This window comes from Pseudomonas linyingensis (assembly GCF_900109175.1).
In the GTDB taxonomy this organism is placed as follows: domain Bacteria; phylum Pseudomonadota; class Gammaproteobacteria; order Pseudomonadales; family Pseudomonadaceae; genus Geopseudomonas; species Geopseudomonas linyingensis.
On the sequence record NZ_FNZE01000002.1, the window covers coordinates 275,189 to 332,859 of the forward strand.

45 protein-coding genes (2 of these 45 running past the window's edge) are annotated in these 57,671 nt (G+C 67.5%); 19 read left to right on the top strand and 26 right to left on the bottom strand.

Annotation, left to right across the window (positions count from 1 at the left end; genetic code table 11):
- The 14 genes from tatC to BMZ19_RS03750 all read right to left on the bottom strand — a co-directional run.
- Positions 1-225: the 5' portion of a twin-arginine translocase subunit TatC gene (gene tatC, locus BMZ19_RS03685; RefSeq protein ID WP_090307008.1), read on the bottom strand. The gene continues 600 nt to the left of window position 1, outside the view; only the first 225 of its 825 coding nucleotides appear in the window; the start codon lies at positions 223-225; the stop codon falls past the left edge of the window.
- Positions 222-707, bottom strand: coding sequence for a Sec-independent protein translocase protein TatB (tatB, locus tag BMZ19_RS03690; protein WP_090307011.1), 486 nt, complete (start codon positions 705-707; stop codon positions 222-224). The genes tatC and tatB overlap by 4 nt, the downstream gene beginning before the upstream one ends.
- Before the next feature lie 32 nt (positions 708-739).
- On the bottom strand, positions 740-979 hold the full coding sequence (gene tatA / locus BMZ19_RS03695) for a twin-arginine translocase TatA/TatE family subunit (protein WP_090307013.1): 240 nt from the start codon (positions 977-979) through the stop codon (positions 740-742).
- Positions 980-1,004: 25 nt separating this feature from the next.
- Complete coding sequence (locus tag BMZ19_RS03700; protein ID WP_090307016.1) at positions 1,005-1,352, bottom strand: phosphoribosyl-ATP diphosphatase; 348 nt, start codon at positions 1,350-1,352, stop codon at positions 1,005-1,007.
- Positions 1,345-1,749, bottom strand: a complete 405-nt coding sequence (gene hisI, locus BMZ19_RS03705) for a phosphoribosyl-AMP cyclohydrolase (RefSeq protein WP_090307019.1) — start codon at positions 1,747-1,749, stop codon at positions 1,345-1,347. Before hisI ends, BMZ19_RS03700 begins: the two co-directional genes overlap by 8 nt.
- A gap of 82 nt (positions 1,750-1,831) precedes the next feature.
- Entirely contained in the window at positions 1,832-3,421 is a 1,590-nt protein-coding gene (gene ubiB / locus BMZ19_RS03710) for a ubiquinone biosynthesis regulatory protein kinase UbiB (RefSeq protein WP_090307022.1), read from the bottom strand.
- A 4-nt stretch (positions 3,422-3,425) separates the two neighbouring features.
- Positions 3,426-4,043, bottom strand: a complete 618-nt coding sequence (locus tag BMZ19_RS03715) for a ubiquinone biosynthesis accessory factor UbiJ (protein WP_090307025.1) — start codon at positions 4,041-4,043, stop codon at positions 3,426-3,428.
- A complete protein-coding gene (gene ubiE / locus BMZ19_RS03720) occupies positions 4,043-4,813 on the bottom strand; it encodes a bifunctional demethylmenaquinone methyltransferase/2-methoxy-6-polyprenyl-1,4-benzoquinol methylase UbiE (protein ID WP_090307028.1) in 771 nt (256 codons plus the stop codon). Before ubiE ends, BMZ19_RS03715 begins: the two co-directional genes overlap by 1 nt.
- Positions 4,814-4,916: 103 nt before the next feature.
- Positions 4,917-5,288 (bottom strand): gamma-butyrobetaine hydroxylase family protein, encoded by a 372-nt coding sequence (locus tag BMZ19_RS03725; protein ID WP_090307030.1) that lies wholly within the window; start codon positions 5,286-5,288, stop codon positions 4,917-4,919.
- Positions 5,289-5,341: 53 nt separating this feature from the next.
- A complete protein-coding gene (hslU, locus tag BMZ19_RS03730) occupies positions 5,342-6,682 on the bottom strand; it encodes an ATP-dependent protease ATPase subunit HslU (RefSeq protein WP_090307033.1) in 1,341 nt (446 codons plus the stop codon).
- 23 nt (positions 6,683-6,705) lie between these two features.
- Positions 6,706-7,236 (bottom strand): ATP-dependent protease subunit HslV, encoded by a 531-nt coding sequence (hslV, locus tag BMZ19_RS03735; protein WP_090307036.1) that lies wholly within the window; start codon positions 7,234-7,236, stop codon positions 6,706-6,708.
- Positions 7,237-7,365: 129 nt separating this feature from the next.
- The gene (locus tag BMZ19_RS03740) at positions 7,366-8,163 is read right to left on the bottom strand and encodes an SPOR domain-containing protein (RefSeq protein ID WP_090307040.1); all 798 of its coding nucleotides are present in this window, start codon (positions 8,161-8,163) and stop codon (positions 7,366-7,368) included.
- Entirely contained in the window at positions 8,164-9,903 is a 1,740-nt protein-coding gene (gene argS, locus BMZ19_RS03745) for an arginine--tRNA ligase (protein WP_090307042.1), read from the bottom strand.
- Positions 9,904-10,036: 133 nt separating this feature from the next.
- A complete protein-coding gene (locus tag BMZ19_RS03750; RefSeq protein ID WP_090307044.1) occupies positions 10,037-12,256 on the bottom strand; it encodes a primosomal protein N' in 2,220 nt (739 codons plus the stop codon).
- 210 nt (positions 12,257-12,466) lie between these two features.
- Here BMZ19_RS03750 and rpmE point away from each other — a divergent pair, with 210 nt between their 5' ends.
- The 3 genes from rpmE (at position 12,467) to BMZ19_RS03765 (ending at position 15,002) form a co-directional block, all read left to right on the top strand.
- Entirely contained in the window at positions 12,467-12,682 is a 216-nt protein-coding gene (gene rpmE, locus BMZ19_RS03755; RefSeq protein WP_090307047.1) for a 50S ribosomal protein L31, read from the top strand.
- 16 nt (positions 12,683-12,698) lie between these two features.
- Positions 12,699-13,514: a thermonuclease family protein gene (locus tag BMZ19_RS03760; protein WP_090307050.1), complete on the top strand. Its 816-nt coding sequence runs from the start codon at positions 12,699-12,701 to the stop codon at positions 13,512-13,514.
- Positions 13,515-13,733: 219 nt separating this feature from the next.
- Positions 13,734-15,002 carry a malic enzyme-like NAD(P)-binding protein gene (locus tag BMZ19_RS03765; RefSeq protein ID WP_090307053.1) on the top strand — a complete coding sequence of 423 codons (1,269 nt, stop codon included), beginning with the start codon at positions 13,734-13,736 and terminating at the stop codon, positions 15,000-15,002.
- 77 nt (positions 15,003-15,079) lie between these two features.
- On the opposite strand, the gene BMZ19_RS03770 is transcribed toward BMZ19_RS03765, so the two are convergent.
- Positions 15,080-17,518: a penicillin-binding protein 1A gene (locus tag BMZ19_RS03770; protein WP_090307056.1), complete on the bottom strand. Its 2,439-nt coding sequence runs from the start codon at positions 17,516-17,518 to the stop codon at positions 15,080-15,082.
- A gap of 185 nt (positions 17,519-17,703) precedes the next feature.
- On the opposite strand from BMZ19_RS03770, the gene BMZ19_RS03775 reads away from it, so the two are divergent.
- The 11 genes from BMZ19_RS03775 to hemE all read left to right on the top strand — a co-directional run bounded on the left by BMZ19_RS03775 (position 17,704) and on the right by hemE (position 33,443).
- Positions 17,704-18,768 carry a pilus assembly protein PilM gene (locus BMZ19_RS03775; protein WP_090307059.1) on the top strand — a complete coding sequence of 355 codons (1,065 nt, stop codon included), beginning with the start codon at positions 17,704-17,706 and terminating at the stop codon, positions 18,766-18,768.
- Positions 18,768-19,358 (top strand): PilN domain-containing protein, encoded by a 591-nt coding sequence (locus tag BMZ19_RS03780; RefSeq protein WP_090307062.1) that lies wholly within the window; start codon positions 18,768-18,770, stop codon positions 19,356-19,358. The genes BMZ19_RS03775 and BMZ19_RS03780 overlap by 1 nt, the downstream gene beginning before the upstream one ends.
- Positions 19,355-19,981: a type 4a pilus biogenesis protein PilO gene (gene pilO / locus BMZ19_RS03785; RefSeq protein ID WP_090307065.1), complete on the top strand. Its 627-nt coding sequence runs from the start codon at positions 19,355-19,357 to the stop codon at positions 19,979-19,981. The genes BMZ19_RS03780 and pilO overlap by 4 nt, the downstream gene beginning before the upstream one ends.
- Positions 19,978-20,505 carry a type 4a pilus biogenesis lipoprotein PilP gene (pilP, locus tag BMZ19_RS03790; RefSeq protein WP_090307068.1) on the top strand — a complete coding sequence of 176 codons (528 nt, stop codon included), beginning with the start codon at positions 19,978-19,980 and terminating at the stop codon, positions 20,503-20,505. The genes pilO and pilP overlap by 4 nt, the downstream gene beginning before the upstream one ends.
- A 55-nt stretch (positions 20,506-20,560) precedes the next feature.
- A complete protein-coding gene (locus BMZ19_RS03795) occupies positions 20,561-22,672 on the top strand; it encodes a type IV pilus secretin PilQ (RefSeq protein WP_090307071.1) in 2,112 nt (703 codons plus the stop codon).
- A gap of 3 nt (positions 22,673-22,675) precedes the next feature.
- Positions 22,676-23,194, top strand: coding sequence for a shikimate kinase AroK (aroK, locus tag BMZ19_RS03800; protein ID WP_090307074.1), 519 nt, complete (start codon positions 22,676-22,678; stop codon positions 23,192-23,194).
- Between the two features lie 53 nt (positions 23,195-23,247).
- Entirely contained in the window at positions 23,248-24,345 is a 1,098-nt protein-coding gene (gene aroB, locus BMZ19_RS03805; protein ID WP_090307078.1) for a 3-dehydroquinate synthase, read from the top strand.
- A gap of 61 nt (positions 24,346-24,406) precedes the next feature.
- Positions 24,407-26,035: an AAA family ATPase gene (locus BMZ19_RS03810; protein ID WP_090307080.1), complete on the top strand. Its 1,629-nt coding sequence runs from the start codon at positions 24,407-24,409 to the stop codon at positions 26,033-26,035.
- A 233-nt stretch (positions 26,036-26,268) separates the two neighbouring features.
- Positions 26,269-30,714, top strand: coding sequence for a glutamate synthase large subunit (gltB, locus tag BMZ19_RS03815; protein WP_090307082.1), 4,446 nt, complete (start codon positions 26,269-26,271; stop codon positions 30,712-30,714).
- Between the two features lie 114 nt (positions 30,715-30,828).
- Complete coding sequence (locus tag BMZ19_RS03820) at positions 30,829-32,247, top strand: FAD-dependent oxidoreductase (protein ID WP_090307085.1); 1,419 nt, start codon at positions 30,829-30,831, stop codon at positions 32,245-32,247.
- Between the two features lie 131 nt (positions 32,248-32,378).
- Positions 32,379-33,443 (top strand): uroporphyrinogen decarboxylase, encoded by a 1,065-nt coding sequence (gene hemE / locus BMZ19_RS03825; RefSeq protein ID WP_090307087.1) that lies wholly within the window; start codon positions 32,379-32,381, stop codon positions 33,441-33,443.
- A 60-nt stretch (positions 33,444-33,503) separates the two neighbouring features.
- On the opposite strand, the gene BMZ19_RS03830 is transcribed toward hemE, so the two are convergent.
- A complete protein-coding gene (locus BMZ19_RS03830) occupies positions 33,504-34,763 on the bottom strand; it encodes an MFS transporter (protein ID WP_090307090.1) in 1,260 nt (419 codons plus the stop codon).
- Between the two features lie 189 nt (positions 34,764-34,952).
- Between BMZ19_RS03830 and BMZ19_RS03835 the strand changes: the two genes are divergently transcribed.
- Together BMZ19_RS03835 and BMZ19_RS03840 are read left to right on the top strand one after the other, a co-directional pair.
- A complete protein-coding gene (locus tag BMZ19_RS03835; protein WP_090307093.1) occupies positions 34,953-35,891 on the top strand; it encodes a LysR substrate-binding domain-containing protein in 939 nt (312 codons plus the stop codon).
- A 67-nt stretch (positions 35,892-35,958) separates the two neighbouring features.
- Complete coding sequence (locus tag BMZ19_RS03840) at positions 35,959-36,729, top strand: ParA family protein (protein ID WP_090307096.1); 771 nt, start codon at positions 35,959-35,961, stop codon at positions 36,727-36,729.
- 28 nt (positions 36,730-36,757) lie between these two features.
- Here BMZ19_RS03840 and BMZ19_RS03845 read toward each other — a convergent pair whose 3' ends face one another.
- The 7 genes from BMZ19_RS03845 to BMZ19_RS03875 all read right to left on the bottom strand — a co-directional run bounded on the left by BMZ19_RS03845 (position 36,758) and on the right by BMZ19_RS03875 (position 48,302).
- A complete protein-coding gene (locus tag BMZ19_RS03845) occupies positions 36,758-37,546 on the bottom strand; it encodes a universal stress protein (RefSeq protein ID WP_090307099.1) in 789 nt (262 codons plus the stop codon).
- A 64-nt stretch (positions 37,547-37,610) separates the two neighbouring features.
- Entirely contained in the window at positions 37,611-38,045 is a 435-nt protein-coding gene (gene trxC / locus BMZ19_RS03850) for a thioredoxin TrxC (protein WP_090307102.1), read from the bottom strand.
- Positions 38,046-38,225: 180 nt separating this feature from the next.
- Positions 38,226-39,503, bottom strand: a complete 1,278-nt coding sequence (locus BMZ19_RS03855) for a bifunctional O-acetylhomoserine aminocarboxypropyltransferase/cysteine synthase (protein WP_090307105.1) — start codon at positions 39,501-39,503, stop codon at positions 38,226-38,228.
- Positions 39,504-39,608: 105 nt separating this feature from the next.
- Entirely contained in the window at positions 39,609-41,399 is a 1,791-nt protein-coding gene (locus tag BMZ19_RS03860; RefSeq protein ID WP_090307108.1) for an SLC13 family permease, read from the bottom strand.
- 172 nt (positions 41,400-41,571) lie between these two features.
- Positions 41,572-43,035, bottom strand: a complete 1,464-nt coding sequence (gene selO / locus BMZ19_RS03865; protein WP_090307361.1) for a protein adenylyltransferase SelO — start codon at positions 43,033-43,035, stop codon at positions 41,572-41,574.
- A gap of 77 nt (positions 43,036-43,112) precedes the next feature.
- A complete protein-coding gene (mscK, locus tag BMZ19_RS03870; protein ID WP_139214633.1) occupies positions 43,113-46,442 on the bottom strand; it encodes a mechanosensitive channel MscK in 3,330 nt (1,109 codons plus the stop codon).
- Between the two features lie 117 nt (positions 46,443-46,559).
- Entirely contained in the window at positions 46,560-48,302 is a 1,743-nt protein-coding gene (locus tag BMZ19_RS03875) for a potassium/proton antiporter (protein ID WP_090307114.1), read from the bottom strand.
- 284 nt (positions 48,303-48,586) lie between these two features.
- On the opposite strand from BMZ19_RS03875, the gene BMZ19_RS03880 reads away from it, so the two are divergent.
- On the top strand, positions 48,587-49,423 hold the full coding sequence (locus BMZ19_RS03880; RefSeq protein WP_090307117.1) for a 23S rRNA (adenine(2030)-N(6))-methyltransferase RlmJ: 837 nt from the start codon (positions 48,587-48,589) through the stop codon (positions 49,421-49,423).
- A gap of 12 nt (positions 49,424-49,435) precedes the next feature.
- Here BMZ19_RS03880 and msrA read toward each other — a convergent pair whose 3' ends face one another.
- Positions 49,436-50,083: a peptide-methionine (S)-S-oxide reductase MsrA gene (msrA, locus tag BMZ19_RS03885; protein WP_090307120.1), complete on the bottom strand. Its 648-nt coding sequence runs from the start codon at positions 50,081-50,083 to the stop codon at positions 49,436-49,438.
- 208 nt (positions 50,084-50,291) lie between these two features.
- Between msrA and BMZ19_RS03890 the strand changes: the two genes are divergently transcribed.
- Positions 50,292-50,873 (top strand): hypothetical protein, encoded by a 582-nt coding sequence (locus tag BMZ19_RS03890; RefSeq protein ID WP_090307123.1) that lies wholly within the window; start codon positions 50,292-50,294, stop codon positions 50,871-50,873.
- Between the two features lie 75 nt (positions 50,874-50,948).
- Here BMZ19_RS03890 and aceF read toward each other — a convergent pair whose 3' ends face one another.
- Complete coding sequence (gene aceF / locus BMZ19_RS03895) at positions 50,949-52,580, bottom strand: dihydrolipoyllysine-residue acetyltransferase (RefSeq protein ID WP_090307125.1); 1,632 nt, start codon at positions 52,578-52,580, stop codon at positions 50,949-50,951.
- 10 nt (positions 52,581-52,590) lie between these two features.
- Positions 52,591-55,239: a pyruvate dehydrogenase (acetyl-transferring), homodimeric type gene (aceE, locus tag BMZ19_RS03900; protein ID WP_090307128.1), complete on the bottom strand. Its 2,649-nt coding sequence runs from the start codon at positions 55,237-55,239 to the stop codon at positions 52,591-52,593.
- A 253-nt stretch (positions 55,240-55,492) separates the two neighbouring features.
- Between aceE and glnE the strand changes: the two genes are divergently transcribed.
- On the top strand, positions 55,493-57,671 hold the 5' portion of the coding sequence (glnE, locus tag BMZ19_RS03905) for a bifunctional [glutamate--ammonia ligase]-adenylyl-L-tyrosine phosphorylase/[glutamate--ammonia-ligase] adenylyltransferase (RefSeq protein ID WP_090307131.1). 758 nt of this gene lie beyond the right edge of the window; only the first 2,179 of its 2,937 coding nucleotides appear in the window; the start codon lies at positions 55,493-55,495; its stop codon lies beyond the right edge, outside the window.

Consider the following 57,671-nt stretch of genomic DNA (forward strand, 5'->3'; position numbering starts at 1 on the left):
GGTGAGGAACGGCGAGGCCACTCCGGTGGCGATCATCGTCGCGCCTTCCGGCAGGTAGGCGCGCAGCGGCGCGGCGACCAACGCGTAGATATCCTGGGCGAAGTAGAACAGCCCGGCGAAGATCAGCAGGATGATCACCACGCAGCGCAGGATGCGGTTGCGCAGCTCGGTGAGGTGCGCGACCAGGGGCATTTCCTGGTCCGGCAGGGGAGTCTGGTCGGTCATGTCGGGCGCGGTGGCTCACTGGGTGCCGGCGGCGGGCTGGCGGACGGTGCGGCGGTAGGGGTTGCTGCGGCAGCTTCCGCGGCCGGGACGGCCGGGCTGGCCGCCTGGTATTCCGGCAGCGAGGCCAGGCGGCTGTGCGGCGCGATGGGCGCGCCGGCCTGCTCGGCGGTAGGCGCTGCCGCCGCCGATGCCTCGCCGCTCGGTGCCGCGGGCGTGGCGGCGCCGGAGGCCGGCGTACTGTCCGGCTGGGCGGCCTGCTGCTGGCGTTCCAGGGCGAGAATGTTCTCGTTGTGCAGCTGGCGGCGGATCTCGTCGGCGCCGATCTCGCGCTCGACCTCGCTCTTGATCGCCGCGAAGCTGCGCTTGAGCCGGCCGATCCACAGCCCGGCGGTGCGCGCGGCGCCCGGCAGGCGCTCGGGGCCGAGCACCAGCAGGGCCACCAGGGCGACCAGCAGCAGTTCGGAAAAACCTACGTCGAACATGATTCAGCCAAGCTCCGGCACCCGTGGGTGCGTCAGTCCTTCTTCGCCGGTTCGTCGACCTTGCGCACTTCGCCCTGGATGGTGTGCCCCTTGGGCTCGTCAACCTGGGGCTTGGCGGGTTCTTCCTCGCCGGCGTTCACCGACTTGCGAAAGCCCTTGATCGCTTCGCCGACGTCCGAACCGAGCGACTTGAGGCGCTTGGTGCCGAACAGCATGACCACGATGAGCAGGATGATCAGGAGTTGCCAGATGCTGATGCCGCCGAGTCCCATGATGGAATCTCCGAGTAGGTTGTTATCAGGATTGCGAACGGGCGGCCTTTTCGGCGTGCCCGGAGAGGCCGAAGCGGCGGTCCAGTTCGTCGAGGACCGCCTGCGGGTGCTGGCCGAGGGCCGCGAGCATGACCAGGGAATGGAACCACAGGTCGGCGGTTTCGTAGATCAGCTCGCTGCAGTCGCCGCTGTTGGCGGCGTCCTTGGCGGCGAGGATGGTTTCCACCGATTCCTCGCCGACCTTCTCGAGGATCTTGTTGAGCCCCTTGTGGTACAGGCTGGCCACGTAGGAGCTGTCCGGCGCGGCGCCCTTGCGGGCCTCGAGGACCGCGGCGAGGCGGGCGAGGGTGTCGTTGCTGCTGTGCTCACTCATGGCTGTGGCCCTTGTGCTCGTAGATGGCGTGCGGATCCTTGAGAACCGCATCGACGGTCTGCCAGGCGCCGTTCTCGTAGACGCGGTAGAAGCAGCTCTCGCGCCCGGTGTGGCAGGCGATGCCGCCGAGCTGCTCGACCTGCAGGACGATGACGTCGGCATCGCAGTCCAGACGCAGCTCGTGCAGCTTCTGCACGTGGCCGGACTCCTCGCCCTTGCGCCACAGCTTGCCGCGCGAACGCGACCAGTAGATGGCGCGGCCCTCGTCGACGGTGAGCTGCAGGGATTCGCGGCTCATCCAGGCCATCATCAGGATGCGCCCGGTCTTGTAGTCCTGGGCAATCGCCGGGACCAGCCCGTCGGCGGTCCAGTGAATTTCGTCCAGCCAGTTGCTCATCGGTTCTTCGCTTGTCCGGGGCGCCTTGCGGCGCCGGTTCAACGTTATATTCGGTCAGTGTGCCAGTGCCGCCCTGCGCTGGCTATCGGCGCAGAACCAGATACAGGCCGCCGGCCAGCATGGTCCAGGCCGGCCAGCTCTCGGCGTTCGCAGCCAGGCCGCTGCTGGCGGCGCCGAGCAGCAGGGCGGCGCCGAGCAGGCGCGCCAGCCAGTGGCCGCCCGCGGCGGTCGCCGGCGGTGTGCCGCTGCCGGCATGGCCGAGACGCTCCAGCGCGGCGCCGGCCTTCTTGGCCAGCTGCGGTACCTGCTCGGCCTGGCTCTGCAGGTTGCGCAGCAGGTGCAGCGGACTCATGCGCTCGCGCATCCAGCGCTCGAGGAACGGCTTGGCGGTGCTCCACAGGTCAAGGTCGGGATACAGCTGGCGGCCGAGGCCCTCGATGTTGAGCAGGGTCTTCTGCAGCAGCACCAACTGCGGCTGTACCTGCATGTTGAAGCGTCGTGCGGTCTGGAACAGGCGCAGCAGCACCTGGCCGAAGGAGATGTCCTTCAGCGGCTTCTCGAAGATCGGTTCGCACACGGTGCGGATGGCCGCCTCGAAGTCGTTGACCTGGGTGTCGGCCGGCACCCAGCCGGAGTCGATATGCAGCTGCGCCACCTTGCGGTAGTCGCGCTTGAAGAAGGCCAGCAGGTTGCGCGCCAGGTAGTCCTGGTCCTCGGCGGTGAGGCTGCCGACGATGCCGCAGTCGATGGCGATGTACTGTGGTTCGTGGGGCGTGCGGGTGCTGACGAAGATATTGCCGGGGTGCATGTCGGCGTGGAAGAAGCTGTCGCGGAACACCTGGGTGAAGAAGATCTCCACGCCGCGCTCGGCCAGTTTCTTCATGTCGGTGTGCTGGTCGTGCAGGGCGGCCAGGTCGGTGACCGGGATGCCGTAGATACGCTCCATCACCAGCACCTTGGGGCGGCACCAGTCCCAGTACACCTGCGGCACGTAGAGCAGCTTGGAGTCCTCGAAGTTGCGTCGCAGCTGGCTGCCGTTGGCGGCCTCGCGGAGCAGATCGAGCTCGTCGAAGATGGTCTTCTCGTAGTCGCCGACCACTTCCACCGGGCGCAGGCGGCGGGCGTCGGCCGAGGCCTTCTCGGCCAGGCGGGCGAGGGTGAACAGCCAGGCCATGTCCTGACGGATCACCGGCTCGAGGCCGGGGCGGACCACCTTGACCACCACGTCCTCGCCGCTCCTGAGCTGGGCGGCGTGCACCTGGGCCACCGAGGCGGAAGCCAGCGGCTGGCGCTCGAAGCGGCTGAACACCTGGTCGATGCTGGCGCCGAGCTGCTGCTCGATCAGCGCCACCGCCTGCTCGGGCGGGAACGGCGGCACCTTGTCCTGCAGGTGCGCCAGCTCGTCGGCGATGTCCGGCGGCAGCAGGTCGCGGCGGGTGGACAGCAGCTGGCCGAACTTGATGAACACCGGGCCGAGGTCTTCCAGGCTGCGGCGCAGGCGCTCGCCGCGCGACATCGCGATGGGCTGGCGCGGCAGCCAGCGCCAGGGCATGGCGCGCAGCAGGCTGCGCAGCCACCAGGGCAGCGGCAGGTCGAGCAGCAGGTCGTCGAGCTGGTAGCGGATGGCGGTCCGCTGGATGCGGATCAGGCGGCGCAGGGCGAGCAGCTTCATGCGGTCAGTCGGCTTCCGGAAGGCGGCGGGCAAGGCGCTCGCTGCGCGCCTCGAGACGGTCGAGGGCGAGCTTGAGGTGGTCCAGTTCGGCGAACTGCGCTTCGGCTTCGCGGCGGCCGAGCAGCGGGCGCGCTTCCTCGGCCAACCAGTCGGCGAGGTCGAGGCGCAGGCTGGCCAGGGCGTCGCCGCCCCACTGGCGGGCGTCATGCAGCGGGCGGGCCAGGGCAACGGCGCCGAGCGGGCCGAGCCACTCGGCCAGCGCGCCTTCCCAGTCGAGTTCGAGGTCTTGGAGGATGGCGGCGAGATCGAGCAGGCAACCGCTGTGGCCATCCAGTTCGACGTCGGCGGCGTGCAGCACGGCAGTCTTGTCGCGGCGCACGGCTAGCTCGAGCAGGCGGCTGGCCGGGGCGCGCAGGGTGCAGTCGGCCGGCGCTTCCCAGTGGCCGGCCAGACGCAGGCCGTCGGCTCCGGGCAGCAGGTACAGGCGCAGCGCCGGTGCCGTGCAGTCGACGGCGATCACCCGGCCTTGCAGCGCGGCCAGGCGCGGGCCGGCGGTGGCGTCCAGCGCCAGCACGCGGTTGAGGCCGGCCTCGACGCCGGCGAGCAGCGCGGCGGTCAGCATCAGGGCTTGATGCCGCGGTGCAGGGCGACGATGCCGCCGGTCATGTTGTGGTAGGTGACCAGGTCGAAGCCGGCGTCGACCATCATGCCCTTGAGGGTTTCCTGGTCGGGGTGCATGCGGATCGACTCGGCCAGGTAGCGGTAGCTGTCGGCGTCGTTGGTGATCAGCTTGCCGGCCAGCGGCATGAAGGCGAACGAGTAGGCGTCGTAGGCCTTGCCGAGCAGGGCGCTGGAGGGCTTGGAGAACTCCAGCACCAGCAGGCGGCCGCCGGGCTTGAGCACGCGCAGCATCGAGCGCAGGGCGTCTTCCTTGTGGGTGACGTTGCGCAGGCCGAAGGCGATGGTGACCACGTCGAAGTGGTTGTCGGGGAACGGCAGCTTCTCGGCGTCGGCCTGGACGAACCTGACGTTGCCGGCCACGCCGCAGTCGAGCAGCTTGTCGCGGCCGACCTGGAGCATCGAGGCGTTGATGTCGGCCAGTACCACTTCGCCGGTCGGGCCGACCAGGCGCGAGAACTGGCGGGTCAGGTCGCCGGTGCCGCCGGCGATGTCGAGCACGCGGTTGCCCAGGCGCACGCCGGACAGCTCGATGGTGAAGCGCTTCCACAGGCGGTGCATGCCGGCGGAGAGCACGTCGTTCATCAGGTCGTACTTGGCGGCCACCGAGTGGAACACCTCGGCGACTTTCTGCGCCTTCTGGCTTTCCGGCACGCTCTGGTAACCGAAGTGGGTGGCGGGTTCGGCGTTGTCGGGCTTGCGCGGATCGCTCATGTCGCAGTCACCTGAAAAAATGTGGCGGTCATTCTAATCGCCACCGCGGCCTTTGTCTTGACGCTGCCTGCCAGGCGCTGTGGCAGTTTGTCCCGCCCGGGGCTCAGAGCATCAGCTTGACCACCGACTCGTCGGGGTCGCGCGACTTGCCGGCGGCGGCGAGCTGGGCGAGGTAGTCGGCCCACAGCTGCTCCTGGCAGGTGGCCAGCTGGTACAGGTAGTCCCAGGTGAACAGGCCGCTGTCGTGGCCGTCGTCGAACACCAGCTTGAGGGCGTACTGGCCGGCCGGCTCGGCACCCTTGAAGCCGACGTTCTGCTTGCCGACCTGCAGGATCGGCTGGCCGTGGCCCTGCACCTCGGCCGACGGCGAGTGCACGCGCAGGAACTCGGCGCTCAGGTTGTAGTGATCGTCGCCGTAGTGCAGCTCGAGGGTCTTCGATGCCTTGTGCAGCTTGATGGCGGTAGGGATGTGCATCGTCGAGGTTCCGGATGAGCGAAGGGGCGGCCAGGCCGCCCCTGAGGTTCTGCTTACAGGATGTAGCGCGACAGGTCTTCGTCCTGGGCCAGTTCGGCGAGGTGGCCGTTGACGTAGGCGGCGTCGATCACGATCGGCCGGCCGCTGTGGTCGGCGGCCAGGTCGGCGGCGCTGAACGACACTTCCTCGAGCAGGCGCTCGAGCAGGGTGTGCAGACGGCGGGCGCCGATGTTCTCGGTCTTCTCGTTGACCTGCCAGGCGATCTCGGCCAGGCGGCGGATGCCGTCGGCGGCGAAGGCGATCTCCAGGCCCTCGGTCTTCATCAGCGCGCAGTACTGCTCGGTCAGCGAGGCGTGCGGTTCGCTGAGGATGCGCTCGAAGTCCTGCGGGGTCAGCGCCTTGAGTTCGACGCGGATCGGCAGGCGGCCCTGCAGCTCGGGCACCAGGTCGCTGGGCTTGCTCAGGTGGAAGGCGCCGGAGGCGATGAACAGGATGTGGTCGGTCTTGACCATGCCCAGCTTGGTGTTGACCGTGCAGCCCTCGATCAGCGGCAGCAGGTCGCGCTGCACGCCCTCGCGGGACACGTCGGCGCCGCCGACGTTGCCGCGCTTGGCGATCTTGTCGATCTCGTCGATGAACACGATGCCGTGCTGCTCGACCGCTTCCAGGGCGCGGGCCTTGAGTTCCTCCTCGTTGACCAGGCGCGCGGCTTCCTCGTCGCGGACCATCTTCAGCGCGTCGGCGACCTTGAGCTTGCGGCTCTTCTTCTTGCCCTTGCTCAGCCCGGAGAACAGGTTCTGCAGCTGGCTGGTCATCTCCTCCATGCCCGGCGGGGTCATGATCTCGACGCCGGCCGGCGTATCGGCCACCTCGATGTCGATATCCTTGTCGTCCAGCTGGCCTTCGCGCAGGCGCTTGCGGAACAGCTGGCGGGTGCTGGAGTCTTCGCGGGCCGGCGGTTCGTCGCCGAAGCCGCTGCGCGCCGGCGGCAGCAGGGCGTCGAGGATGCGCTCCTCGGCGGCGTCCTCGGCGCGGTAGCGCATCTTGTTCACTTCCTGCTCGCGGAGCATCTTCAGCGCGGCATCGGCGAGATCACGGATGATCGACTCGACATCACGGCCGACATAGCCGACTTCGGTGAACTTGGTCGCCTCGACCTTGATGAACGGGGCGTTGGCCAGCTTGGCCAGGCGACGGGCGATCTCGGTCTTGCCGACGCCGGTCGGGCCGATCATCAGGATGTTCTTCGGGGTCACCTCGACGCGCAGCTCGGCGGGCAGCTGCATGCGCCGCCAGCGGTTGCGCAGGGCGATGGCGACGGCGCGCTTGGCGTCGTCCTGGCCGATGATGTGGCGGTTGAGTTCGTGGACGATCTCGCGGGGCGTCATGGACATGGGTGGGGCTCCGGAAGACGCGCTCATTGGGCGCAGTCTTCTTCCTCGATGGTCAGATTCTGGTTGGTGAACACGCAGATGGAGCCGGCGATGTTCAGCGCGGTCTCGGTGATCTCGCGTGCGGACAGCTCGGTCTTCTGCAGCAGGGCCATGGCCGCGGCCTGTGCGAAGCCGCCACCGGAACCCATGGCGATCAGGCCGTGCTCGGGCTCCACCACGTCGCCGTTGCCGGTGATGATCAGGGAAGCGTCCTTGTTGGCCACTGCCAGCATGGCTTCCAGGCGGCTCAGCGAGCGGTCGGTACGCCAGTCCTTGGCCAGTTCGACGGCGGCGCGCACCAGGTGACCCTGATGCTTCTCCAGCTGGCCCTCGAAACGCTCGAACAGGGTGAAGGCGTCGGCGGTGGCGCCGGCGAAGCCGGCCAGCACCTGGCCGTGGTACAGGCGCCGGACCTTCTTGGCGTTGCCTTTCATCACGGTGTTGCCGAGGGAAACCTGGCCGTCGCCGCCCATGACGACTTTGCCGTTGCGGCGGACTGAAACGATGGTGGTCAAGGGAGCGCTCTCCTGCAGCTGGACGCGGGCGTCCGGGATGCCGGGAGATATGGGGGAGGGCGGCGGGCTTTTCAACCGCCCGCACGACCAGGGTCGATAGCGGGCGATTGACGGCGCCGCGACGCCGACTCAGCGCCGCTGCTGGACGACGCTGCTGACGCCGTTGGCGCCGAGCTGCTTCTGCGCGCCGTCGGCCTGCTGGCGACTGGCGAAGGGACCGACCACCAGGCGGTGCCACATCTTGTCGCCGACCTTGCCCGACTCGATACGCGCATCTTGGCCGAGTAGGAGCAGCTTGGCGCGGGCGCTTTCCGCCTGGTCGCGACTGGCGAAGGAGCCGGCCTGCAGGACGAAGCGGCTGCTCGGTTTTGCCGGCGACGTGGCGGCGGGCTGCGCTGCTGGCGTCTTGGTCACGGCGGGCGGTTTGGCTGCTGGGGCCGGACTCTGAGCCTGCGGCTGGGGCGCAGCCTGCACGGGCTTGGGCGCGGCGGTGAGTGCAGCGGCGACCGGGGCGGTCGCGGTGGTCGCCGCGGTCGCGGCTGGCGCCACGATCAGCCGCGGTGGCGGGGTGCGCCCTTCGAGCAGGGCCTGGGCGCGGGCGGCTTCCACCGCCTGAACCTGTTCCGGCGTCGGTTGGCTACCCGGCAGCGGGCTGGGATTCGCCTTGGCCAGCTCCTCGTAGAACTCGTACTTGGGCCGCGGCGGTGTGGCGGGCTTGGCCGGCTGGCTTGCCGCGGTTTCCGGTTTGCCCGCGACTGCGCGCTTGACCTCGTCGCTGCCCGGCTTGAGCTGCGACAGGAAGACGAGGAAGCCACCGATCACCAGGCCGCTGGCCAGCCAGATCCAACCCGGCACCGGCTTCTTGGCCGGGGCGGAGCGGGTGCGGCTGGCGCCGCGCGGTTTCGGTTTCTGCTTGCGGGCGGCCATTTACATGCGCTCGAGGGTGGTCAGGCCGAGCAGCTCGAGGCCCTGCTGGAGGGTGCGTCCGGTCAGCGCGGCAAGGCGCAGGCGGCTCTGCTGGACGGCTTCGTCCTCGGCGGCGAGGATCGGGCAGTTCTCGTAGAAGCTGGAGAACAACCCGGCCAGTTCGTACAGGTAGCTGCACAGGATATGCGGCACGCCCTTGTCGGCGACGCTGTTGAGCACCTCGGCGAACTGCTCCAGCTTGGCGGCGAGGGCCAGTTCCTGCTCGGCCTGCAGCTGGATCTGCCCGCCGATCTCCTCGATGCCCTTGCCCAGCTTGCGGAACACGCTGGCCACGCGGGTGTAGGCGTACAGCAGGTAGGGCGCGGTGTTGCCCTCGAAGCTGAGCATCTGCTCGAAGTTGAAGCTGTAGTCGCTGGTGCGGTGCTTGGACAGGTCGGCGTACTTGACCGCACCGATGCCCACCGCGCGGGCGATGCTGCGCAGCTCGGCCTCGTCCAGCTCGGGGTTCTTGCCCTTGACCAGGGCGTAGGCGCGCTGTTCGGCCTCGTCGAGCAGGTCGATCAGTTTGACCGTGCCGCCGTCGCGGGTCTTGAACGGGCGGCCGTCGGCACCGTTCATGGTGCCGAAGCCCATGTGCTCGAGGTCCATGCCTGCATGGACGAAGCCGGCGCGACGCGCCACCTCGAAGACCATCTGGAAGTGCAGGGCCTGGCGCTGGTCGACGAAGTACAGGGCGCGGTCGGCCTTGAGCTGCTGGCTGCGGTAGCGCATGGCGGCGAGGTCGGTGGTGGCGTACAGGTAGCCGCCGCCGGCCTTTTGCACGATCACCGGCAGCGGGTTGCCTTCGGCGTTCTTGAACTCGTCCATGAACACGCACTGCGCCCCTTCGCTTTCGCTGAGCAGACCCTTGGCCTGCAGCTCGCTGACGATGGTCGGCAGCTCGGCGTTGTAGGCGCTTTCGCCGCGCACGTCGGCCGGGCTCAGCTTGACGCCGAGGCGGTCGTAGACGGCCTGGCAGTGGCTCAGCGAGACGTCGTTGAAGCGCTGCCACAGGCGCAGGCACTCGGCGTCGCCGGCCTGCAGCTTGACCACCAGGGCGCGGGCGCGGTCGGCGAACTCGGCGGAGTCGTCGAAGCGCTTCTTGGCGGCGCGGTAGAACTGCTCGAGGTCGGCCAGCTCGCTCTCGGCGGCGGCCGGGTTCTCCTCGAGGTAGGCCAGCAGCATGCCGAACTGGGTGCCCCAGTCGCCGACGTGGTTCTGGCGGATCACCTCGTCGCCGAGGAACTCCAGCACGCGGCCGACGGCGTCGCCAATGATGGTCGAGCGCAGGTGGCCGACGTGCATTTCCTTGGCCAGGTTGGGCGAGGACAGGTCGACCACCACGCGCTGGGTGGCGCCGGCCTTGCGCACGCCGAGCTGCGCGTCGGCCAGCGCGGCTTCCAGGCGCTGGGCCAGGGCGTCGCTGTTCTGGAAGAAGTTGAGGAAGCCCGGGCCGGCGATTTCCACCTTGCTGACGCTGGCGTCGGCCGGCAGCGCGGCGATCAGCTTCTCGGCCAGCTCGCGCGGCTTCAGCCCGGCCGGCTTGGCCAGCATCATGGCGATGTTGCTGGCGAAGTCGCCGTGGGTCTTGTCCCGGGTGTTTTCCACCTGGATCGCCGGGGTCAGCCCCTCCGGCAGCACGCCTTCGTCGGTCAGGCGGGTCAGGGCTTGCTGGATCAGGTGGCGAATGCTGTCTTTCATCGGGGTGCTCTTCAGGCCGGGTGCGCGGGCGCCGGGGCGCTGCTCGAAAACTGTACATTATCCGCAGGGCGCCGGGGCTTGCCAACCGCTGTGGCGTGTCGGCTTCACAGCCTGTGCAAGGCGTGCCCTGCGCTCAGAACAGGTCGATCGGGTCGACGTCCAGCGACCAGCGCACCTGGCGGTTGCCGGGCAGGCTTTCCAGTTGCACCAGCCAGGGGCCGAGCAGGCGGTGCAGGGCGGCGCGGCTGGGCGCCTGCAGCAGCAGCTGGGCGCGGTGGCGCCCGGCGCGGCGTTCCATCGGCGCCGGCACCGGGCCGAGCACCTGCACGTCGGGATGCGCGGACTGTTCCAGCAGCTGTTCGGCCAGCGCGGCGGCACTGTCGAGGAAGGCCTCGGCCTGCTCGCCCTGGTGGGCGTCGGCACGCAGCAGGGCCAGATGGGCGAACGGCGGCAGGCCGGCGGCGCGGCGCTCGCTGAGCGCCTGGGCGGCGAAGGCGAAGTAGCCCTGCTCGGTGAGCTGGACCAGCAGCGGGTGATCGGCCAGATGGGTCTGGATGATCACCCGCCCCGGCGCCTCGGCGCGGCCGGCACGGCCGGCGACCTGGACGATCAGTTGGGCCATGCGCTCGCTGGCGCGGAAGTCGGCGGAGAATAGCCCGCCGTCGGCGTCGAGGATCGCCACCAGGGTGACACGCGGAAAGTGGTGGCCCTTGGCGAGCATCTGGGTGCCGAGCAGGATGCACGGCTCACCGCTCTGCACGGTGGCGAACAGCTGCTCCAGGCTGCCCTTGCGCGCGGTGCTGTCGCGGTCCATGCGCAGGATCGGGTAATCGGGAAACAGGATGCGCAGGCGTTCCTCGCTGCGCTCGGTGCCGACGCCGACCGGGCGCAGGTCGACGTGCGCGCACTGCGGGCAGGCGGCCGGCGGCCGCTGGCGGTGGTCGCAGTGGTGGCAGCGCAGCTCGCCGCTGCGCTGGTGCAGGGTCAGGCGCGCGTCGCAGCGCGGGCACAGGGCCATCCAGCCGCAGTCATGGCAGAGCAGGGTGGGGGCAAAACCGCGGCGGTTGAGGAACACCAGCACCTGCTGGCCGGCGGCCAGGGTTTCGCCGATCAGCCGCTGCAGCGGCGGCGAGAAGCCGCTGTCCAGCGGCCGGCTGCGCACGTCGAGGCGCTCGAAGCGCGGCTGGCGGGCACCGCCGGCGCGCTGCTCGAGGCGCAGCAGGGCGTAGCGGCCCTGCTCGGCGTTGTGCAGGCTCTCCAGCGACGGCGTGGCCGAGCCGAGCAGCAGCGGCACGCGCTCCAGGCGCGCGCGCATCACCGCCAGGTCGCGGGCGTGGTAGCGCAGGCCCTCCTGCTGTTTATAGGAGGCGTCGTGCTCCTCGTCGACGATGATCAGGCCGGGATGCTTGAGCGGGGTGAACAGCGCCGAGCGGGTGCCGATGACGATCTGCGCGTGGCCCTCGCGGGCGGCCTGCCAGGCCTCCAGGCGCTCGCGGTCGGTGAGGCCCGAGTGCAGCAGGGCGATGCGCGCGTTGAAGCGACGGGCGAAGCGCTCGAGGGTCTGCGGACCGAGGTTGATCTCGGGGATCAGCACCAGCGCCTGCCGGCCGGCCTCCAGGGTCTCACGGATCAGCTGCAGGTAGACCTCGGTCTTGCCGCTGCCGGTGACCCCGGCCAGCAGGCAGGGGTGGAAACGGCCAAAACCGGCACGCACCGCCTCGAAGGCGCTGCGCTGTTCGTCGTTGAGCGCCAGCTCCGGCTGCAGCAGCCAGGCGCCGTGGTGTTCGGGAATGCTCGGGCGGCGGCGGATCACCTCGACCAGGCCCTTGTCGTGCAGCAGCTTGAGGCTGTCGCGCGACAGCTGGAACTGCTCGAGCAGGTTCTGGTTGATGCCGTGCGGGTGCTGGGCGAGGGTCGCCAGCGCCTGGCGCTGACGCGGTGCGCGGGCCAGGCGCGGGTCGTCGAGGCGCGCGCCGGCGGCGGCCTGCCAGAGGCGTTCCTCACTGCGCTCGGCCGACTCGCCCTGGCGCAGCAGATTGGGCAGCGCCCAGCTGAAGGTGTCGCCGAGGCTGTGCTGGTAGTAGCTGGCGGTCCACAGGCACAGCTCGAACAGCGCCGGCGGCAGCAGCGGGCGGCGGTCGAGCAGGGCGCAGGCCTCGCGCAGGCGCTCTTCCGGCACCTCGCTGTGCGCCACCCGTTCGACCAGCACGCCGACCAGTTCGCGGCGCCCGAACGGCACGCGCAGACGCACGCCGGGCTGCAGCAGGGCGGGATCGCAGTCGGCCGGGGCACGGTAGTCGAACAGCCGGCGCAGCGGCGAGGGCAGGGCAAGGCGCAGGATGGGCTGGGTCACGCAGGGGCTCCGCAGGCGAAGGCCGGCGATCTTAGCACGCGGTGCAGCGGCCGGCGGCGGGCGGGCTGCCCGGCGGATCTTGCATCGCTTGGGGGGTCTGTTATCATGCCGCCCTATTTTTCCGGGTGGCCAGACCGCCCCGGTGAAACTACCTCGTGCGGTACCTGGCATGGTGCCTGGTGGCGGCACATCATCCCTGAGGATCCAAAGATGAAACCGGAAATCCATCCCGCGTATGACGAAGTCGTAGCTACCTGCAGCTGCGGCAACGTGGTCAAGACCCGTTCCACCCTGTGCAAGAACCTGAGCCTCGACGTGTGCTCCGAGTGCCACCCGTTCTACACCGGCAAGCAGAAGGTTCTCGACGCTGGCGGCCGTATCGATCGCTTCAAGCAGCGTTTCGCTGGCTTCGGCGCGACCAAGTAAGCAAGGCGTATCCGGGATGCAGAGTCTGTTTCCCGGTACAGCAAAAAAGGCGTCCCTGTGGGGCGCCTTTTTTGTTTGTGCCGTGGTGGTACTCACGCCGCTGCGGGCGCTGGCCGATGCCTGCCGGGCGCCCGGCCCGCTGCGCGAGACACAGGTGGCCAGGGTGGTGGATGGCGACACCCTGCGCCTGGCGGACGGGCGCAGCGTGCGCCTGATCGGGGTCAATGCACCGGAGAAGGCCCGTGCCGGGCAGTCGGCCGAGCCCTTTGCCGAGGTGGCCACGCATCACCTCGAGCAGTTGGTCGCGGCCAGTGGTGGGCAGGTCGGGCTGGTGGCTGGCGAGCAGGCGCGCGATCACTACGGGCGCAGCCTGGCGCATGCCTTCGGCCGCGACGGACATAGCTGGGAGGCGCAGCAGCTGGCGGCGGGGCTGGGCTTTGCCGTCGCCATAGCGCCGAATACCGCGCTGGTCGACTGCCTGTGGACGGCCGAGCATCAGGCGCGGCTAGCGCGCAAGGGTGTCTGGCGCAGGAATCCGGTACTCGAGGTCGGCCAGCTGCGCCGCGCGGGGTTTGCCGTGCTGCGCGGGCGGGTCGCGGCGCTCGAACGTAACCGCGGCGGTGTCTGGCTGCAACTGGACGGGCCGCTGGTGCTGCGCATCGAGCTGCAGCGGCTGGTGCAGTTCGACGAGGGTGAGCTGCGCCGCCTCGCGGGGCGCGAGGTCGAGGTGCGTGGCTGGGTGGTCGACCGCAGTCGCCGTGGCGCGCTCAGGCCGGGCCAGGCGCGCTGGCTGCTGACGCTGAGTCATCCGTCGATGCTCGAGGTGCGCTGAGCGGGTGGGCCAAGGCCTGCCCGCCGTGCGCCAGTCGGTAGGGTTTCCCGCAGCGCTGGGGTCGGTTCAGTTGCCTTGCGGGACGGCGGAAAGTCTAATGAATCAGTGCTTGACAAGCCTATTCGAGGCTCTGGCGCACCGCTCTTGTAGGTGGCCGGTCTCATGCCGTATGCTCGGGTTCCCTGTCTTTATCTATAAATAATAAGCGGAAGCACCAACATGTCTGATCTGAAAACTGCCGCGCTCGAGTACCACGCCCAGCCCCGTCCCGGCAAACTGAGCGTTGAGCTGACCAAGCCCACGGCTACCGCGCGCGACCTGTCCCTGGCCTACAGCCCTGGCGTTGCCGAGCCGGTTCGCGAGATCGCCCGCGATCCGGAACTGGCCTTCAAGTACACCGGCAAGGGCAACCTGGTGGCAGTCATCTCCGATGGCACCGCGATCCTCGGTCTGGGCGACCTGGGGCCGCTGGCGTCCAAGCCGGTGATGGAGGGCAAGGGGGTGCTGTTCAAGCGTTTCGCCGGCGTCGACGTGTTCGACATCGAGGTGGACTCGGAAAGCCCGCAGGCCTTCATCGACACCGTCAAGCGCATCTCGATCACCTTCGGCGGCATCAACCTGGAAGACATCAAGGCGCCCGAGTGCTTCGAGATCGAGCGTGCGCTGATCGAGCAGTGCGACATTCCGGTATTCCATGACGACCAGCACGGCACCGCCATCGTCACCGCGGCCGGCATGCTCAACGCCCTGGAAATCGTCGGCAAGAAGCTGGAGGAGGCGAAGATCGTCTGCCTCGGCGCCGGTGCCGCGGCGACCGCGTGCATGAAGCTGCTGGTCAGCCTTGGCGCGAAGATCGAGAATATTTTCATGATCGACCGCAAGGGCGTGATCCACGCCGGTCGCGACGATCTGAACCAGTACAAGTCGGTGTTCGCCCACGAGACCGACAAGCGCACCCTGTCCGACGCGATGGAGGGTGCCGACGTGTTCGTCGGCCTGTCCGGCGCCAACCTGCTGCCGGCCGAAGACCTCGCGCGCATGGCGGCCAACCCGATCGTGTTCGCCTGCTCCAACCCCGATCCGGAGATCGCCCCGGAACTGGCGCATGCCACGCGCGATGACGTGATCATGGCCACCGGGCGTTCCGACTACCCGAACCAGGTCAACAACGTGCTGGGCTTCCCGTTCATCTTCCGCGGTGCCCTGGACGTGCGCGCCACCCGCATCAACGAGGAGATGAAGATCGCCGCGGTCAACGCCATCCGCGAGCTGGCCAAGCTGCCGGCACCCAACGAGGTCTGCGCGGCCTATGGCGTCGAGTGCCTGGAGTTCGGTCGCGACTACATCATTCCCAAGCCGATGGACCAGCGCCTGATCCAGCTGGTGCCGGATGCGGTGGCCAAGGCCGCGATCGAGAGCGGGGTGGCGCGCCTCGGCTATCCGAAGCACTATCCGCTGACCTCGGTGGATGACGTGTTCAACGGCTGATCGGCTGTTTGAAAGCAAAAACCCCGCTGCGGCGGGGTTTTTTGTGGGTGCATGGCGGCACTTCAGGACAGGTCGATTCAGAACAGATCGATCGGCACCGGTGCCGGCTCGCTGCCGAAGTTGTCCTGAAAGCTGCTGCTGACTTCCTGGGCTGGCTGCGGCGGGGCGTCCTTGTTGAACAGCTCGAAGAAGGCGCCGCTGGCGCCGGCCGTCGCGGCGCGCCCAGTGGCGGGGTCGATGCGCAGGCGCAGCAGGCCGTCGGGCTCCGGCGGCAGGTGCATCGGCCGATCCTTGAGCGCCACGCCCATGTATTCGATCCAGATCGGCAGGGCGACGGTGCCGCCGTACTCGTGGCGGCCGAGGCTCTGCGGCTGGTCGAAGCCGCTCCACGCGGTGGTGACGAAGTCGCCGTTGTAGCCAGCGAACCAGGAGTCCTTCTGCTCGTTGGTGGTGCCGGTCTTGCCGGCCAGATCGCTGCGCCCCAGGCTCATGGCGCGGCGGCCGGTGCCTCGGGCGATCACGTCCTGGAGCATGTTGGTCATGATGTAGGCGGTGCGCGGATCGAGCACGCGCTCGGCTGGGATGGGTGCCTCGGCAACGGGCTCGGCGGCGCTGGCATTCGCGTCGCTGCTGGTGTCGGGCAGAGCGGCGGCCGTCGCCTGCGGCGTGCTCGGCGGCATCTGCCGGTCTGGCACGCGTGGCGGGTTGGCCAGGAACAGCGGCTCGCCGTCGCGGTTGTCGATGCGGGTGATCAGATAGGGCTGTACCCGGTAGCCGCCGTTGGCGAACACCGCGTAGCCGGTGGTGACTTCCAGCGGGGTCAGGTTGGCGGTGCCGAGGGCCAGCGAGAAGTTGCGCGGCAGCTCCTCCGGCGGCAGGCTGAAGCGCTTGCTGTAGTCGAGGGCGTAGCCGATACCGATTTCCTGCAGCAGACGGATCGACACCAGGTTGCGCGACTTGAACAGGGCCTCGCGCATGCGGATCGGACCGAGGAAGGTGTTGTTGTCGTTCTTCGGTCGCCAGATTTCGCCGGTGTAGGGGTCGACGAACTCGATGGGCGCGTCGTTGATCAGGCTGGCCGCGGTGAAGCCCTTGTCGAGGGCGGCGCTGTAGACGAAGGGCTTGAAGCTGGAGCCGGGCTGGCGCTTGGCCTGGGTGGCGCGGTTGTAGTTGCTCTGCTCGAAGGAGAAGCCGCCGATCAGGGCGCGGATCGCACCATCGGCCGGATCCAGCGAGACCAGCGCGCCCTGCGCCTGGGGCAGCTGGACGAAGCGCAGGCTGCCGTCGTCCTGGCGTTGCACGCGAATCAGGTCGCCGGTGCGCACCACGTCGGCCGGCTTGCCGGGCAGGCGGCCGAGGCTGTTGGTGTTGAGGTGCGGCCGCGCCCATTTCATGCTCTGCCAGTCGACGCGCTCCTCGCTGCCTGCGCGGGTCAGGACCTGGATGCCGTCGCCGTCGATGCGGGTGACGACCGCCGGCTCCAGGCCGCCGAGGGTGCGTTGCTCGGCGAGCTTGGCCTGCCAGCCGGCCAGGTCCAGCCCGGCCAGGCGCTGTTCGGGGCCGCGGTAGCCGTGGCGCTGGTCATAGGCCAGCAGCCCTTCGCGCAGCGCCCGGTTGGCAGCGGTCTGCAGGTCGCTGCGCACGCTGGTGTGGACGCGGTAGCCTTCGGTGTAGGCGTCGCTGCCGAAGCGGCCGACGATTTCGGCGCGGGCCATTTCCGCCACGTAGGGGGCTTCCAGCTCCGGCGGGCTGGCGGCCTGCTGACGTACTTCGACCGCTTCGGCGAGGGCGCTCTGGTAGCGCTGCTGGTCGATCTTGCCCAGTTCGTACATGCGCGCGAGAATCCAGTCGCGGCGGATCTTGGCGCGTTCGGGGTTGACCACCGGGTTGTAGCGCGAGGGAGCCTTGGGCAGGCCGGCGATCATCGCTAGTTGGGCCAGCGACAGTTCGCCGATCGACTTGCCGTAGTAGATCTGCGCGGCCGCCTCGATGCCGTAGGCACGGTTGCCGAGGTAGATCTTGTTGACGTACAGCTCGAGGATCGCGTTCTTGTCGAGGGTCCGCTCGATCTGCAGGGCGAGAAGTATCTCGTTGATTTTCCTGGAAAAACTCCGCTCGTTGGAGAGGAAGAAGTTCTTCGCCACCTGCATGGTGATGGTGCTGCCGCCGGTCTGGATCTGCCCGCTCTTCAATAATTGCGCGGCAGCACGCATCAGGCTCTTTACGTCGACTCCATAATGATGCGCGAAGTTGTCGTCCTCGGCGGCCAGCAAGGCATCTACGAAGTCCTGGGGGATGTCGGCGAAGTGGATGGGGCTGCGGCGCATTTCGCCGAATTCGGCGATCAGCTTGCCATCGGCACTGTACACCCGCAGCGGGACCTGCATGCGTACATTGCGCAGGGTCTCGACCGAGGGCAGGCTCGGGCTGAGATAGAGGTAGGTGCCGCTGAAGCCAAGCAGTACGGCACTGAGCAGGGCGACACAGGTCCACGACAAAAACTTCAGCAGGCGCATCGGCAATCTTGCTTGTCCAGGGAAAGGAATGAGTTAAGCGGGTGGCGCAGGGAAAAGGCACAAACTGTTCACATTATAAGTGTTTTCTCCCTGAAGTAGCCATTTACCCTGCTGTCAAGTAGGGGTGTTTAATGCTGAAATACATGAACCGTCCGTAACCATCGGATGCTGATAGGAAATTGGCCGTGCTAGGGCTCTTCAACAAGACCGCGAATACGCTTTTGGGGATCGACATCAGTTCGACTTCAGTCAAGCTGCTGGAGCTGAGCCGCTCGGGTGGGCGCTATAGGGTTGAGGCCTATGCGGTCGAACCCTTGCCGCCGAATGCGGTCGTCGAGAAGAACATCGCCGAGATCGAGGGTGTGGGTCAGGCACTGACGCGGGTGCTGGCCAAGGCGCGCTCCGGCGGCAAGAACGTGGCCGTGGCTGTGGCCGGTTCGGCAGTGATCACCAAGACCATCGAGATGGATGCCGGGCTGTCCGAGGACGAGCTGGAGAACCAGCTGAAAATTGAGGCGGACCAGTACATCCCCTATCCGCTGGAGGAGGTCGCCATCGACTTCGAGGTCCAGGGCCTCTCGCCGCGCAATCCCGAGCGTGCCGAGGTGCTGCTGGCCGCCTGTCGCAAGGAAAACGTCGAGGTGCGCGAAGCTGCACTGGCGCTGGCCGGGCTGACGGCCAAGGTGGTCGACGTCGAGGCTTACGCACTGGAGCGCGCCTTTGCCCTGCTCGAGTCGCGGCTGGCCGGCGAGCGCGGCGAGCTGACCGTGGCCGTGGTGGATGTCGGTGCCACCATGACCACCCTCAGCGTGCTGCACAACGGCAAGACCATCTATACCCGCGAGCAGTTGTTCGGCGGCAAGCAGCTGACCGAGGAAATCCAGCGCCGCTACGGGCTGTCCTTCGAGGATGCCGGTCTGGCGAAAAAGCAGGGTGGTCTCCCGGATGACTATGACAGCGAAGTGCTGTTGCCGTTCAAGCAAGCGGTAGTGCAACAGGTGTCACGCTCGCTACAGTTCTTCTTTGCGGCCGGTCAGTTCAGCGAAGTCGACTGCATCCTGCTGGCCGGCGGCACGGCCTCGCTCGCAGGGCTTGATCGGCTGATCGAGCAGAAGATCGGCACCCCCTGCGTGGTCGCCAATCCCTTCGCCGACATGGCGCTGGCCAGCAAGGTGAATGCCGCGGCGTTGGCCAGTGATGCGCCGGCGCTGATGATCGCCTGCGGGCTGGCGATGAGGAGTTTCGACTGATGGCCAGAATCAACCTGCTTCCCTGGCGCGAGCAGCGCCGCGAGGAGCGCAAGCAGCGCTTCCTGGTGGTGCTGGGCGCGGTGCTGGCCGGTGCCGCCGCTCTGGTTTTTGCCGGCGACCAGTACCTGAATGCCGCTATCGAGCAGCAGAGTGCGCGCAACGATTTCCTGAACAAGGAAATCGCCGTGCTGGATGCGCGGATCAAGGAGATCAGCGAGCTGAAGCAGCGCCGCCAGCAGTTGCTGGAACGGATGAAGACCATCCAGGATCTGCAGGGCAACCGTCCGATCATCGGCCGGGTGTTCGACCAGCTGGTACGCACCCTGCCTGATGGCGTGCATTTCACCGAGCTGAAGATGACTGACAAGAACATCGCTATCAAGGGCGCGGCCGAATCCAACAACCGGGTGTCCACGCTGATGCGCAACCTCGATGCCTCCGAGTGGCTGACCACGCCGAACCTGACTGAGGTCAAGGCGGTGACGGCCGGTACGGTGGACCAGGCCAACGTATTCCAGCTGAGTGTCCAGCAAACCCTGCCTGAAAGCGAAGATCAGGCCGTAGCCCAGCAAGGAGGGGCCAAGAAATGAGTCTGGCTCAATCCCTGGAAAGTCTGCGCAAGGTCAATCTCAGCGAGCTGGACGCCAACAACCTCGGCTCCTGGCCGGCTCCGGTCAAGGTGATCGCCGCGGTCCTGCTGCTGATTGCGGTGCTGGCGCTGGGTTACAACTTCCATCTCAAGGATCTGCAGGCGCAGCTGGACCAGCAGCGCAGTCAGGAGGAGACGCTCAGGCAGCAGTTCGCCACCAAGGCCGGTCAGGCAGCCAATCTGGAGGCCTATCGCCAGCAGATGGTGGAGATGGAGCAGTCTTTCGGCGCTCTGTTGCGCCAGCTGCCGAGCGATACCGAGGTGCCCGGCCTGCTCGAGGACATCACCCGTACCGGTCTGGGCAGCGGCCTGGAGTTCGAGGAGATCAAGCTGCTGCCGGAAGTCACCCAGCAGTTCTACATCGAGCTGCCGATCCAGATTCGCGTGGTTGGCACCTACCATGATCTGGCGACCTTCGTCAGCGGCGCCGCCAGTCTGCCTCGCATCGTTACCTTGCACGATTTCGACATCAAGCCGCAGAGTGGTGACGCAGGGGATGCAAAGCTGAGCATGGGCATTCTGGCCAAGACCTACCGCTACAACGACAAGGGGCTGCAAAAATGAACGGCTCCCGCCTGATTATCGGCAGCCTGCTGCTGCTCAGTCTGACCGCCTGCGACTCCTCGGGTGATTTCGCCGACCTGCAGGCCTACATGAACGAGGTTCGCGCCCGGCCCAAGGCGCCGATCGAGCCGCTGCCCAAGTTCCAGCCCTACGAGGCGTTCACCTACAGTGCGTCGGCGATGCGCAGCCCGTTCCAGCCGCCGGTGCGGATCGACCTGCAGAAGCGCCAGAAAGGCTCTGCGCAAATCAAGCCGGACGAGTCGCGTCCCCGGCAGTTCCTCGAGGGCTTCAATATCGAGGTGTTCCAGATGGTCGGCCTGCTGGCCAACGGCAATGGTCGTTTTGCCTTGGTCAACGGTGCCGGTGGGGTGCACCGGATCAAGGTCGGCGATTATCTGGGCCGCAACCACGGGCGCATCGTGGGCATCAACGATGACCGGGTCGAGGTCGTCGAAATTGTTCCAGATGGCGAGGGGGGCTGGCTCGAGCGGCCGCGCACCCTGACCCTCAAAGAACGTTCCTGAGGGCGGGGGTCCATGCATGAATAATCCAACTCGGTCTGCACAACGGATTCAGACAATGAACAGTTCCATTTCGCGCTTCAGCCTGTCGCTGCTGGCTGCGCTGCTTTCGCCGGCGGCGCTGGCTGCCAATCTGCAGGGCCTGGATGTGGCGGCTCTGCCCGGGGATCGTGTCGAGCTGAAGCTGGCCTTTGACGAGCCGGTAACCGCTCCGCGTGGCTACACCATCGACCAGCCGGCGCGCATTGCCCTGGATCTGCCGGGGGTGACCAACAAGCTGGGTTCGCGCAATCGCGATCTGGGTGTTGGCAATGCGCGCAGTCTGACTGTTGTCGAGGCCAAGGATCGTACCCGGTTGATCATCAACCTGAACAGCTTGCAGCCCTACACCACCCGTGCCGAGGGCAACAACCTGTTCGTCGTGGTCGGTGGCTCGCAGGCCGCCGCCAGCAGTGTCGCGGCCGTGGCCCAGCCGGTTAGTCAGGCGCCGAAGCCCTTCGTCCCCGCCGGCAAGGCGATTCGTAACATCGACTTTCAGCGCGGTAGCCAGGGCGAAGGCAACGTGGTCATCGACCTCTCCGATCCCGGTATCAGCCCGGATATCCAGGAAAGCGGCGGGCGGATTCGTCTGGAGTTCCCGCGTACCCAGTTGCCCGAGCAGCTGCGTGCACGTCTGGACGTCAAGGACTTCGCCACCCCAGTGCAGTTCGTCAATGCGTCGGCCAGCGGCGACAAGGCCAGCATCGTCATCGAGCCGAGCGGCAATTACGACTACCTCGCCTACCAGACCGACAACCGCCTGACCATCAGCGTCAAGCCGCTGACCCAGGAAGATGTCGAGAAGCGCAAGGTCGAGCGCTTCGCCTACACCGGCGAGAAGCTGTCGCTGAACTTCCAAGACATCGACGTGCGTTCAGTGCTGCAGCTGATCGCCGACTTCACCGATCTCAACCTGGTAGCCAGTGACACCGTGCAGGGCAACATTACCCTGCGCCTGCAGAACGTGCCCTGGGACCAGGCGCTGGATCTGGTGCTGAAGACCAAGGGCTTGGACAAGCGCAAGATCGGCAACGTCCTGCTGGTGGCGCCTGCCGACGAAATCGCCGCCCGTGAGCGTCAGGAGCTGGAGGCGCAGAAGCAGATCGCCGAGCTGGCGCCGCTGCGTCGTGAGGTGGTGCAGCTGAACTACGCCAAGGCTTCGGATATTGCCGGCCTGTTCAAAGAGTTTTCCGAAGGCGCCGAGCAGAAGGACATGCGCGGTTCGATCATCTATGACGATCGCACCAACAGCCTGATTGCCTACCTGACCGAGGATCGCCTGAACGAGTTGCGCCGCATTGTCACCCAGCTGGATATTCCGGTACGTCAGGTGATGATCGAGGCGCGTATCGTCGAGGCCAACGTTGGTTACGACAAGAGTCTCGGGGTGCGCTGGGGTGGGGCGGCAGTAACCAATGACGGCAAGTGGGCGGCCTATGGCAAGGACGGTACTACCGGCATCGGGGATGATGAAGACTTCAGTTGCGGTCCCTTTGCCGGCAACTGTACCCTGCCGGTGGATGACAACGATGCACCAGTTCCCTTCGTTGATCTTGGCGCGCTCAACAGCACCTCTGGCTTCGGCATCGGCTTCCTGACCGACAACGTTATTCTCGACCTGCAGCTGTCGGCGATGGAGAAGACCGGCAACGGCGAGGTGGTCTCGCAACCCAAGGTGGTCACCTCTGACAAGGAGACGGCGAAGATCCTCAAGGGTTCCGAGATTCCCTACCAGGAGGCCAGCTCTAGTGGCGCCACCAGTACCTCGTTCAAGGAAGCGGCGCTGGCGCTGGAAGTGACCCCGCAGATCACCCCGGACAACCGGGTGATCATGGAGGTCAAGGTTACCAAGGATGCTCCGGATTTCAGCAACGCGCTGAATGGCGTGCCGCCGATCGACAAGAACGAGGTCAACGCCAAGGTGCTGGCCGCAGACGGCGAGACCATCGTCATCGGCGGAGTATTCTCCAACAGTCAGCAGAAATCGGTGGAGAAGGTACCTTTCCTCGGCGACCTGCCGTTCCTCGGTCGGTTGTTCCGCCGCGATGTCGTCAGCGACAGCAAGTCCGAGCTGCTGATCTTCCTCACCCCGCGTATCATGGACACCCAGGCAATTTCCGTGAGTCGTTGATACGTGCGCAATCTGATCCTCGTGGGCCCGATGGGAGCTGGCAAGAGCACCATCGGGCGTCTTCTGGCCAAAGAGCTGCATCTGCCCTTCAAGGATTCCGACAAGGAAATCGAGGTGCGCACCGGTGCGGATATCCCGTGGATCTTCGATGTCGAGGGCGAGCAGGGTTTTCGCGAGCGGGAGCAGGCGGTGATTTCCGATCTGTGCCAGGAAGATGGTCTGGTGCTGGCCACCGGTGGGGGAGCGATCCTGCGCCCGGCCAACCGCGAGGCGCTACGCGCCGGCGGGCGGGTGGTCTACCTGCATACATCGGTGGAGCAGCAACTGGAGCGTACCGCGCGGGATCGCAATCGGCCGCTGCTGCGTACCGCCAATCCCGGTCAGGTGCTGGGCGAGCTGATGGCGATCCGCGATCCTTTGTATCGCGAAATCGCCGATGTGATCATCGAAACCGATCAGCGCCCGCCGCGTATGGTGGTGCAGGAAGTGCTGAGTCGCCTGGAGCAGTTGCCGCCCCGTTAAAAGGGCCGCGAACTGCGCTATCCTAGGGCCCTTTTCCACCAGCGGGGGGCCACATGCGGACTCTTCACGTCGACCTCGGCGAGCGCAGCTATCCCATCTTCATCGGCGCCGGTCTGCTCGACCGGTGCGACTGTTTCTCTCCCTATATTGCCGGTCGCCAGGTGGCAATCGTCACCAACCAGACCGTGGCGCCGCTGTACCTGCAGCGTCTGCTCGCGACGCTGGAAGGCTATGCGGTTACGCCGATCATCCTTCCCGATGGCGAAGCGTTCAAGAACTGGGAAACCCTACAGCTGATCTTCGACGGTCTGCTCGAGGCCCGGCATGATCGGCGCACCACCCTGATCGCTCTCGGCGGCGGGGTGATCGGCGACATGACCGGCTTCGCTGCGGCCTGCTACCAGCGTGGCGTGGACTTCATCCAGGTGCCGACCACCTTGCTGTCCCAGGTGGACTCCTCGGTGGGCGGCAAGACCGGGATCAACCATCCGCTGGGCAAGAACATGGTGGGTGCCTTCTACCAGCCGCAGGCGGTGGTGATCGATACCGCCACCCTCGCCACCCTGCCGGCGCGCGAGCTGTCGGCCGGCCTGGCTGAAGTGATCAAGTACGGACTGATCTGCGACGAGCCCTTCCTGACCTGGCTGGAGCAGCACATCGATGCCCTGCGGGCGCTGGATGGCGAGGCGATCAGCGAGGCGGTCGAGCGTTCTTGTGCTGCCAAGGCGCGGGTGGTGAATGCCGACGAGCGCGAGTCCGGGGTGCGCGCGACTCTCAATCTTGGCCACACCTTCGGTCACGCCATCGAGACCGAGATGGGCTACGGCGTCTGGCTGCACGGCGAAGCGGTGGCGGTCGGCACCGTGATGGCGCTGGAGATGTCGCAGCGTCTGGGCTGGATTGACGCGCAGGCACGCGACCGCGGCATCTGCCTGCTGGCGCGCGCCGGCCTGCCGGTGGTGCCGCCACAGGAGATGGGGGTGGAGGAATTTCTCCGCCACATGGCGGTCGACAAGAAGGTGCTGGATGGGCGTCTGCGCCTGGTGCTGCTGCGCCAGCTGGGCGAGGCGGTGGTGACTGCGGACTATCCGCGCGAGGTTCTCGAGGCAACGCTGCGTGCGGACTATGCAGCGCTGGTCCGTCAAGCATGAAGTGAATTGATTGCCCCGGCATCAGCGCCGGGGCTTCCTGTGCAAATGGAATGAGGCATTCATGACCAGCCTGCAGGCCGATGAGGCATTTGTTGAGCACTACCAGTTGACGCACGACCCGTTCACCCCGCGGGTGCCGGGCTTCAAGTTTTTCCCCGCGCAGCGCAAGCCAGTGCTGGCCCAGTTGCATCAGTTGGCGCGCTACAGCGCGCTGATGCAGGTGGTCAGCGGTCCGTTGGGGAGCGGCAAGACCCTGCTGCGTCAGGCTCTGGTTGCCAGCAGCAACAAGCAGAGTGTGGTCAGCGTGCCGCTGTCAGCCCGTCAAGCGGGCAACAGCGCTGCGCTGTTGCGTGGTTTCAGTCAGGGGCTCGGTGGCAGCAGTCAGGATGTCGATGGGCTGCTCGGTCAGGTTGCCCGCCTGAATCAGGCCGGCCAGGAAGTCTACCTGCTGGTGGATGACGCCGAGAAACTGCAGGACGAGGCGCTGGAAACCCTGGCCGCGTTGGCCGCGGGAGATAGTGATGGACGTGCTCATGTCTTCCTGTTTGCCGAGCCCGAGCTGCTGGAGCGTCTGGAGGCGCTGGGCAAGGCCGAGCGCTGCCATGTGCAGGAGCTGCAGCCTTACACGCTCGAGGAAACGCGCGCCTATCTTGCCCAGCGCCTCGAGGGTGCCGGGCAGGGACTGGAGTTGTTCGAGGATCGCCAGCTGGAGGAGATTCAGGTCGAGTCGGGCGGCTGGCCGGGAGCGATCAACCGGGTCGCGCGCGAGGTGCTGAACGAGGCGATGCTCGCCGAGGATCAACCGGCGGTTTCCACCGGGGCTGGGATGAACCTGCCGAAGAAGCACCTGCTGGCACTGGGGGTGGTGGCTGCTGGGGTGGCGCTGGCGCTGCTGATGAATGGTCGGGAGCCCGAAGTGGCGCCGGCCGTCACCGACAATCTGGCGCTCGGGCAACCGGGTGCGGCGGCACAGAATGAGGTGGCTGTCGCATCGACGGCGTCGGCCAGCGCTGGTCCGGCCATCCAGTTCGAAGGCGACAAGCCGTTACCCTTGCCGCTGGTCGGGCAGGGCCAGCCGGTGCCGCGCGAGCCGCTGGCGCGCGCGGCGGGCGGCGCCGGCGTCGAGGAACTGGATGCCTCCCATGCCGCCATGCCGGTACCAGTGGGGGTGGCGGATAGCGCCAATGCTCCGGCCGGTGGCGTGGCGGCAGGGGTGGCGCCGGTGATGCCGGCGGAGCCGCCGAGTGCGACGCCCGTCGCGCAGCCCAAGCCGGCTCCGACACCGGTGCCGGTTGCGGAGGTCAATCCGGCGCCTGCAGCGCCGCTGGCCGTGGCACCGACCGCCAAGCCGGTACCCGCTCCTGCGCCGACCCCCAGCGCGCCGACCGGCAGTACCGGCAGCAGTAGCTGGTACCTGTCGCAGCCGGTCGGCCAGTACACCCTGCAACTGTTCGGCACCAGTTCGGAGGGGGCGGCCCAGGCCGCGGTGCGCGAGGGTGGTGGCGACTATCGCTACTTCCGCAAGCTGCACCAGAGCAAGCCGCTGTACGTGGTCACCTACGGGAGCTTCTCTACACCGGCGGCGGCCAAGTCAGCGGTGGCCGGCTTGCCGGCACGCCTGCAGGCCAGCAAGCCGTGGCCGCGTACCTTCGCCAGCATCCAGCAGGAAATCCGCCAGGCCGGTCGCTAGTCTGTTCCGACCAAGGTAAAAAACCGGTGATCCGCCTAGGCGGCTCACCGGTTTTCTTTTATAAATGCGACATGAAATTTTCGCTTTGGCGCCATTTGTTCTTTTTCGGACATGGCCTGCGCGCTACAATGGCGCATCCGTGATCGCACCCCGCGCCGCAAATGTGGTAGCAAAGGGGGATAAATTGCGACAAATCGCCCGAATCAAGTAAAAGTTAGCCGGTGAGAGTGCCTATGAAAGCAGGTCTGTACCATCCTGAGCAGTTCAAGGATAACTGCGGCTTCGGTCTGATTGCCCACATGCATGGGCAGCCCAGTCACCACCTGCTGCAGACGGCCATTGAAGCCCTGACATGCATGACCCATCGCGGCGGCATCAATGCCGACGGCAAGACCGGCGATGGTTGTGGTTTGCTGCTGCAGAAGCCTGATCGTTTCCTGCGCGTGCTGGCCGCCGAGCAGTTCGGCGTACACCTGCCCGAGCAGTACGCGGTCGGCATGCTGTTCCTCAGTCAGGACGAAGCCAAGGCCGCCCGCGCGCGCGAGGCCGTCAATGCGCAACTGGCCGCCCAGGGCCTCAGCCTGGTCGGCTGGCGCCACGTGCCGGTCGATACCTCGGTACTCGGTCGTCTGGCCCTGGAGTGCCTGCCGCGCATCGAGCAGGTGTTCGTCAGCGGCGAAGATCTCGACGACCAGCAGATGGCGATCAAGCTGTTCTACGCCCGCCGCCATGCCGAGGTGGCATTGAAGGATGATGCCGACTTCTACGTCTGCAGCCTGTCGGCCAAGGACATCATCTACAAGGGCCTGATGATGCCGGCCGATCTGGCCAGCTTCTTCCCCGATCTGGGCGACGATCGTCTGGAAACCGCGATCTGCGTGTTCCACCAGCGCTTCTCCACCAACACCCTGCCGCGCTGGCCGCTGGCTCAGCCGTTCCGCTTCCTGGCGCACAACGGCGAGATCAACACCATCACCGGCAACCGCAACTGGGCGGTGGCGCGGCGCAACAAGTTCGCCAACGAGCTGCTGCCCGACCTGGAAAGCATCGCGCCGCTGGTCAACCGCACCGGCTCCGACTCCTCGAGCATGGACAACATGCTCGAGCTGCTGGTCACCGGCGGCATGGACCTGTTCCGCGGCCTGCGCATGATCATTCCGCCGGCCTGGCAGAACGTCGAGACCATGGACGTCGAGCTGCGCAGCTTCTACGAATACAACTCCATGCACATGGAGCCGTGGGATGGTCCGGCCGGCGTGGTGCTGACCGACGGTCGCCATGCGGTCTGCCTGCTCGACCGCAACGGCCTGCGCCCGGCGCGCTGGGTCACCACCAAGAACGGCTACATCACCCTGGCTTCGGAAGTCGGCGTGTGGAACTACGCGCCGGAGGACGTGATCGCCAAGGGCCGCGTCGGCCCGGGGCAGATCCTCGCCGTGGACACCGAAACCGGCCAGGTGCTGCACACCGCCGACATCGACAACCGCCTGAAGTCGCGGCATCCCTACCGCCAGTGGCTGCGCCAGAATGCCCTGCGCATCCAGGCCAGCATGGAAGAGGATCAGGGTGCGGCGGCCTACGACGCCGGGCAGCTCAAGCAGTACATGAAGATGTTCCAGGTCACCTTCGAGGAACGTGACCAGGTGCTGCGTCCGCTCGCCGAGCAAGGCCAGGAAGCGGTCGGCTCGATGGGCGACGACACTCCGATGGCGGTGCTGTCGCGTCGCGTGCGCTCCACCTACGACTACTTCCGCCAGCAGTTCGCCCAGGTGACCAACCCGCCGATCGACCCGCTGCGCGAGTCCATCGTGATGTCCCTGGAAACCTGCCTGGGCGCCGAGCGCAACGTCTTCGAAGAGACCGCCGATCACGGCAACCGCGCGATCCTCAACACTCCGGTGATCTCCCCGGCCAAGTGGCAGACGCTGATGACCCTGGATCGCCCGGGCTTCGAGCGGCAGATCATCGACCTCAACTACGACGAGTCGCTCGGTCTCGAGGCCGCGGTGCGCGCCATCGCCGACCAGGCCGAGGCTGCCGTGCGCGCCGGCAAGGTGATGCTGGTGCTCAGCGACCGCCACATCGCCCCCGGCAAGCTGCCGGCGCACGCCTCGCTGGCGGTCGGTGCCGTGCACCACCGCCTGACCGAGAAGGGCCTGCGCTGCGACTGCAACATCCTGGTGGAAACCGCCACCGCCCGCGACCCGCACCACTTCGCCGTACTGATCGGCTTCGGTGCCACCGCGGTCTATCCGTTCCTCGCCTATGAGGTGCTCGCCGACCTGATCCGCAGTGGCGAGGTGCTCGGCGACCTGCACGAGTCGTTCAAGCACTACCGCAAGGGCATCTCCAAGGGCCTGCTGAAGATCCTCTCGAAGATGGGCATCTCCACCGTGGCCTCCTACCGCGGCGCCCAGCTGTTCGAAGCCATCGGCCTGGCCGACGAGGTGGTCGAGCTGAGCTTCCGCGGCGTCGCCAGCCGCATTCAGGGCGCGCGCTTCGTCGACATCGAGGCCGAGCAGAAACTGCTGGCGCTCGAGGCGTGGAACAACCGCAAGGCCATCCAGCAGGGCGGTCTGCTCAAGTTCGTCCATGGTGGCGAATACCATGCCTACAACCCGGACGTGGTGCGTCTGCTCCAGGAAGCCGTGCAGCAGGGCGACTATGCCCGCTTCCGCGACTACACCGCGCTGGTCGACAGCCGCCCGGTATCGATGCTCCGCGACCTGCTCAAGGTCAAGACCGCCGCGCAGCCGCTGGCGCTGGATCAGGTCGAGCCGCTCAACGCGATCTTCAAGCGCTTCGATGCCGCCGGCATTTCCCTCGGCGCGCTGTCGCCGGAAGCCCACGAGGCGCTGGCCGAGGCGATGAACCGGCTGGGCGGGCGCTCCAACTCCGGCGAGGGCGGCGAAGACCCGGCCCGCTACGGCACCATCAAGAGCTCGAAGATCAAGCAGGTGGCCACCGGCCGCTTCGGCGTCACCCCGGAATACCTGGTCAACGCCGAAGTGCTGCAGATCAAGGTCGCCCAGGGCGCCAAGCCCGGCGAGGGCGGCCAGCTGCCCGGCGGCAAGGTCAATCCGCTGATCGCCCGCCTGCGCTACGCGGTGCCCGGCGTGACCCTGATTTCGCCGCCGCCGCACCACGACATCTACTCGATCGAGGATCTGGCCCAGCTGATCTTCGACCTCAAGCAGGTCAACCCGCTGGCGCTGGTGTCGGTCAAGCTGGTCGCCGAGCCGGGCGTCGGCACCATCGCCGCCGGCGTGGCCAAGGCCTACGCCGACCTGATCACCATCTCCGGCTACGACGGCGGCACCGGCGCCTCGCCGCTGACCTCGATCAAGTACGCCGGCTCGCCGTGGGAACTGGGCCTCGCCGAGGCGCACCAGACCCTGCGTGGCAACGACCTGCGCGGCAAGGTCCGCGTGCAGACCGACGGCGGCCTGAAAACCGGCCTCGACGTGATCAAGGCCGCCATCCTCGGCGCCGAGAGCTTCGGCTTCGGCACCGCGCCGATGATCGCCCTGGGCTGCAAGTACCTGCGCATCTGCCACCTGAACAACTGCGCCACCGGCGTGGCCACCCAGAACGACCAGCTGCGCAAGGACCACTTCATCGGTACCGTCGAGATGGTGATGAACTTCTTCACCTTCATCGCCGAGGAAACCCGCGAGTGGCTGGCCAAGCTGGGCGTACGCAGCCTGGCCGAGCTGATCGGGCGCACCGACCTGCTCGAAGTGCTGCCGGGCGAGACCGCCAAGCAGGGCAACCTGGATCTGACCCCGCTGCTCGGCAGCGCGCACATCCCGGCCAACAAGCCGCAGTTCTGCGAGGTGGAGAAGAACCCGCCGTTCGATCAGGGCCTGCTGGCCGAGAAGATGGTCGAGCTGGCCCTGCCGGCGATCAAGGCCAAGAGCGGCGGCGAGTTCGCCCTCGACATCTGCAACTGCGACCGCTCCATCGGTGCGCGCATCTCCGGCGAGATCGCCCGCGTGCACGGCAACCAGGGCATGGTCGAGGCGCCGCTGAGCTTCCGCTTCACCGGCACCGCAGGGCAGAGCTTCGGCGTATGGAACGCCGGCGGCCTGAACCTGTATCTGGAAGGCGACGCCAACGACTACGTCGGCAAGGGCATGACCGGTGGCAAGATCGTCATCACGCCGTCCCAGGGCAGCGCGCTGAAGAGCCAGGAGTCGGCGATCATCGGCAACACCTGCCTGTACGGCGCCACCGGCGGCAAGCTGTTCGCCGCCGGTACCGCGGGCGAGCGTTTCGCCGTGCGCAACTCCGGCGCCCACACCGTGGTGGAAGGCACCGGCGACCACTGCTGCGAGTACATGACCGGCGGTTTCGTCTGCGTGCTGGGCAAGACCGGCTACAACTTCGGCTCGGGCATGACCGGCGGTTTCGCCTACGTGCTCGACGAGGACAACAGCTTCGTCGACCGGGTCAACCACGAGCTGGTGGACATCCAGCGCATCAGCAGCGAAGCGATGGAGGCCTACCGCAGCCACCTCAAGCGCGTGCTGGTCGAGTATGTCGAGGAAACCGGCAGTGCCTGGGGTCAGCAGATTGTGGAGAATCTCGACGACTACGCGCGCCGCTTCTGGCTGGTCAAGCCGAAGGCCGCCAGTCTGAAGACGCTGCTGTCCAGCACCCGGGCCAACCCGCAGTAAGGCCGCTTCGAGCCGCCAGTCTCGCCCGCCAGGGGCGGCGAGGCTGGCCGGTTCCCCAGATGAGTTTCGCAGCTTGAAGCACGTGACTTGAGGCTGCTGCAAAGAGGTTTTGATATGACTGAACGTCTGAACAACGACTTCCAGTTCATCGAGGTCGGCCGCAAGGATCCGAAGAAGAAGCTGCTGCGCCAGCGCAAGAAGGAATTCGTCGAGATCTACGACCTGTTCAAGCCGCAGCAGGCGACCGAACAGGCGCACCGCTGCCTGGAGTGCGGCAACCCGTATTGCGAATGGAAGTGCCCGGTGCACAACTTCATTCCCAACTGGCTGAAGCTGGTCTCCGAGGGCAACATCCTCGCCGCCGCCGAACTGTCGCACCAGACCAACACCCTGCCGGAAGTCTGCGGCCGCGTGTGCCCGCAGGACCGCCTGTGCGAGGGTGCCTGCACCCTGGCCGACGGCTTCGGCGCGGTGACCATCGGTTCGGTGGAGAAGTACATCACCGACACCGCCTTCGCCATGGGTTGGCGTCCGGACATGTCGAAAGTCGTGCCGACCGGCAAGCGCGTCGCGGTGGTCGGTGCCGGCCCGGCGGGCCTCGGCTGTGCCGACGTGCTGGTGCGCAACGGCGTGACCCCGGTGGTGTTCGACAAGAACCCGGAAATCGGTGGCCTGCTGACCTTCGGCATCCCCGAGTTCAAGCTGGAAAAGACCGTACTGAGCCGTCGTCGCGAGATCTTCACCGGCATGGGCATCGAGTTCCGCCTCAACACCGAGGTGGGCAAGGACGTGACCATGGAGCAGCTGCTCGCCGAATACGACGCCGTATTCATGGGCATGGGCACCTACAGCTACATGAAGGGCGGCTTCGCCGGTGAGGACCTGCCGGGCGTCTTCGATGCGCTGGACTTCCTGATCGCCAACGTCAACCGCAACCTCGGCTTCGAGAAGTCCGCCGAGGACTTCATCGACATGGCGGGCAAGAAAGTGGTGGTGCTCGGTGGTGGCGACACCGCGATGGACTGCAACCGCACCTCGATCCGTCAGGGCGCCAAGGCGGTCACCTGTGCCTACCGTCGTGACGAGGCGAACATGCCGGGCTCGCGCCGCGAGGTGAAGAACGCCAAGGAAGAAGGGGTGAAGTTCCTGTTCAACCGCCAGCCGATCGCCATCGTCGGTGAAGGTCGGGTGGAAGGCGTCAAGGTGATCGAGACCCGTCTCGGCGAGCCGGATGCCCGTGGCCGCCGCAGCCCCGAGCCGATCCCTGGTTCCGAGGAGATCCTGCCGGCCGACGCCGTGGTGATCGCTTTCGGCTTCCGGCCGAGCCCGGCGCCGTGGTTCGAGCAGTTCGGCATCAATATCGATGACCAGGGCCGCGTGGTCGCCCCGGAAGCCGGTCAGTTCAAGCATCAGACCAGCAACCCGAAGATCTTCGCCGGTGGCGACATGGTGCGTGGCTCCGATCTGGTGGTCACCGCGATCTTCGAAGGCCGCCAGGCCGCCGAGGGCATCCTCGACTACCTGGGCGTCTGATCCCGTCGGCTGTGCCGGGCTTCCCCGCGCAGCTGACCTTGGTCAAGCAAGCCACGAAAGGCACGGCACCCGCCGTGCCTTTTGCTGTGTGCTTTGCGACAATGCCCCCTGAATTTTCGCCGGAAGCCGTTATGACCGCCTTGAAGAACGACCGTTTCCTTCGCGCCCTGCTCAAGCAGCCTGTCGATGTCACCCCGGTGTGGATGATGCGCCAGGCCGGACGCTACCTCCCCGAGTACCGTGCCAGCCGCGCCAAGGCCGGCGATTTCATGAGCCTGTGCATGAATCCCGAGCTGGCCTGCGAGGTCACCCTGCAGCCGCTGGACCGCTACCCGCTGGATGCCGCCATCCTGTTCTCCGACATCCTGACCATTCCGGATGCCATGGGCCTGGGCCTGTACTTCGAGACCGGCGAAGGGCCGCGCTTCAAGAAGGTCATCAGCACCCCGGCCGACATCGCCGCGCTGCCGATCCCCGATCCGGAGAAGGATCTCGGCTACGTGATGGACGCGGTGCGCACCATCCGCCGCGAACTCAACGGCCGCGTGCCGCTGATCGGCTTCTCCGGCAGCCCCTGGACCCTGGCCACCTACATGGTCGAGGGCGGCTCCTCCAAGGACTTCCGCAAGTCCAAGGCGATGCTCTACGACAACCCGCAGGCCATGCACGACCTGCTCGACAAGCTGGCCCAGTCGGTCACCAGCTACCTGAATGCGCAGATTCTCGCTGGCGCCCAGGCGGTGCAGATCTTCGACTCCTGGGGCGGCAGCCTGTCGGATGCGGCCTACCGCGAGTTCTCGCTGTTCTACATGGAGCGCATCGTCGCCGGCCTGATCCGCCAGCACGAAGGCCGCGAAGTGCCGGTGATCCTGTTCACCAAGGGTGGCGGTCTGTGGCTGGAGTCGATGGCCGAGGCCGGCGCCACCGCGCTGGGCCTGGACTGGACCTGCGACATCCGCAACGCCCGCGCCCGCGTCGGCGACAAGGTGGCCCTGCAGGGCAACATGGACCCGACCGTGCTGTACGCCAACCCGACGGCGATCCGCGCCGAGGTGGCGCGCATCCTCGAGCGCTACGGCCACGGCTCGGGCCACGTGTTCAACCTCGGCCACGGCATCACCCCGGAAGTCGATCCGGCGCATGCCGGCGTGTTCATCGAGGCGGTGCACGAGCTGTCGGCGCAGTACCACGGCTGATCCGCGCCCGGATGCAGGCAAAGGCCCGATCCCTGTGATCGGGCCTTTGCATTTCAGGGCTCAGACTTGCGGCTGCTTGGGCGGCAGGCGCGACAGGTGCAGGGCCACCGTCAGGGCGACGGCGAGCAGGGCAGCGATGAACAGGCCAACGCCGGTCCAGCCGCCGTGTTGCCAGAAGAAACCGCCAAGGGTGCCGGCCACGCTGGAGCCCAGGTAGTAGCTGAACAGGTACAGCGACGAGGCCTGACCTCGGGCCTGCAGGGCGCGACGGCCGACCCAGCTGCTGGCCAGCGAGTGGGCGGCGAAGAAGCCGAAGGCGAACAACAGCATGCCGAGCAGGATCAGCAGCAGCGAGGCAAACAGGGTCAGCAGCAGCCCGGCCAGCATCAGCAGGATCGACGGCCAGAACACCCGGTGGCGGCCGAGGCGGTCGGCCAGCAGGCCGGCCTGGGTCGAGCTGTAGGTGCCCGACAGGTAGACCACCGAGAGCAGGCCGACCAGGGTCAGGCTCAGATGGTAGGGCGCCTCGAGCAGGCGGTAGCCGATGTAGTTGAACAGGGTGACGAAACCGCCCATCAGCAGGAAGGCCTCGAGAAACAGCCAGGGCAGGCCGCGGTCGGTCAGGTGCAGGCGCAGGCCGCTGGCGAGGTTGGCGAAGCTCAGCGGCGTGGGGCGAAAGTGTCGCGAATCCGGCAGCAGGCGCCAGAACAGCAGCGCGGCGAGCAGCGCCAGGCCGCCGAGGGTGGCCACGGCGGCCTGCCAGGAGACGAAGTCCACCAGCACGCCGCTGACCAGTCGCCCGCTCATGCCGCCCAGGGCGTTGCCGGAGATGTACAGGCCCATGGCCAGGCCGAGGTGCTGGGGATGGATCTCCTCGCTGAGATAGGACATCGCCACCGCCACCAGACCGCTGAGCGACAGGCCGACCAGCGCGCGCATCGCCAGCAGGGCATGCCAGTTGGGCATCAGCGGGCTGAGCAGGGTGCACAGCGCGGCGGCACACAGCGCGGCGACCATCACCGGCTTGCGGCCGATGGCATCGGACAGCGGGCCGGTGACCAGCAGGCCGACGGCCAGGGTGATGGTCGACACCGACAGCACCAGGCTACTCTGCGCCGCACTCAGGGCAAAGGCCGCAGACAGCACCGGCAGCATCGGTTGCACGCAGTAGAGCAGGGCGAAGGTGGCGAAGCCACCGGCGAACAGCGCCCAGTTGGTGCGCCGGAAGCGGGCGCTGCCCTTCTCTATGTGGCTCGCGGTTTCCGTGGCTGTGGCCGCGGCGTTTGCTGGCTGCGCAGGGCTGGCGACAAGGCTGTTCATCGGTTCCTCGACAGGGGCGGCCTGGGCTCGGGGCGACGAACGATCACCGTCGCAGGGTGCGGGCGGGGTGGCGGCGGGTATTGCGCCGGGGCCGCAGGGTATGCCGGCAAGCATAGGTGAGGCGGTATTCTTAGTTCCAATATATTATTCGACTCATATGATATGCGTTACGAATCGATAGGGCTGCCCATGGAACTCCGCCACCTGCGCTATTTCATCGCCGTCGCCGAGGAGCTGCACTTCGGTCGCGCGGCCCTGCAGCTGGGCATCTCCCAGCCGCCGCTGAGCCAGCAGATCCAGGCGCTGGAGGACGAGCTGGGCGTGCGCCTGTTCGAGCGCACCAACCGGCGCGTGGCGCTGAGCGAGGTCGGCCGGCTGTTCCTGCCCGAGGCGCGCCAGGTGCTGGCGCAGCTGGACAAGGCGGTCGCCGTGGCGCGCCGCGCACAGCGCGGCGAGGTCGGCGAGCTGAAGGTCGGCTTCACCTCGTCGGCGCCGTTCACCTCGACCATTCCACGGGCGATCCAGGCCTTCCGCCTGGCCTGCCCGGCGGTACATCTGGACCTCTGCGAGTTGAGCAGCCGCGGCGTGGCCGAGGCGGTCGCCGAAGGGCGGCTGCAGGTCGGCATGCTGCGCCCGCTGGAGGCCATGCCCGCCGGGCTGGAGGCGCTGGAGCTGTTCGCCGAAGAGTTGGTGGCGGTGCTGCCGGCCGGCCATCCGCTGGCCGGCCGCGAGGCGGGGATAGAGCTGAGCGACCTTGCCGGAGAGGCCTTCGTGTTCTTCCCGCGCAGTTTCGGCACCGGGCTCTATGACCAGCTGCTCGACCTGGCACGCGCCGCCGGGTTCACTCCGCGCATCGTCCAGGAGGCCAGCGAGGCGATGACCCTGATCGGCCTGGTCGCCACCGGCCTCGGCGTCACCGTGCTGCCGGCCTCGTTCAGCCGCATGCGCATCGACGGCGTGGTCTGCCGCACCCTGCGCGATGCCGGCGCCAGCACCGCGGTGTGGCTGGTGCGCCGCCGCGACGAGGCCTCGCCGCTGGTGCAGCGCTTCGCCGCGCTGCTCGAGGGCGAGGCGCGGCAGGCGCAGGCGCTGCGGGCAATGGCGGTCGATGCGCACAGCCGGAGCTGAATGGGGTTAAATGCAGGACACAGCAAAGCATCCGCGCACAGCGGAGCGTACCAAGGGAGACAGTGGCATGCGGCGTGTGGTGTTCAATCAGAAGGGCGGGGTCGGCAAGTCGAGCATCGCCTGCAACCTGGCGGCGGTGAGTGCGGCGCAGGGCTATCGCACCCTGCTGGTCGATCTCGACAGTCAGGCCAACTCCACCCATTACCTCACCGGCCTGAGCGGCGACGCGATCCCGCTGGGCATCGCCGACTTCTTCAAGCAGGTGCTGGCCGGCAGCGCCGGCAAGAAGCCGAAGGTCAGCGTGCAGCACACCCCCTTCGCCAATCTCGACTTGGTCACCGCCAGTGCCGAGCTGGCCGACCTGCAGCCCAAGCTGGAGGCCAAGCACAAGATCAATAAGCTGCGCAAACTGCTCGACGAGCTGGACGAGGATTACGACCGGATCTACCTGGACACCCCGCCGGCGCTGAATTTCTATACGGTTTCCGCGCTGATCGGGGCCGATCGGGTGTTGATTCCCTTCGACTGCGACAGCTTCTCGCGCCAGGCGCTGTACGGTCTGCTCGCCGAGATTGACGAGCTGCGCGAGGACCACAACGAGGATCTCGAGATCGAGGGCATCGTGGTCAACCAGTTCCAGCCGCGGGCCTCGCTGCCGCAGCAGCTGCTCGACGAGCTGCTTGCCGAGCAGCTGCCGGTGTTGCCGGTGTACCTGGGCGCTTCGGTGAAGATGCGCGAGTCGCACCAGGCCTGCACGCCGCTGATCTTCCTCGATCCGCGGCACAAGCTGACCCAGCAGTTCGTCGAACTGCACGCGCATCTGGAAGGCGCCGACTGAGCGTCCTCCTGCTCTCGGCGGGGGAGGCTCAGCGCACGATCAGCACGTCGCAGGGTGGCTGGTGCAGCAACTGCAGCACCAGACTGCCGAGCAGGGCGTCGGCCAGCGCGCCGCGGCTGTGCGCGCCGAGGGCCAGCAACTGCGGCTGCTCGGCGGCGATGACCGTCTGCAGGCAGTGCTCGCGCTCCCCCGACAGCAGGGCATGGCTGAGCTGCAGCGGGCGTGTCGGCAGGCGGCGGCGTTCATCGTCGACCAGGCGGTCGAACAGCTCGCGCTGGAACTGTCGCTCGGTGGGATCGTCGAGGGCGTGGATCGCGGCCCGCTCGTCGATGTGCAGGGCATGCACGCTGGCGCCGTCGGCCAACAGCTGCCAGGCCTGCTGCAAGGCACGACTGGCGCAGGGCGAGAAGTCCAGCGCCACCAGCGCCCGCGCCCAGGGCTGGACGGGCTGCACCGCCAGCAGCAGCGGCACCGGACAGCCCTGCAGGAGCTGCTCGAGGGTGGTGCCGGCAAAGCCTTGCGCCGACTGCGCGTGATGGGCGCCGAGGACCAGCAGGTCGGCCTCCAGACCTCGCACCAGTCGGAGAATCTCCTCGACCGGATGGCCGCTGCGCACCAGCAGCTCGACCTGCTCGGTCTGGCAGGCGGTCAGTGCCGGCGCCAGGCGGGCCCGGGCCGCCTCGGCATCGCCTCCGGCGGCCAGCACGTGCACCAGACTCAGCCGCGCTCCCAATTGCCGGGCCAGCAGATCGGCGCGCTGCAGGGCCAGATCGGCCTCGGGGCTGAGGTCGTGGGCGACGAAGATGTGCTGAACCATGGGAGTCTCACGCGGCGGAACGAAGGCCGCAGTATGCCGCGTGCGGCGCGCGCTGTCCGCCGGTTCAGATGCCATGCTGACGTAGCCAGGCCAGCAGCTGTGGCAGGGGGAGGGCGCCGCTCTGCCGCGCGACTTCGACACCGCCCTTGAACAGGATCAGGCTGGGGATCGAGCGGATGCCCAGCTGGCCGGCCAGCGGCTGGTTGGCCTCGCTGTCCAGCTTGGCCAGGCGCACGCGCCCGGACAGCTCGCGCGCGGCCTGGTCGAAGGTCGGCGCGAAGGCCTTGCACGGCCCGCACCAGTCGGCCCATACATCGAGCAGCAGCGGCAGGTCGCCCTTGAGCTGGGCGGCGAAGCTGGCGCCGTCGACGGCGAACGGCTTGCCGGGCAGCACCGGGTTCTTGCAGCGCCCGCAGCGCGGCGCCTCGCCGAGACGGGCGGCGGGGATGCGGTTGAGGCCGCTGCAGTGCGGACAGGGGATGATCAGCGAGTCGGTCATGGTGGGCTCCACGGGGTGATGTCCCTAGTGTGGGGCCGCTGGGCGGGATATCAAGGCGCCGTGTTCGTTCCCCGTCTGTGGGAGGTGCGCCAGGAGCTCAAGAGCTTCGCCCCGAGGTGGGGCCTCCCACAGACAGGTCACCCGCTGCGCGCAGTGGCGCAACGATCAGGCGAGGCGCAATCAGCTCCTGGCCGCCTCCAGCGCCTGGCCGAGGTCCTCGAGGATGTCATCGATGTGCTCGATGCCGATCGACAGGCGCACCAGGTCGCGGGACACGCCGGCGCGGGCCAGTTCCTCGTCGTTGAGCTGGCGGTGGGTGGTGGAGGCCGGGTGGCAGGCCAGCGACTTGGCGTCGCCGATGTTGACCAGGCGCACCACCAGCTTGAGCGCGTCGATGAAGCGCGCCGCCGCCTCGATGCCACCGACGATGCCGAACGACATGATCGAGGCCGGCTGGCCGCCCATGTAGCGCTGTGCCAGTTCGTGCTCGGGGTGGTCGACCAGGCCGGCGTACTTCACCCAGCTGACCTGCGGGTGCTCCTGCAGGAACTCGGCGACCTGGCGGGCGTTCTCGCAATGGCGCTCCATGCGCAGGGCCAGGGTCTCCAGGCCCTGGAGGATCAGGAAGGCATTGAACGGCGACAGCGCGGCGCCCATGTTGCGCAGCGGCACCACGCGGCAGCGGCCGATGAACGCCGCCGGGCCGAAGGCCTCGGTGTAGGTGACGCCGTGGTAGGACGGGTCGGGGGTGTTGAGCAGCGGGAAGCGCTCCTTGTTGTCCGCCCAGGGGAACTGGCCGGAGTCGACGACGATGCCTCCGATGCTGGTGCCGTGGCCACCGATGTACTTGGTCAGCGAGTGCACCACGATGTCGGCGCCGTGCTCGAACGGCCGGCAGAGGATCGGCGTGGCCACGGTGTTGTCGACGATCAGCGGCACGCCGTGGCGGTGCGCGGCGTCGGCCAGCGCCTTGAGGTCGACGATGTTGCCCGCCGGGTTGCCGATCGATTCGCAGAACACTGCGCGGGTGTTGGCGTCGATCAGCGCCTCCAGGGCTGCGATGTCGTCGTGCGCGGCGAAGCGCACCTCGATGCCCTGGCGCGGCAGGGTATGGGCGAACAGGTTGTAGGTGCCGCCGTACAGCTTGGCCACCGAGACGATGTTGTCGCCGACCCCGGCGATGGTCTGGATCGCGTAGGTGATCGCCGCCATGCCCGAGGCCACCGCCAGCGCCGCCACGCCGCCTTCCAGCGCCGCCACGCGCTTCTCCAGCACGTCGGTGGTGGGGTTCATGATTCGCGTGTAGATGTTGCCGGCCACCTTGAGGTCGAACAGGTCGGCGCCGTGCTGGGTGTCGTCGAAGGCGTAGGAGGTGGTCTGGTAGATCGGCACCGCCACCGCCTTTGTGGTCGGGTCGGGGCTGTAACCGGCGTGGATGGCCAGGGTTTCCGCTTTCATGCGCGCGCATTCCTTCGTGGGCAGGGAAAGCGCGCAGCATGCCGAGCCCGCTGCAGATCGGTCAATGCCACCATGCTCCATGGGGACATGGACCGCGCCGGGGTGTCACAGCGGGGTCAGCGGCCAGAACAGCGGGATCACCACCGAGGCGACCAGCCACAGCAGGATGTTCAGCGGAATGCCGACCTTCATGAAGTCGCTGAAGCGGTAGCCGCCGGCGTTGTAGACGAAGGTGTTGGTCTGGTAGCCGATCGGCGTCGCGAAGCTGGCGCTGGCGGCGAACATCACCGCGACCACGAAGGCGCGCGGATCGACGCCCAGCTGCTGGGCCATGCCGATGGCGATCGGGGTGACCAGCACCGCCACCGCATTGTTGGACAGCACCTCGGTGAGCACCGAGGTGAACAGGTAGATGAACGACAGCAGCAGCAGCGGCCCGGCCCAGGGCAGCAGGGTCATCACGTTCTCGACGATCAGCCGCACCAGGCCGACCTTGTCCATCGCCACGCTGATCGCCAGCATGCCGAAGATCAGGCTGAGGATCTTCCAGTCCACCGCCTTGTAGGCGTCCTCCACGTCCAGGCAGCGGGTGGCCAGCACGGTCACCGCGCCGATGATCGCCAGACCCTCGATCGGCATCACGCCGAGGGCGGCCAGCAGCATCACCGCGGCGGTGGCGAGCAGGGCGATGGGCGCCTTGTCGCGTCGGTAGGCGCGTTCCTGCACGGCGTTGAGGCTGATCAGCTCGCCGTTGTCGGCGAAGCGCTTGATCTGCGCCGGGGTGCCCTCCACCAGCATCACGTCGCCGAACTGCAGCTGGAAGTCGTCGAGGTTGCCGCTGACGTTGGCGTCCTGGCGGTGCACGGCCAGCACGTTGATGCCGTAGCGCGCGCTGAGATCGAGGTCGCGCATCGGCCGGTGGCTGTAGCGCGAATTGCGGCCGACGATGGCCTCGGCGAGGATCAGGTCCTGGCTGCTGACCGTCTCGAAGGCCTCGCCACGATTGAAGGTCAGATGGCCGCTTTCGCGCAGGTCGACCACTGCCCGGACCTGGCCGTGCAGCACCAGCAGGTCGCCGGCCTGGAGGACGAAATCGTGCCGCGGGCGATTGAACTGCTCGGCGTTGCGATTCACCTGCAACACCTGCAGGCCGCTGCCGCCGTTGAGGTTGGCCTCGGCGAGGCTCTTGCCGATCACCGGCGAGTTCTGCGGCACCCGCAGTTCGCTCATGAAGGCGCGGTCGAGGTCGGGGCGCAGCTGTCGGGACAGGGTCTCGCGCTCGGGCAGCAGGCGCTTGCCGAGCGTCAGCAGGTAGAGCATGCCGGCCGCGGCGAGGATCAGTCCGGCGCCGGTGATCTCGAACATGCCGAACGGCTCGAGGCCAGCCTTGCGCGCCACGCCGTCGACCAGAATGTTGGTCGAGGTGCCGATCATGCTCAGGGTGCCGCCGAGGATGGTGGCGTAGGACAGCGGAATCAGCAGCTTGGAGGGCAGGGTGCCGGCGCGCTTGGCCAGGGCGATGGCCACCGGGGTGAGGATGGCCACCACCGGCGTGTTGTTTAGGAAGGCGGAGATCACCAGGGCGGTGACCGTCAGGCCGGCCAGCACCCGCGTCGGGCTGGTGCCGACCAGGTCGCCCAGCCAGTTGCCCAGCGCGTCGATGCAACCGGTGCGCTCCAAGGCGGCGGACAGCACGAACATGCAGGCGATGGTCACCGGCGCCGAGTTGGACAGCACGCCGAGCACTTCGGCGGGCACCAGCAGGCCGGTGACCAGCAGGGCGGCCACGGCGATGGCGGCGACGATGTCCGGGCTCCACTTCTCGCGGACGAAGGAAACCAGCACCCAGAGCAGCAGGGCGGCGACGAACCAGAGCGAAAGCGAGTCCGGAAGCATGGACATCCTTGGGCGAATCTCGTGTGAGGTATCGACACGGCGCGCAGGGCGCAGCGGCGCTGGCGCAACGATAAAAGCCTTCGCTTAGACAGTCCAAGAATGTTTGATAAGGTTTATATGCTATTGAGGAGTAAAAAAATGGGCGCCCGTTGGCACGGCCCCATGGGCCCGTTCACGACGAGCAGCTGATCTCCAGATGCTTGCCCCACTCCGGCGGGCGTTCGGCGTAGCGCTCCATCCCCGGTTGGTCGGCGAAGGGCCGCGAGAGCACCGCGTGCAGTTCGCGCACCGGGCCGTAATCCCCCTGCTCGGCGGCTTCGATGGCCTGCTGGGCCAGGTAGTTGCGCAGGATGTAGCGCGGATTGACCGCGTGCATCCGCGCGCGGCGCTCGCTCTCGTCTTGCGCGCCCTCGCGCGCGGCCCGGGCCAGGTAGTCGGCCGCCCAAGCATCGAAGCCGGCGAGGTCGACGAAATCCTCGCGCAGGCGCTGCATGGCCGCGGCGGCGGGCTCGTCGCCCAGGCTGCGGAAGAACCGGCTGTAGTCCACGCCGCCCTGCTGCATCAGGGCGAGCAGACGCTGCACCAGCACCTCGTCGCCATCCTCGGCCGTACGCAGGCCGAGGCGCCGGCGCATGCGGTCGAGGTAGTGGGCCTGGTACAGCGGCAGGAACAGGGCGAGCGACTCGCGCAGCTGCTCCACTGCCACCAGCGGGGTCAGCGCCTGGCCCAGCGCCGAGAGGTTCCAGTGGGCGATCGGCACCTGGTTCTCGAAACTGTAGCGGCCGCTGTCGTCGGAGTGGTTGCAGACGTGGTGGGCGTCGAAGTCGTCGAGGAAGGCGTAGGGGCCGTAGTCGAAGGTCAGGCCGAGCAGCGACATGTTGTCGGTGTTCATCACCCCGTGGCAGAAGCCGTAGGCCTGCCACAGGGCGATGGTCGCGGCGGTGCGTTCGACCACTTCGCGGAACATCGCGGCGAACGGCTGCGCCTGCTCGCGGCACGCCGGGAAGTGGCAGTCCAGGGCGTGCTCGGCGAGCTGGCGCAGGGCCTCGTGCTGGCGGGTGTAGTAGAAGAATTCGAAGTGGCCGAAGCGCAGGTGGCTGGGCGACAGGCGTAGCAGCATGGCGGCGGTTTCGGCGCGTTCGCGGTACACGGGGGTGGTCGAGGCGACCACGCACAGCGCGCGGGTGGTGGGGATGCCCAGCGCGGCGAGATGCTCGCTGGCGAGGAACTCGCGGATCGAGCTGCGTAGCACCGCGCGGCCGTCGCCCATGCGCGAGTACGGCGTGTAGCCGGCGCCCTTGAGGTGCAGGTCCCAGTACTCGCCGCGGGCGTTGACCACCTCGCCGAGCAGCAGGCCGCGACCGTCGCCCAGCTGCGGGTTGTACATGCCGAACTGGTGGCCGGAGTAGACCATCGCCCGCGGCTCGGCGTCCTGCCACAGCCGGTGGCCGGCGAACAGCGCGGCGAACTCGGGACGTGCGCTCTCGCCGGGATCGAGGTCGAGCAGCGCCATGGCCGCCGGGCTGGCCACCACCAGCCGCGGCTGCTCGATCGGCTGCGGCAGCACGCGGGTGGAGAAGGTGTCGCCCAGGCGGGCGAAGCGGTTGTCGAATGCGAGCTGGTCGAGAGTCTTCACGGCGGTCTCCGGCAATTCCTGAGCATTCTCCTCGGAATTGCCGGAGGGCGTCCAGTCGGCCGCCGCTCAGCGGCCGGTCATTCCCGGGCTGCCTTGCCCGCTGCGCTCGCGGATGCCGGCGGCTGGCTACTGACCAGTTGCAGCTGCTGGCCCTGCAGGTTCTTGAGGAACACGTCGAGCTGGCGGAAGGCGATCTCGATGTCGTGCTCGCGGAACAGGCGGTCGATCTCGCGGTTGATCTCGTCGATCGCGGCATTGCGGTCGCCCAGCTCGCGCACGTGGATGCGCAGTTCGTGGTCGAGGGTGCTCTCGTTGAAGGTCAGGAACAGCACCATCGGCTCGGGTTCCTTGAGCACCCGCGGGTTGTCGCGGGCGATCCGCAGCAGCAGTTTGCGCACCAGTTCGAGGTCGGTGCCGTAGGCCACGCCGATCTTGATGGTCACCCGGGTCACGGTGTCGGTCAGCGACCAGTTGATCAGCTGGCTGGTGATGAAGGTCTTGTTGGGGACGATGATTTCCTTGCGGTCGAAATCGGTGATGGTGGTGGCGCGGATGCGGATCTTGCTCACCGAGCCGGACAGGTTGCCGATGGTCACCACGTCGCCGATGCGCACCGGGCGCTCGAACAGGATGATCAGGCCGGAGATGAAGTTGGCGAAGATCTCCTGCATGCCGAAACCGATGCCCACCGACAGCGCCGCGACCAGCCACTGCAGCTTGTCCCAGCTGAGGCCGAGGGTCGACAGGGTGCTGACCAGGCCGAAGGCCATGATGGCGTAGGACAGCAGGGCGGTGGTGGCGTAGGCGCTGCCCTGGGCCAGCTGCATGCGCGACAGCACCAGCATTTCCAGCAGGCCGGGCAGGTTGCGGGCGAGCGCCACGGTGATCACCAGGATCACCAGGGCGCCGAGCAGATCGCTCAGGCTGATCGGCACGCTGACCGCGCTGTCGCCGCTGCCACTGGTGTATTCGTAGAGGGTCACGCTGTCCAGGTAGGTGAATACCGCCAGCAGGTCGGCCCAGACGAAGTAGAAGATGCCGCCGAAGGCGAGCAGCAGGCCCAGGCGGATCAGGCGCAGGGATTGCTGGTTGACCTGCTCCAGGGCCAGGTTCGGCTCCTCGATCAGCTCGCCGCCCTCGGCGCCCTCGCGCGTCGGTGTCTGCTGGCGCGCCTGGGCGCGCTGCAGGGCCAGGCGGCGGGCGGCGATGTCGAGGCCGTGCAGCACGGTCGACTGCACCACGGTCCAGATGGCGATGATGTACAGGCTGTCGAGCAGACGGCCGGTGAGCTTGAGGGCGGTGTAGTAGTAGCCGAAGCCGACCAGCAGCACATGGGCCAGCGGCAGACCGACCAGCAGCAGCGCGGCGAGGAAATGCAGCACCCGCGAGCCGAAGAATGGCGGCTGGCTGAGCATGATGTGCAGCAGGATCCAGCTCATCAGCAGGAAGCCGCTGAGGACGATGAAGATGCCCAGCACGTCCTCGCTCAGGCCACTGAGCTGGCGCTCGGCAATGCTCACCACCAGCACCATTGGCATCACTACCAGGCCCAGGTAGCGCACCTGGCGATAGAGAATCTGCACACGAGCCGACTCCCAGCCGAAATGGCGCTCGGCCACACTGCCGCGGGCCAGCAGGCGATAGCCGACACCGAACACCAGGATGGCCTGGGCCAGTTGGAGCAGCGACTCGCCGAACACGGTGGTGGCGGCCTGCGGGTCCTGGATCAGCACCACGCCGCAGGCGGCGACGATCAGCGGCAGCGGCAGCACAAGCAGGAAGTGGCAGAGCAGCGCCAGCGGGGTCAGCAGCTGCCGGTTGCGGCGCAGCTGGTGGAGATCGTCGTCGATCTGCGCCAGGCGGTGGCGCAGCCAGGGCCGCCCGGCGAGCAGGGCGCCGAGCAGCACCACCAGCGGCAGGAACAGCAGCGGCTGGCCGATCAGGCCGTGGCCGATGGCCTTGGCGCTGTCCATGAGCGGAAGTGCATCGAGCTGGCGCTGCAGGCGGCCGGGTACTTCCTTGAACCAGTCGAGGTCGAGTGGCTTGTTGCTGGCGATCCAGAACATCTGCTCGTCGAGGGTGCGGCTCAGGCTGGCGCTGGTGGCGAGCAGCTGCTTCTGGTTGAGCTGCAGGGTGATGGCCTGGGTCAGCAGGTTGCCCAGCTCGCTGTTGAGGCGATCGAGCAGCGCCAGGCGGGCGCGCGCCAGTTGCTCCAGCTCGCTGCGCAGTTCCGGGGTGAGGCTCTCGCCGGGCTGGCTGGCCAGCAGGGTGTCGACGTACTGGGTCGGGTTGACGATTTCGGCGCGGCGCTGGTTCAGCTCGAACTGGTACAGGCGCAGGTCGGCGATTTCGTCGGCGAGGTTCTTGTCCGCACTGACCTTGGGCAGGGCGTTCTTCTGCTGGTAGAGGATGCGGGTCAGCAGCAGGCTGCCCTTGAGCACGGCGATCTGCTCGTCGAGCGCCTGTTCGGCCTGCTTCAGCGAGTCGAGCTGCTGCTTGGTGCCGATGTTCTTGCGGATCAGCTCGTTGGCGCGGTCGGTGGCCTTGAGCAGGTAGTCGCTCAGCGCCAGGTTGAGGTCGGCCTGGGTGGCCAGCAGGCTGCCGCTCTGGTTGTCGAGGCTCTCGCGCGACAGCTGGGCCACGGTTTCCGCCGACTCCTCGCGGCGCTTGGCGTTGAGGGTGTTCTGCTGGGCGAGAATTTCCGCCTCGAGCAGGGCAATACGCTGGGTGAGCAGGGCACGCTGGCTGGCGCTCAGATCCTGCAGGGTGGTGTTGCCAGCCAGCTCCTGGCTGCGCAGCTGCGATACCGCCTCCAGCGCCGCCAGCTCGCTCTGCAGCATGGCGCGCTGCTCGCTGCCGAGCGGGACATTCTTGTCCTTGCCGCTCTTGAGCAGCTCGCGGATGGTCTGCGTGCGCGCCTGGTTGGCGCTGATCTCGGCCTGTGCGCGCTCGGGACGGGTCTGCGCATCGATCAGCGCATTGGTGGCCAGGGCCAGCTGGGCCTGCCAGTCGTTGAGCTGGGTCAGGCGCTCGGCCAGCATGCTCTCCAGCTGGGTGGTGGGCAGGTTGGCGTAGCGTGTGCTCAGCTCCTCCGCTACCACCGGCTTGAGCCGGGCCTGTTCGCGCTGGGCTTCGGCGGTCAGCTTGGGAGCGTCGGCAAGGAGCTGCTTGAGGCTGGCCAGTTCGTCGCTGCTGGTCTGGATCTTCTGCAGATTGTCGAGGGTCTTCTGCAGGGTTTCCTGCATGGCCTTGTGCTCGGCTTCGGGCAGCTTGCGCTCCTCGAGGCGCGCCAGGCTTTTCTGCACGGCAGCAGCATTGGGCAGCGCGTCGGCGGCGCCGGCGAAGGGGGCGAGGATCAGCAGACTCAGCAGCAGCGAAGCCAGGAACGGGCGTAGCTTGAACATCATGGCGAACACGGTTTTGTTGAGGAACCGGCAAGCCTACTGGTGCTGTCCCGTCGCGACAAGGCTATCGGTCTGGAAATGGCGCTGGCGGCGGGCGCCGCGAACGCCGCCACGGCCGACTCAGGGCATCAGCAGCGGCCCCGCGCCGCCGGCCGGGAGCTTGAGACCGACCTTGCGGACGCGATTGCCCTCCATCTGCGCCACCGTCCAGGTGCGCCCGGCCCACTCGACCTGGTCGCCGACCACCGGCTCGCCGCCGATCAGCTGGGCGACGAACGGGCCAAGCGCCTGGTGCGGGTCGAGGCCGCCCAGCGGCAGACCGTAGAGCGCCGCCACCGGCCCCAGTTCGGCGTCGCCCTCGAGCACGAAGTCGCCGAAGAAGCGCAGGTCCTGGCCGCTCTTCGGGGCCTGGCTGAACAGCTTGCCCAGTGCCGGCAGGTCCTTCTCGTGGCCGATCACGCAGAGGATGTCGCCGGCCTCCAGGTGGGTGCTGCCGCTGGGGTGGAGCAGTTCGCGGCCGCGGAACAGCGCGGCGATGCGCGTGCCCTCGGGCATCTTCAGTACGCGCAGCGGCGCGCCGACGCACCAGCGGTCGGCGCGCAGCTTGTAGACGAACATCTCCCACTGGCTGGTCGGGTGGATCTCCAGGCCGGCACGGGAGATCGGCGCCGGCTGCGGCGGCACCTCGACCCGTGTCTTGTGCGCCGCCCAGCCGAGGGTGCTGCCCTGCAGCACCAGCGACACCAGCACGATGAAGAACGCCACGTTGAAGAACAGCTGGGCGTTGGGCAGGCCGGCGACCAGCGGAAACACCGCGAGGATTACCGGCACCGCGCCACGCAGGCCGATCCAGGAGATGAACAGGCGCTCGCGGAAGTGGAAGGCGCGAAACGGCAGCAGGCCGATGAACACCGACAGCGGCCGGGCGAACAGGATCATCCACAGCGACAGCAGCAGCGCCGGCACGGCGATCGGCAGCAGCTCGCTGGGCGTGAGCAGCAGGCCGAGGACCAGGAACATGCCGATCTGGCTGAGCCAGGCCAGGCCGTCGAACATGTGCAGGATGCCGTGACGGTTGCGGATCGGCCGGTTGCCGAGCATCAGGCCGCAGACGTACACGGCGAGGATGCCGCTGCCGCCGATCTCGCCGGCGAAGGCGTAGATCATGATGCCGCCGCTGACCGCCAGCAGCGGGTAGAGGCCGTCGGCCACCGCCAGGCGGTTGACCAGCTGCAGCAGCAGCCAGCCGCCGGCCAGGCCGAGGACGATGCCGATGCCGAACTGCAGCAACAGCGACAGCAGCACGCTCCAGCCGAAGCTGGTCTGCCCGGAGGCGAGCATGCCGATCAGGGTCACGGTGAGGAACATCGCCATCGGATCGTTGCTGCCCGACTCGATTTCCAGGGTCGAGCCGACCCGCTCGTTGAGGCCCTTGCCGTTGAGCAGGTTGAACACCACGGCGGCGTCGGTGGAGGCGACGATGGCGCCGATCAGCAGGCCTTCCAGCAGCTTGAGGTCGAACAGCCAGGCGGCGGCCAGGCCGGTCAGCCCGGCGGTGATCACCACGCCGACGGTGGCCAGCGACATCGCCGGCCACAGGGCGACGCGGAAGGTGGCCACCCGGGTGCGCATGCCGCCGTCGAGGAGGATCACCGCCAGCGCCAGGTTGCTGACCAGGTAGGCCAGCGAGTAGTCGTTGAAGACGATGCCGCCGATGCCGTCGACGCCGGCGGCCATGCCCACGGCGAGAAAGATCACCAGTACCGGGATGCCGATGCGCGCCGAGAACGAGCTGACCAGGATGCTGACGCCGACCAGCAATGCGCCGACGAAGAACAGGCTGTTGACGGCGGCGGTATCCACGGCGGGCTCCGGAGGCGGCTTGACGGATGGCTGAAATCATGCACTTGGCGTGCCAATCGATTCTAACCTGTTGATTTGTCGGATGGATGAAAAATATCCAGGTTTTTTTCGCCGCATGTTACGGCGCCTGATCGGGCCGCCTGCCGGTTTCCGGGCGCGGCGCCTGTGCCTGGCGGGACTGCCGGCAGGCGGGGTGCTGCTGGTAGACTGGCGGTCATGCGCCTCGATCCACCCCTTTGCGCCAGCCGCCGCCTGCGGCCGGCCTGTCAGCTCCGGACCCACCGATGAACTACCGTCACGCCTTTCATGCCGGCAACCATGCCGACGTGCTCAAGCATGCCGTCCTCTGCCGCCTGCTCACCCTGATGGCACGCAAGGACAAGCCCTTCGCCTACCTCGACAGCCATGCCGGCGTCGGCCTCTACGACCTGGCCGGCGAGCAGGCCGGCAAGACCGGCGAGTGGCTGCAGGGCATCGCCCGCCTGTGGGTGCGCAACGACCTGCCGGCGCTGCTGGCCGACTATCGCGCGCTGGTCGGCGAACTCAATCCCGATGGCGCGCTGCGCTACTACCCCGGCTCGCCGGAGATCGCCCGGCGCCTGACCCGCGCGCAGGACCGCGTGCTGCTCAACGAGAAGCATCCGGACGACGGCCAGCTGCTCAAGGCCAACATGGCCGGCGATCGCCGGGTCACCGTGCATCTGGGCGAGGGCTGGCATCTGGCCAAGGCCCTGCTGCCGGTGGCGGAGAAGCGTGCGCTGCTGCTGATCGATCCGCCGTTCGAGCAGGCCGACGAACTGGCGCGCTGCGTGGAGTCGCTGAGCACCGCGATGGCGCGCATGCGTCAGGCGGTGGTGGCGATCTGGTACCCGATCAAGGACACCCGCCAGCTCAAGCGCTTCTACCAGGATCTGGCCAAGAGCGGCGCGCCCAAGCTGCTGCGGGTCGAGCTGTGGGTCCATCCGACCGACAACCCGGCCGGCCTCAACGGTTCCGGGCTGGTCATCGCCAATCCGCCATGGCCGCTGGAGGACGAGCTGCGCGAACTACTGCCGTGGCTGGCGGCGCAGCTCGAACAGAGCCGGGGCGGCTGGCGGCTGGACTGGCTGATCGAGGAATAGGCGGCCGGTTGATCAGGCCGGCAGGCACACCCCGGTGCCGCGCAGGCCGCAGTAGCCGCCGGGGTTCTTCGCCAGGTACTGCTGGTGGTAGGCCTCGGCGTAGTAGAACGGCGGCGCCTCGCGGATCTCGGTGGTAATGGCGCCGTAGCCGGCGCAGGCCAGTTCGGCGGCGTAGGCCTCGGCGCTGGCGCGCGCTTCGGCCAGCTGCGCAGGGGTGCTGCAGTAGATCGCCGAGCGGTACTGGGTGCCGCTGTCGTTGCCCTGACGCATGCCCTGGGTCGGGTCGTGGGCTTCCCAGAACGCCTTGAGCAGGGCTTTGAGGCTGGTCTGGCGCGGATCGAAGACCACCCGCACCACCTCGGTATGTCCGGTCAGCCCGGAGCACACCTCCTCGTAGCTCGGGTTGGGCGTGAAGCCGCCGGCGTAGCCCGCCGCCGTCACCCATACGCCCGGCTGCTGCCACAGGCGCCGCTCGGCGCCCCAGAAACAGCCCAGGCCGAACTGCACTTCCTCGAGCCCTTCGGGGAATGGCGGTTGCAGCGGGTGGCCGTTCACATAATGCAGCTCCGGCACCGGCATCGGGCTGTCGCGTCCCGGCAGTGCCTGTTCGGCGCTGGGCAGCTCGAGCTTGTGGACGAGAATCTGTGAGCGCAGGACCATGCGGGCCTCCCGGTAATCACTGTGAATTGGATGTCCTAACTTGCCTGCGTATGGCGCCGGCTGCAACCGCACCGCGGTGCCGATACCGTCGGCAGGCTTTACCAGGACGGTCATATCCTGTTAACAGTAGCAGGTCCGTCGGTTGCGCTCGCCGCGCGAGCGCTGGTCTAGACTGACGGCACTCTTTACGTGAACAAGGGTAAACATCATGCAATCAGGATTCATGCAGCGGCTGCGACGCGGCCTGTTGCTGGCGCTGCTCGGTGCGGCATTGCCGGCGACGGCGGCCTCGGAGGCGCCCGTCGCCGGCGAAACCAAGCGCGACAACCAGGGTGAGAGCGCAGACAGCTTCAGTCTCGACAGTGCCGAGCAGGGCCGCTATCTGGCCGAACTGAAACGCCTGTATCCGGGCAAGGCGCCGCGCAAGGCGCTGCTCGAGCACTGCAACCGCCTGCTGGAAAGCTACGCCTTGCGCGGTGGCTACCGGGTCGGCGAGGCGCGTCCCGACGACCTGCTGTACCAGCTGAGCGTTATCGCCGACGGTACGCTGAACGTGCGCGAGGAAACCCGCAGTGCCGACGGCAGCCGCATGGCGGTGCGCAACCAGCCGGTGGAGCTGTTCGGCGTCGACCCGTTCGTGCGCTACGAGTGCCCCAACCGCGGGCCGGCCTGCCAGGTGCTCAATCCGCAGGATGGCACGCCGCTGCTGACCCTGGTGCGCGATCACACCGGGGTGGCGGAGCTGGCCAAGGCGCTGAGCTTCCTGATCCGCGACCTGCAGAAGGGCTGAGTTTTTCGACCGGCTGTAAACAAGAACCCCGCCAAATGGCGGGGTTCTTGTTTATGCGGCGGACGTGCGCGGCGTTTACAGCAGCAGCGAACGGATCTCCGCCAGCAGGTCGGCCAGGCGACGGGTGAAGCGCGCCGCGGCGGCGCCGTTGATCACCCGGTGGTCGTAGGACAGCGACAGCGGCAGCATCAGCTTGGGCTGGAACGCCTTGCCGTCCCACACCGGCTGCATGCTCGCCTTGGACACGCCGAGGATCGCCACTTCCGGCGCGTTGACGATCGGCGTGAAGCCGGTGCCGCCAATGTGGCCGAGGCTGGAGATGGTGAAGCAGGCGCCCTGCATGTCGTCGGCGGAGAGCTTCTTGGTGCGCGCCTTCTCCGCCAGTTCGGCGGCCTCGGCGGACAGCTGCAGCAGGCTCTTCTGGTCGACGTTCTTGATCACCGGTACCAGCAGGCCGTCCGGGGTGTCCACGGCGAAGCCGATGTGCACGTACTTCTTGCGGATCAGCGCCTTGCCGCTGGGGGCCAGCGAACTGTTGAAGTCCGGCAGCTCGCGCAGCACGTGGGCGCAGGCCTTGAGCAGGAACGGCAGCACGGTCAGCTTGACGCCGGCCTTTTCGGCCGCCGCCTTCTGCGCCACGCGGAAGGCTTCCAGCTCGCTGATGTCGGCCGACTCGAACTGGGTCACGTGCGGCACGTTGAGCCAGCTGCGATGCAGGTTGGCGGCGCCGACCTGCATCAGGCGGGTCATCGCCACTTCCTCGATTTCGCCGAAGCGGCTGAAGTCGATTTCTGGAATCGGCGGGATGCCGGCACCGCCGACCGCGCCGGCTGCCGGGGCGGTCTTGGCCTTCTGCATCATCGTCTTGACGTAGACCTGCACGTCTTCCTTGAGCACGCGGCCTTTCGGGCCGCTGGCCGGTACGTCGCTCAGCTCGACACCGAACTCGCGGGCCAGCATGCGCACGGCCGGGCCGGCGTGCACCTTGCCGGCGCTGCCGCTCGCTACGCCGACCGGGCCGGGCACCTTGGCGGGTGCTGGCGCCGGAGCGGCTACTGCCGGCGCAGCTGCTGGAGCCGGAGCCGCGGCAGGTGCGCTGGCGGCAACCGGAGCTGCTGCCGGCGCGGCGCCGACCACGCGCAGGGTGAGGATCAGCTCGCCGGTGCCGACCTCGTCGTTGAGCTTGACCGCCACGCTGTCGACGGTGCCGGCCTGCGGGCAGGGGATCTCCATGCTGGCCTTGTCGGACTCCAGCACCAGCAGCGACTGGTCGGCTTCGACCACGTCACCGGCCTTGACCAGCAGTTCGATGATGCGGGCCTTGCCGGCCGAGCCGATGTCCGGCACGTGCACCGGTTGCAGGCTCTCGCTGACCGCAGCGGCGGGCGCCGCCGCGGGAGCGGGCTCGGCCGCCGGGGCGGCCACCGGCGCTTCGGCTACCGGCGCGCTGGCGGCCGGAGCCGCAGCGCTGGCGCCTTCGGCTTCCAGCTCGAGCAGGTCGTCGCCGGTCTTCAGCTTGTCGCCCAGCTTGACCTTGAGGCTCTTGATCACCCCGGCCCTGGGGGCGGGGATCTCCATGCTGGCCTTGTCGGATTCCAGGGTCAGCAGGCTCTGGTCGGCGTCGATACGGTCGCCGACCTTGACCAGCAGTTCGATCACTTCACCTTCGCCGCTGCCGATATCGGGTACGCGAATCAATTCACTCATGGCGCGCTCCTCAGCAGTCCAGCGGGTTGGCTTTGTTGGTGTCGATGCCGAACTTGGCAATCGCTTCGGCGACCAGGGTGCGCTCGATCTCGCCGCGGTCGGCCAGGGCCTCCAGCGCGGTCAGCACCACCCAGTAGCGGTCCACCTCGAAGAAGTGGCGCAGTTTCTTGCGGCTGTCGCTGCGGCCGAAGCCGTCGGTACCGAGCACCTTGTACTCCTTGACCGGTACCCACTGGCGGATCTGGTCGGCGAACAGCTTCATGTAGTCGGTGGAAGCAACCACCGGGCCCTTGCGCTCGGAGAGGCACTGCTCGACGTAGGTCAGTTGCGGCTTCTGTTCCGGGTGCAGGCGGTTGCGGCGCTCCACGGCCAGGCCTTCGCGGCGCAGTTCGTTGAAGCTGGTGACGCTCCACACGTCGGCGCCGATGTTGTAGTCCTCGCGGAGGATCTTCGCCGCTTCGCGGACTTCGCGCAGGATGGTGCCGGAGCCGAGCAGCTGCACGTGGCAGGCGGCGTCGCGCTGGTCTTCCTCGAGCAGGTACATGCCCTTGATGATGCCGTCCTCGGCACCGACCGGCATGGCCGGCTGGGCGTAGGCTTCGTTCATCGCGGTGATGTAGTAGAAGACGCTCTGCTGCTCTTCGGTCATCTGGCGGATGCCTTCGCGGATGATCACTGCCATCTCGTAGGCATAGGCTGGATCGAAGCTGCGGCAGTTGGGGATGGTCGAGGCGAGGATGTGGCTGTGGCCGTCCTCGTGCTGCAGGCCTTCACCGTTGAGGGTGGTGCGTCCGGCGGTGCCACCGATCAGGAAGCCGCGGGCGCGGCTGTCGCCGGCCGCCCAGGCCAGGTCGCCGATGCGCTGGAAGCCGAACATCGAGTAGAACACGTAGAACGGCAGCATCGGCTGGTTGTGGTTGCTGTAGCTGGTGGCTGCAGCGATCCAGCTGGACATGGCGCCGGCCTCGTTGATGCCTTCCTCGAGGATCTGGCCCTTCTTGTCCTCGCGGTAGAACATCACCTGATCCTTGTCCACCGGCTGGTACAGCTGGCCGACCGAGGAGTAGATGCCGAGCTGGCGGAACATGCCTTCCATGCCGAAGGTACGCGCCTCGTCCGGGATGATCGGCACGATGCGGCTGCCCAGGTCCTTGTCCTTGACCAGCTGCGAGAGGATGCGCACGAAGGCCATGGTGGTGGAGATTTCGCGCTCGCCGGTGCCGTCGAGGATCGCCTTGAGGGTTTCCAGCGGCGGGGTCGGGATGCTGAAACTCTTGCTGCGGCGCTGCGGCACGAAGCCGCCGAGCTTCTCGCGGCTCTTCAGCAGGTACTTCATTTCCGGGCTGTCCGGCTCCGGCTTGTAGAACGGCAGTTCTTCCAGCTGGTCGTCTGCAATCGGGATGCCGAAGCGGTCGCGGAAGGCCTTGAGGCTCTCGATGTCGACCTTCTTGACGTTGTGGGTGATGTTCTGCGCCTGGCCGGAGCCGGTGCCGTAGCCCTTGATGGTCTTGGCCAGCACCACGGTCGGCTGGCCGGTGTGGTTGACCGCCTGATGGTAGGCCGCATAGACCTTGAACGGGTCGTGGCCGCCGCGGTTGAGTTTCCAGATCTCCTCGTCGGAGAGGTCCTTGACCATCTCCAGCAGCTCCGGACGCGCACCGAAGAAGTGCTCGCGCACGAAGGCGCCGTTGTTAGCCTTGTAGTTCTGGTACTCGCCGTCGACCACTTCGTCCATGCGCTTCTGCAGCAGGCCGGCGGTGTCCTTGGCGAACAGCGGATCCCACATGCGGCCCCAGATCACCTTGACCACGTTCCAGTCGGCGCCGCGGAACACGCCTTCGAGTTCCTGGATGATCTTGCCGTTGCCGCGCACCGGGCCGTCCAGGCGCTGCAGGTTGCAGTTGACCACGAAGATCAGGTTGTCGAGCTTCTCGCGCCCGGCCAGGGCGATGGCGCCGAGGGATTCCGGCTCGTCGGTCTCGCCGTCGCCGAGGAAGCACCAGACCTTCTGCTTGCCGGCGGGGATGAAGCCGCGGTGCTCCAGATACTTCATGAAGCGCGCCTGGTAGATCGCCTGGATCGGGCCCAGGCCCATCGACACGGTGGGGAACTGCCAGAAGTCCGGCATCAGCCACGGGTGCGGGTAGGAGGACAGACCGCCGCCGTCCACCTCCTGGCGGAAGTTGTTCATCTGCTCTTCGCTGATGCGCCCTTCGAGGAAGGCGCGGGCGTAGACGCCGGGGGAGGCGTGGCCCTGGAAGTAGATCAGGTCGCCGCCGTGCTCTTCGGTCGGTGCCTTGAAGAAGTAGTTGAAGCCGATGTCGTACAGGGTCGCGCTGGAGGCGAAGGTGGAGATGTGGCCACCCAGGTCCGGGTCCTTCTTGTTCGCGCGCATCACCGTGGCCAGGGCGTTCCAGCGGATCAGCGAGCGGATGCGCCGTTCCATGAACAGGTCGCCCGGCATGCGTGCCTCGTGGGTCACCGGGATGGTGTTGCGGTACGGGGTGGTGATGGCGTAGGGCAGCTGGGTACCGGTGCGCGAGGCCTGTTCGCCCATGCGGGTCAGCAGGTAGTGGGCGCGGCTTTCACCTTCACGATCGAGGACGGACTCCAGGGCGTCCAGCCATTCCTGGGTTTCGACGGGATCGAGATCTTGCATGGCTTGCTCCAGGGCGGAAAGGCTTCCAGAATCGGTTGCCAGATATAAAGTGCAGCCGGGCTTGTGGGCGGCTGCAGCGAATTTTGTGTTTGTCGGGCTCGTGCTGTTGCAGCTTCGCCCGTACCGGGGGTGTCCCGGTCGCCTTTGTAGTTTTACTACATATCTGCGGCAAATGCAGCACCCTACGACAAACGTTCAGTAGCAAAACTACAGCGCTGACGACGGCCGCCAAGGCGCGATAAAAGGATAGACCATGAGCCTTCCCTCCCTGATTGCCCAGCCTGCGGAACTGCATGCGCTGGTCGACCACGCCCGGCAGACCTTCCAGTCGCGCCTCGACGAGGCCGGGCAGCGCGACCTGGCGGCCTGGCCGCCCGCCCGCCACGCGGCGCTGGAGCGGGTGCTGGCGGCCAGCGACTTCGTCGCCGAGCAGGCCGCGCGCGATGCGCAGATGCTCCTCGAACTGGCCGCCAGCGGCGAGCTGGAGCGCAGTCTGGCGGCGGGCGAACTGCGCGGGCAGCTGGAGCAGGCGCTGGCTGGGTGCGCCAGCGAGGACGACCTGGCGCGCAGTCTGCGCCGCTACCGCAACCGCCAGCAGGCGCGGATCATCTGGCGCGACGTCAACCGCCTGGCCGACCTGGCCGAGACCTGCCGCGACCTCTCCGAGCTGGCCGATGCCAGCATCGACCAGGCCTACCACTGGCTGTACGCGCGGCAGTGCGCGCAGTCCGGCACGCCGATCGGCGCGCGCAGCGGCGAGCCGCAGCATCTGGTAGTGCTCGGCATGGGCAAGCTCGGCGCCTTCGAGCTCAACCTGTCCTCGGACATCGACCTGATCTTCGCCTACCCCGAAGGCGGCGAGACCACGGGAGCGCGCCGCTCGCTGGACAATCAGGAGTTCTTCACCCGCCTCGGCCAGAAGCTGATCAAGGCGCTGGACGCGGTGACCGCCGACGGCTTCGTGTTCCGCGTCGACATGCGCCTGCGTCCCTACGGCTCCAGTGGCCCATTGGTGTACAGCTTCAACGCCATGGAGCAGTACTACCAGGACCAGGGCCGCGACTGGGAACGCTACGCGATGATCAAGGCGCGCGTGGTGGCCGGCGACCAGGCGAGCGGCGCGCAGCTGCAGCAGATGCTGCGGCCGTTCGTCTACCGCCGCTACCTGGACTTCTCGGCCATCGAGGCGCTGCGCACCATGAAGCAGCTGATCCAGCAGGAGGTGCGCCGCAAGGGCATGACCGAGAACATCAAGCTCGGTGCCGGCGGCATCCGCGAGGTGGAGTTCATCGCCCAGGCCTTCCAGCTGATCCACGGCGGGCGCGACCTCAGCCTGCAGCAGCGACCGCTGCTCAAGGTGCTGGCGACTCTGGCCGGGCAGGGCTACCTGCCGACGCCGGTGGTCGACGAGCTGACCGCGGGCTACCGCTTCCTGCGCTACCTGGAGCACGCCCTGCAGGCGATCGCCGACCGCCAGACGCAGATGCTCCCCGACGGCGAGCTGGAGCGCGCGCGGGTGGCCTTCATCATGGGCTTTCCCGGCTGGAATGCGCTGCTCGACCGCCTGGCCTACTGGCGCGGGCGCGTCGACTTCCATTTCCGCCAGGTGATCGCCGACCCCGAGGACGAGGCTGGCGCCAATCTGGCCGGGGTCGGCGACGAGTGGCTGCCGCTGTGGCAGAACGCGCTGGAGGCGGACGCCGCCCAGCACCAACTGGTCGAGGCCGGCTTCGCCGACGGCGCGGCGGCCTGGCAGCGCATCGAGGGCCTGCAGCACAGCTCCTCGGTGCGCGCCATGCAGCGCCTCAGTCGCGAGCGTTTGGACGCCTTCATGCCACGGCTGCTGGCGGCGATGGTCGCCCACGGCAATCCGGATCTGCTGCTCGAGCGCCTGCTGCCGCTGGTCGAGGCGGTGGCGCGGCGCTCGGCCTATTTGGTGCTGCTCAGCGAGAATCCCGGGGCGCTGGAGCGCCTGCTGACCCTGTGCGCGGCCAGCCCGTGGGTCGCCGAGCAGATTGCGCGCTTCCCGCTGCTGCTCGACGAGCTGCTCAACGAGGGGCGCCTGTACAGTCCGCCGGGCAAGGCCGAGCTGACCGCCGAACTGCGCGAGCGGCTGACGCGCATCCCCGAGGACGACCTCGAGCAGCAGATGGAGGCGCTGCGCCACTTCAAGCTGGCCCACGGCCTGCGCGTGGCGGCCTCGGAGATCGCCGGCAGCCTGCCGCTGATGAAGGTCAGCGACTACCTGACCTGGCTGGCCGAGGCGATCCTCGAACAGGTCCTGCAGCTGGGCTGGCGCCAGGTGGCGCAGCGCCATGGCTACCCGCGCCGCGCCGACGGCAGCGTGGCCAGCGAGCCGGACTTCATCATCGTCGGCTACGGCAAGGTCGGCGGCATCGAGCTGGGCCACAGCTCCGACCTCGACCTGGTGT

Excerpts from the sequence above, each read along its gene's own strand:
- tatB (WP_090307011.1), bottom strand. The coding sequence starts at position 707 with ATGTTCGACGTAGGTTTTTCCGAACTGCTGCTGGTCGCCCTGGTGGCC.
- tatA (WP_090307013.1), bottom strand. The coding sequence starts at position 979 with ATGGGACTCGGCGGCATCAGCATCTGGCAACTCCTGATCATCCTGCTC.
- BMZ19_RS03700 (WP_090307016.1), bottom strand. The coding sequence starts at position 1,352 with ATGAGTGAGCACAGCAGCAACGACACCCTCGCCCGCCTCGCCGCGGTC.
- hisI (WP_090307019.1), bottom strand. The coding sequence starts at position 1,749 with ATGAGCAACTGGCTGGACGAAATTCACTGGACCGCCGACGGGCTGGTC.
- ubiB (WP_090307022.1), bottom strand. The coding sequence starts at position 3,421 with ATGAAGCTGCTCGCCCTGCGCCGCCTGATCCGCATCCAGCGGACCGCC.
- BMZ19_RS03715 (WP_090307025.1), bottom strand. The coding sequence starts at position 4,043 with ATGCTGACCGCCGCGCTGCTCGCCGGCGTCGAGGCCGGCCTCAACCGC.
- ubiE (WP_090307028.1), bottom strand. The coding sequence starts at position 4,813 with ATGAGCGATCCGCGCAAGCCCGACAACGCCGAACCCGCCACCCACTTC.
- BMZ19_RS03725 (WP_090307030.1), bottom strand. The coding sequence starts at position 5,288 with ATGCACATCCCTACCGCCATCAAGCTGCACAAGGCATCGAAGACCCTC.
- hslU (WP_090307033.1), bottom strand. The coding sequence starts at position 6,682 with ATGTCCATGACGCCCCGCGAGATCGTCCACGAACTCAACCGCCACATC.
- BMZ19_RS03740 (WP_090307040.1), bottom strand. The coding sequence starts at position 8,163 with ATGGCCGCCCGCAAGCAGAAACCGAAACCGCGCGGCGCCAGCCGCACC.
- argS (WP_090307042.1), bottom strand. The coding sequence starts at position 9,903 with ATGAAAGACAGCATTCGCCACCTGATCCAGCAAGCCCTGACCCGCCTG.
- rpmE (WP_090307047.1), top strand. The coding sequence starts at position 12,467 with ATGAAACCGGAAATCCATCCCGCGTATGACGAAGTCGTAGCTACCTGC.
- BMZ19_RS03760 (WP_090307050.1), top strand. The coding sequence starts at position 12,699 with ATGCAGAGTCTGTTTCCCGGTACAGCAAAAAAGGCGTCCCTGTGGGGC.
- BMZ19_RS03765 (WP_090307053.1), top strand. The coding sequence starts at position 13,734 with ATGTCTGATCTGAAAACTGCCGCGCTCGAGTACCACGCCCAGCCCCGT.
- BMZ19_RS03770 (WP_090307056.1), bottom strand. The coding sequence starts at position 17,518 with ATGCGCCTGCTGAAGTTTTTGTCGTGGACCTGTGTCGCCCTGCTCAGT.
- BMZ19_RS03780 (WP_090307062.1), top strand. The coding sequence starts at position 18,768 with ATGGCCAGAATCAACCTGCTTCCCTGGCGCGAGCAGCGCCGCGAGGAG.
- pilO (WP_090307065.1), top strand. The coding sequence starts at position 19,355 with ATGAGTCTGGCTCAATCCCTGGAAAGTCTGCGCAAGGTCAATCTCAGC.
- pilP (WP_090307068.1), top strand. The coding sequence starts at position 19,978 with ATGAACGGCTCCCGCCTGATTATCGGCAGCCTGCTGCTGCTCAGTCTG.
- BMZ19_RS03795 (WP_090307071.1), top strand. The coding sequence starts at position 20,561 with ATGAACAGTTCCATTTCGCGCTTCAGCCTGTCGCTGCTGGCTGCGCTG.
- aroB (WP_090307078.1), top strand. The coding sequence starts at position 23,248 with ATGCGGACTCTTCACGTCGACCTCGGCGAGCGCAGCTATCCCATCTTC.
- BMZ19_RS03810 (WP_090307080.1), top strand. The coding sequence starts at position 24,407 with ATGACCAGCCTGCAGGCCGATGAGGCATTTGTTGAGCACTACCAGTTG.
- gltB (WP_090307082.1), top strand. The coding sequence starts at position 26,269 with ATGAAAGCAGGTCTGTACCATCCTGAGCAGTTCAAGGATAACTGCGGC.
- BMZ19_RS03820 (WP_090307085.1), top strand. The coding sequence starts at position 30,829 with ATGACTGAACGTCTGAACAACGACTTCCAGTTCATCGAGGTCGGCCGC.
- hemE (WP_090307087.1), top strand. The coding sequence starts at position 32,379 with ATGACCGCCTTGAAGAACGACCGTTTCCTTCGCGCCCTGCTCAAGCAG.
- BMZ19_RS03830 (WP_090307090.1), bottom strand. The coding sequence starts at position 34,763 with ATGAACAGCCTTGTCGCCAGCCCTGCGCAGCCAGCAAACGCCGCGGCC.
- BMZ19_RS03835 (WP_090307093.1), top strand. The coding sequence starts at position 34,953 with ATGGAACTCCGCCACCTGCGCTATTTCATCGCCGTCGCCGAGGAGCTG.
- BMZ19_RS03840 (WP_090307096.1), top strand. The coding sequence starts at position 35,959 with ATGCGGCGTGTGGTGTTCAATCAGAAGGGCGGGGTCGGCAAGTCGAGC.
- BMZ19_RS03845 (WP_090307099.1), bottom strand. The coding sequence starts at position 37,546 with ATGGTTCAGCACATCTTCGTCGCCCACGACCTCAGCCCCGAGGCCGAT.
- trxC (WP_090307102.1), bottom strand. The coding sequence starts at position 38,045 with ATGACCGACTCGCTGATCATCCCCTGTCCGCACTGCAGCGGCCTCAAC.
- BMZ19_RS03855 (WP_090307105.1), bottom strand. The coding sequence starts at position 39,503 with ATGAAAGCGGAAACCCTGGCCATCCACGCCGGTTACAGCCCCGACCCG.
- BMZ19_RS03860 (WP_090307108.1), bottom strand. The coding sequence starts at position 41,399 with ATGCTTCCGGACTCGCTTTCGCTCTGGTTCGTCGCCGCCCTGCTGCTC.
- mscK (WP_139214633.1), bottom strand. The coding sequence starts at position 46,442 with ATGATGTTCAAGCTACGCCCGTTCCTGGCTTCGCTGCTGCTGAGTCTG.
- BMZ19_RS03880 (WP_090307117.1), top strand. The coding sequence starts at position 48,587 with ATGAACTACCGTCACGCCTTTCATGCCGGCAACCATGCCGACGTGCTC.
- msrA (WP_090307120.1), bottom strand. The coding sequence starts at position 50,083 with ATGGTCCTGCGCTCACAGATTCTCGTCCACAAGCTCGAGCTGCCCAGC.
- BMZ19_RS03890 (WP_090307123.1), top strand. The coding sequence starts at position 50,292 with ATGCAATCAGGATTCATGCAGCGGCTGCGACGCGGCCTGTTGCTGGCG.
- aceF (WP_090307125.1), bottom strand. The coding sequence starts at position 52,580 with ATGAGTGAATTGATTCGCGTACCCGATATCGGCAGCGGCGAAGGTGAA.
- aceE (WP_090307128.1), bottom strand. The coding sequence starts at position 55,239 with ATGCAAGATCTCGATCCCGTCGAAACCCAGGAATGGCTGGACGCCCTG.